This window comes from Binatus sp. (SeqCode), assembly GCF_049584895.1.
Lineage (GTDB): Bacteria > Desulfobacterota > Binatia > Binatales > Binataceae > Binatus.
On record NZ_JBAUYR010000057.1, the window covers coordinates 1 to 56,504 of the forward strand.

Sequence of the window (56,504 nt, forward strand, 5' to 3'; positions counted from 1 at the left end):
GCGTTACCCATCTGCACGATCACTTCCACGCGCTCTTCGACCATCACGATCGGTCTCTCGTTTTCGCTGCCACTCGATCCCATCAGGGAGGCCTCCCGCCAAACGGTTCGCGTCGGCTGAGGAATGATACAAGAATCGGGAGTGGCGATGCGACGGCGCGCGCAGCTGCTCAATTGATGCACTTTCCCGCGCGTGATAATTCAATGGGTCCGGTCGCGACTGTGACGCGGATTGGGGCGGCGTACCGAAGTGGTTAAGGGAGAGGTCTGCAAAACCTCCATGCATCGGTTCGAATCCGATCGCCGCCTCCAATAAATCTTCAATCGAATTCGTGTTTTCAAGAGTCTGCGCGGCCGAACGCTCCAAAGTCGTTCGTTTGACGCAAGCCTGGCAACGGATTAGCTGATCATCATCTCGGGCAGCTCTTCCTGATTATCTCGGAACCAGCGATTCGCCGAACAGGGGTGGACGCGGTTGCGAGAGGCTTTCTCTCGCGACAACTCCATCGCGATTGTCAACAGTTACTTAACGGCAGGAGGCTCATATGGCAGCGGTATCAAGTGTGTTGTTTCTCAAACCTCTACCCGGTCGTCTCGAAGCGCTGATGCGCGACGTCGCGAAGGCCGAGAAAATCATCAAGCGCAATGGCGGAAGTCTCCGTGCGTATAACGAGGTGTCGGGCCCGAATGCGGGAACGATCGCCGTGGTGGTCGAGCACAGCGACTGGAAGGAATACGGCAACTACATGACAAAGATTGAGACGGACAAGGACTGGCAGTCCTTCGTCGCCGAGATCAATTCGGCCAAGTCGCCGAACGCCGAAAGAGTCGCGAGCGGACTCAACGTGGAAGTGCCGAGCTGACGCGGAATCGTAACGCAAGAAAACCTTCATCAGGAATTGGGGAGATAATTATGGCTATTGTCCAAGTCTTTACCTACAACCCGCGCCCGGGCGCTACTGAGCAATTCTTGGCTATCGCCAAGCGGGCGGACAAGATTCTCAGAGGATTGGGCGCCACCACGCGAACGCTCAGCAGCGTCGCGGGTCCAACTCCAACTGCCCTCCTGTACGTAGTCGAGACGCCAAACTGGAAGGCGCATGGCGAGCTCAGCACCAGGCTCGAGACCGACGCGGACTGGCGCAAGTTCGTAGCGGAGGTGACCTCCACTGACAAGCCCACTGTGGATCTGGTTTCTTCGGCGGTCTACGCGGAAATCCCGCTCGGCTGATCAAATATCGCGGGAGGGGAAACGATTCCCCTCCCGTCCTCGTCCAAGCTCTCACTTCAGAGTCTCGGATTGTTGCGCGAGTATTGCCGGAATTTCGCGACCAGGGGAAAACCGGCGGGCGTGTCGATGATTTGTTCGAGCTTCAAGTCGACCACGCGCTCGCCGCCGGGGAAGGTGCGCACGCGCTCGGGATTCCAGTCGATCGATGCGCGACCGGTTAGCTGCAGGGTGCGGCCGGAATCGAAATCGATGAACAGCAGTCCGGCGTGAGGATTCACGGTCACGTTGCCGAGCGTGTTGAACACGCTGTTGCCGTTGTAGTCGGGGAATGCGATGCGGCGCGCGTCGAGTATCCGCACGAAGCCGGGATTGCCGCCCTTGTGCGAGACGTCGGCGCCGCGCTCGGGATTGTCGGTCGCGATGAAGAAAGTGTCGGCGCGAATAATCTGCTCCTGCTGCGACGTTGACAGCTCGGTGCTGACCTTCGGCTTCTGATCCTTCACCGAAGTTGGCCGGCTGCCGGCAAATATTCGCTCCTGCAAGTAGCGCCGGCAGTTGGCGTAAACCTCGTCGGTAGTGATGATGATTGCGCCATTCTTGAAAACGCCGCGGCCGTTGACGCGCACGCGGCGGGAGGAGACGAAATCCGGCGCGAATAGTGCGACGTGGCTTTCGGTTTCCAAATTGCGGCTCAGCGGATCGCTCGACGATATTAGCGCCGCGATTTTGAGTGTGCGATCGTCAACCGTCTCGATGAATCCGGAATCGCCGGTGACGACAGACGCCCAGACGTTGCCGCGACTGTCGACGGTGCCGAGCACCGCCATTTGCCGGCGCTCGAGAAACTCACTCGCACCCGGAGGAAGATGATCTGCTATGCCTTCGCCGACGTCCTCGGCGATGTCGCGGACGCCGGCCCGTTCCTGAACCGCAATTTCTCCGCTGTGAAATTTCATCGAGTGATTAGGGCGCGGGCGGTGACGGGGTATGCTCCCCAGTGACTCTCAGCTTGACCAGGCAGGGCGGGCCGTCTTCGCCGTAGCAGAGGTTGCTCACCTCACCGAGCTTCGGATCGCGGTCGTCATGGGTGTAGTCGGGACAGATCCAATGGCCACCCTGACGGTAGAGGGCAACCGCGAAATATCTGCCGGCCGTCAGATTGCCGGACACCGGATCGCCGTGCGACGAGATTTCGCGCGAGTTGACGATGTCGAATCCGTCGTGCGCGGCGTCGGGCGAGTACTGCATAAAGAAAATTCGCCATTGCCGTCCGGGGCTCGCAGTCGCCTGGTATTCCATCGAGCGGTCGTACGAGAAGACCGGCTTGTCGCGGCACAGCCACGGCCGCGCCTCTTGCGCTAGCGCCGAGCTTGCGACCAGCGCAGCTATCGACGCCACAATCGAAAAACATGCAGCAGTTTTCAAAATCTTCATGAGCGCTCCCGATCTGCAATCGCGATAATACGGCCGACGATCTCGCCGAGGTTCGCATCCTTCGGTGTGAAGACCGCTTTGACGCCGATCTCTATCAGGGCTGTGCGATCGGCCTCGGGAATGATTCCGCCCATCACGAGCGCTACGTCGGCGGCGCCGCGACTTTTCAGCAGATCGATCGTCTCGCGAGCGATCGACATGTGCGCGCCGGCGAGGCTCGAGATCGCGAGCACGTCGACGTCTTCCTCGAGCGCAGTCGCGACCATCTGCTCCGGCGTTTGCTTGAATCCCGCCAGCACTACTTCCATCCCGGCTTGCATGCATGCGTGCGCGAGCAGCTTGATCGCGTTGATGTGACCGTCGAGACCCGCTTTGCCGAGCGCGATGCGAATCTTGCGCTTCGCGACCGGCACCTTGAGCGCACCGACGCTGACGCTGGTTTCGAGAATCGGCGGCGTGTAGCGGCCACGTCCGACGCGCACGAGCGAATCGGTCCATTCGCCGACAGTGCCGCCCGCGCGCGCGAGATCGATAGTTGCCTCGATGAGTCCGCGATCGGCGTTATTTGCGGCAGCCCGCTCGAGCGCCTCGCGCGCGTTCGACACGGCAGCCTGGTCGCGCGCGGCGCGCCATTTGTTGATCGACTCGATTCGTTCTTTTTCCTTGAGCGCTTGCCCGGCGTGATCAGATTTCTGTTTGGGCGGAGGCGTGAGGCCGACTTCGCCGGTGAAAGCGTTCACGCCTATTTGCACGATTTCGCCGGACTCGACTTTCCGGTGACGCTCGGCGAGTTGACGCGTGAGCTCGCCGCTGACAATTGAAATGGCGCGCGAGTAGCCGGCCTCGCGCAACCTGATCGCGATTTCGCGCGCGCGCGTCGCGGTTTCATCGGTGAGCTTCTCGATAACCTTGCTGCCCTCGAAAATATCGCCATAACCCGCGAGTCCGGTTTCGTGCATGAGGACTTGCTGCGTGCGCAGGCTCAGCGTTTGCTCCGACTGGTCGGGCAGGGCGAGCGCCTCGCGAAAGCCGGGCAACTGCAAAGCGTTGACGCGCGCGTCGGCCGAGATGACCACCGGGAGCGCCTCATACGCGATGCGAATGATATTCACTTCGGGCTGCGGCTCGGTGAGCGTGAGCGAGCGCACCTGGCATCCGGCGCGGAAGGCGACGTCGTCAACGCCGTATTCGGTCGCACAAAGATCGCGCCAGAGTATGAAGTACGCGCGAATCTTGCAAATCTCCGGGACCAGCTCGATACCGCTGTTGATGAAAAATGAAATGCGGCGAACGGTCTGCGCGAAGGCCGCCGAGTCGAGCTTGGGACGAATCGCGTCGAGAATCAGCAGCGCGTTCCCGAAGGCGTAACCGATTTCCTCGGCCGGACCCGCGCCGCTTTCCATGTAGTGGTAGCCGCAGCAGTTGATCGGATTCCAGTTCGGCACGCGCTCGACCGCAAATCGAATCAGCTCGGTCGATAGGCGAAACGAAAGATCGGGATGAAAAATCGAAGTGCCGCGCGCGACGAATTCTTTCAGCAGATCGTTTTGCGTAGTACCGCGCAACTCGGTCCACGGCACGCCGTGCTTTTCCGCGACGACGAGATACAGCGCCAGGATGAACGGCGCGGTCGCGTTGATCGTCATCGAGGTGTTGATCGACTGGAGCGGGATACCCTCGAACAGCCGCTCCATATCATCCCAGTGACAAATCGAGACGCCCGCCTCGCCGACCTCGCCGCGCGCAACAGGAGCGTCAGGGTCGTAGCCGTTTTGCGTGGGCAAATCGAACGCGATCGACAACCCGCGCTGGCCCTGTTTCAAGTTCGCGAGGAAGCGCTCATTGGCCTGGCGCGCGTCGCCGAAGCCGGCGTAGGTGCGGATGATCCACGGCTCGCGTGGTGCGCGAGATTTTTTCTCGGGTTCAGGCATCGCCACAAGGTTAATTGTCGAGGCGTCGGGATTCCACCTCAGCCGCGTTTCTCGACCGGTTCGAATGCGCTGCCCGTTTTCCGCTTACAGGCCAGGCAATGGCACACCGCGATACGGTAAGGTTCTCCGGAGCAGGTGGCTGAGAGCTGGCCGCAGGAACATTCTGCTCGACGGGTGATCATGGTTGACTCCTATACGTCAGCGGCGGTGCGCGGCGCGACGTGCGGGTTCATCTTCGCGATAGCGAGCAAGTTCAGTCGCGATAGAATCGATCAGCGCGATTCCCGAAAGGCCGTTGTGCTCCGGAATCTCGAGGACCGGGCCGCCGGTCTCGGTGCGGATTTTCGCGATCGCCTTGCGCGCTTGGGCGACGCGAGTCAGCTCCGATTTCGCCAGCTCTGCGAGATGCTCGAGGTCTTTTTTGCGGATGTGAGGTCCGCGGCGATTTGTCAGCGCCGAAATGTCGACGGCGTTGAATTCTGATGGCGGCGTGCGGTTGAAAATCACTGCGGCCGGCGCGAGATGGATACTGCTCAGCTGTGCGTGAGTCTCGATAGTTTCGGAAATCGAAAGACTGTCGGCGGTGGTGACCTGGATGATCGCGCAATTGCGCCGGTCGCGCAGCATCTTCGAAATGTTGCTCGCCTCTTTGCCGACTATGCTGTCGCCGAAGGTCGAGCGCGCCGCGGTCGGCATTTTGAGCAGGCTCATCGCCTGTCCGCTCGCGGGCGCATCGACGATTATCAGATTGCGCGCCGGCGCCTTGGCATCAGGTCGCCCTGCGTCATAGAAAACTTTCCCCAGCATCATCAGTTCGCGCAGACCGGGCGCGGCTTGAACGAAAAACTGGTAGATGCGGCTGGCGAAGACCGCCTTCAACAGCATCCGGCCCGGCACCACGAGGCGAAGATATTCTTCGAGTGCTGCGCGACCGTCGAGCGTCATCAGATCGAGATTGTGCGCAACTTGTATCGGGACGAACGACAGCGCGACGCCGAAAGTCGCCGCCAGCGGTGCGCGCGCGTCGCATTCCATGATCAGCGCGCGATCGCCGGTGATAGCTGCGACTTTCGCGATCGCGGCGCTGAGGGTAGATTTGCCGACCCCGCCCTTGCCGAGCACGATCAGCACGCGTCGGGCGAGGATTTCGTTCAGCATCTGTGTGAATGGGAGGAGGGGAGATTGAGAATTCTACGGGTGATTGGCGACCTAAGCCCTAACCCCTCCCATGGTGGGAAGGGGAAGCGGACTTGAAAAGATAAATTACCAGCGGACCAGGTTGGCGCCCCAGGTTAGGCCGCCGCCGCATGCGTTGAGCATCACGATGCTGTTGTCGTGGATGCGGCCCTGCTCGAGCGCCTCGTCGAGCGCGATTGGCACCGACGCGGCCGAAGTGTTGCCGTAGCGATCGATATTGGTGTAGACTTTTTCCGGCGGCATCCCGAGCCGCTCGGCGACGGCGGAAATAATCCGCATGTTCGCCTGATGCGGCACGAACAGATCGATGTCCTCGAGCTTGACGCCAGCGCGCTCTGCGACCAGCCGGCTGACTTCCTCCATACTCTTGACGGCGATTTTGAAAAGCTCCGGACCCTTCATCTGAATCGAGTCGTCCGGGGAGCGTCGAACTTCCGAATCGATCGTGCTGCGCGTTCCGGTGGCGCGAACTGAGAGCAAGGTCCAATGTTCGCCCGAGGAGCGCAGCAGGCTCGACAACACTCCGCGATTTCCAGGCTCGGTAACCATCACGCACGCGCCCGCGCCGTCGCCAAACAGTACGGCGGTGCGGCGATCGTTCCAATCGACCATCGTTGAGAGCGCGTCCGCTCCGACTACAAGTACGCGTTTGAAATCGCCGGCGCGCATCTGTGCGTCCGCGACTTGAACCGCATACACGAAACCGGAGCACGCTGCGGCGACGTCGAAGGCGGGAATCGACGAGATGCCGAGACCCTGCTGAATCTGGCACGCGAAAGATGGGAAGCCATACTCGGAGGAAACAGTGCCGACGATGATCGCGTCGAGATCGGCGGGCTTGACGCCGGCGCGCTCGAGCGCGGTGCGGCTGGCGTCGGTCGCGATTTCCGCGAGCGACTCACCCTGGCGCATCAGGTAGCGCTGGCCGATTCCGGTGCGCGACCGGATCCATTCGTCGGACGTGTCCATGTACCGTTCGAGATCGCTGTTGGTCAGAGCGGTGCGCGGGACGGCCCGTCCGGTGGCGACAATTCTTGAGCCCATGATGAACCAGTAAAGCAGTCAGCTCGGTTAGGCGGGCCTGAAGGCCAGCGTCGTGTTGGTGCCACCGAACCCGAATGAATTATTGAGTGCGATGCGGATTTTTGCGGGGCGCGGTTTGTTGGGAACGTAATCGAGGTCGCATTCGGGATCTGGAACTTCCTGGTTGATGGTCGGCGGCATCATGCCGCGTTCGATCGCGAGCACCGTGTACACCGACTCGATCGCACCGGCCGCGCCGAGCGTATGCCCGGTCATCGACTTGGTCGAGCTGATTGCGAGTTTCGCGGCGCGCTCGCCGAAGACGTGCTTGACTGCCTGAGTCTCGGCGAGATCGCCTTGCTCGGTCGAAGTGCCGTGAGCGTTGATGTAATCGACTTCGTTGGGATCGAGGTCGCTGTCTTCGAGGCACATGCGCATGCACTTGGCAGCGCCGCGTCCGTTGGGGGCAGGGGAGGTGATGTGGTAGGCGTCGCTGTTGGCAGCATAGCCGCAGATCTCGGCAAGGATCTTGGCCCCGCGCTTGATTGCGGCGTCGCGCTCCTCGAGGATCAGCGCCGCCGATCCTTCCGACATCACGAATCCGTCGCGTTCCTTGTCAAACGGACGGCTGGCCTTCGCGGGCTCCTCGTTGCGAGTGGAGAGCGCGCGCATCGCGACGAATCCGCCGACGCCGAGTGACGTGATCGCAGCCTCCGAGCCGCCGGTGATCGCGGCGTCAAGGTAGCCGAGGCGAATCATCCGGTACGCCTCGCCTATCGCATGGCTTCCCGACGCACACGCGCTCGTCGTCGCGAGATTTGCTCCACGCGCTCCGTAACGAATCGAGATCTGGCCGGGCGCCAGGTTGCTTATCAGCTTGGGAATAAAAAATGGCGTGACGTGCCGCAGGCCCGTGTCCATGAAGACCTTGTGGTACTCCTCGATAGTGCACAGGCCGCCGATACCGACGCCGACCAGCACTCCGACGTTATCAGCGTTCTCTTCGGTGACCTTGAACCCCGACTGGCGCATCGCCTGCTCGGCGGACGCGACCGCGTACTGGATGAAGGGGTCCATCTTCTTGATGTCGCGCTTCTCGATCCAGTCCTCGGGATTAAAATCCCGCACCTCGCCTGCGATGCGGGCAGGGAACTCCGAGGCGTCGAAGCGGGTAATCAGCCCGATACCGGAGCGCCCCTCCATCAGGGCGTCCCAGTTTTTTTCCACTCCAACTCCGAGGGGTGTCACCAGACCGACTCCGGTGACCACCACGCGGCGCTCAAGCATTCGTCTCATCAGGCCCCTCATCCTCCATCGAGTTCAAACTTAATCATCTAACAAAAAGGGTCCGTGGTCGAGAATGCGGGAGAGATACGAATGCACAGCGGGTTTCGCTATTTGTAGACCTCGCGCCGGTGTGCGATTCGAGTCACATCGACAGTCTTGGCCGTGTCGTCGATGACGTAAACTATCCGGTAGTCTCTAACACGAATCCGCCATTCGTTATCGCCGCCCTTGAGCTTTTTGCAGCCTGAAGGTCGGGGGGCCGCCGACAGATGTTCGAGACGGGGAAAAATGCGGGCAACCACCTTCTTTGGCAGCGCGAGCAGTTCTTTTTCCGCGCTTGCAGCCAGCGCTACGCGATACCTACTCAACGTGTGAGCTTGCCGCTCTTGATGAGTCCCGCTTTTACCTTATCGAGCGGAATCCGCTTTTCATGCCGCCGCGATCGAGAGACAAGCACATCCTGGATGTCTTCCCACAGTCCGCGATGCTTCGTCAGATCGATTTGAACGGCCACCTTGCGGCCTTTCTCGTCGGTCACGTATTGGATTCCAGTCATGGCCTAGTTTCCTTCACACGACAATCAGGCGAATCAGAAATTTCGTCATAGCACCACTGAATCTTATATTTGTCGAACCATTTTGTCATCGCGCATTGTCGGCATCCGATGGCCTTGCATCTAAACTTGGACCGATGAAACAATTCAGATGTGCCTCTCAGTAATCCAGCTGACGATGCGTTCACGAAACTCGCGCAGAATCTTGGCGAACTCGAGATTGTGATCGGCGAGCGCGCGCGGCCTGCGATTGCCGGCGTGCGCGAGCGCTTGCGCGACGCGCTGGCATGCCGCGAGCGGGGCGATATGGCCGGATCGATCGCCGCGATTCGGCTCGCGATGTCGCAACTGGCGGCGCTCGGCAGCACGCTCGACCCGGAAGAGGGCGCCGTTATGCGGACGATCGCGGAACGATTCGCGAACGCGCTCGGTGCCGGCCAAAAGGGCGATGCAAAATCCAGCGTGGACGTGATGCGTCGAAAGGCCGGCGATACCAAGGACGACGACGACAAGGACTGGTAATCGGACTTCTTAGCTGACCGGACCGTTTCCCAGCAGGGTCGGACGGTAATCCATTCACTGAAAACAAACTGGCGGATTCGATGCCGCCCTCAACCAATCGTGGTGAAATCTTGGCGACTGCAGCACAAATCAAAGTGAACCGATCCGACCTGGACCAAACCTGTATCAACGCGATTCGCGTGCTGACCATCGACGCGGTCCAGAAGGCCAACTCCGGCCACTGCGGATTGCCGATGGGGATGGCGCCTGCCGCCTACCTGCTCTACACGCGGTTCATGCGCCATAACCCGAAAAATCCAAAATGGTTCGGGCGCGATCGCTTCGTGCTCTCGGCCGGCCACGGCTCGATGCTGCTGTACAGCCTGCTCTATCTCACCGGCTACGACATCACGCTCGACGACATCAAACAGTTTCGGCAACTCGGCAGCAGAACTCCGGGGCATCCCGAGTATTGGTGCGTTCCCGGCGTCGAGACCACCACCGGCCCGCTCGGTCAGGGTTTCGGCAACGGCGTAGGCATGGCGATCGCAGCGAAGCATCTCGAGGCGCACTTTGATCGCGACAAGTCAGGCCTGTTCGATCACCGTATCTTCGCCATCTGCAGCGATGGTGACCTGATGGAAGGTGTGGCGAGTGAGGCGGCGTCGATCGCCGGGCATCTCGGGCTCGGCAACATCGTCTATCTCTACGACGACAACCACGTGACTATCGACGGGCACACCGAGCTCAGCTTCGACGAGGACGTGGTTGGACGATTCGACGCTTACAACTGGCATACGCAGGACGTCGCAGACGCGAACGATCTCGATGCGCTGTCGAAGGCGATCGAAAATGGAATCGCGGAGACCGACCGGCCGTCATTGATTCGCGTGCATTCGATCATCGGCTACGGCAGTCCGCACAAGCAGGGCACCTCGGCCGCGCACAGCAATCCGCTCGGCGTCGAAGAGGTCAAGCTGACCAAGGAATTCTACAAGTATCCAACCGAGCCGCCATTTTTCGTTCCTGACGACGCGCTCGCGCATTTCCGCGAATGCGTAGAGCGTGGCGAGGAGCAGGAGAAAGATTGGAGCGCGAAGTTCGAGACTTACGTCAAAAAAAATGCCGCGCTGGCCGGCGAGTTTCAGTCGATGCTCGCGAAGGAGCTGCCAAAGGGATGGGATGCGGAGCTGCCGGTGTTCACGCCCAAGGACAGCCTTGCGACGCGAGTGTCAGCATCGCAGGCCGAAGCCGCGATCACGAAAAAAGTCTGGAACCTGTTTGGCGGATCGGCCGATTTGAACGAGTCGACCTTCACCGACGTCAAAGATGGCGGCGATTTCGAGCGCGGGCAGTACGACGCCCGCAATCTGCATTTCGGAATCCGCGAGCACGGCATGTGCTCGATTCTCAACGGCATCGCGCTGCACGGCGGTTTCATCCCGTACGGCTCGAGCTTCCTATGCTTCACCGACTACGCGCGCCCGTCGATTCGGCTCGCGGCGCTGATGGAAATCCAGGTGGTGTTTGTCTTCACCCACGATTCGATCGGCGTCGGCGAGGACGGCCCGACCCACGAGCCAATCGAACATCTCGCCTCGCTGCGCGCGATTCCGCATCTCACGGTGATTCGCCCCGGCGACGCGAACGAGGCGGTCGAGGCATGGCGTACCACCATGATCCATACGCACGGCCCGGTTCTGCTCGCGCTGTCGCGCCAGAAAGTGCCGACTCTTGATCGCACCAAGCTGGCGTCCGCCAGCGGCGCGCGTCGCGGCGGATACGTGATTGCCGAGACGGCGGGCCGTCCCGCGGACATCATTCTGCTAGGTTCGGGATCCGAGCTGCAGCTCGTCGTAGAAGCTAAAGCAAAGCTTGAAGAAAAGGGAAAGGCTGTTCGCGTCGTGAGCATGCCCAGTGAAAATATTTTTGAGCAGCAAGATCAAGCGTATCGCGACTCGGTCCTGCCGCCGAGCATTCGCCGCCGGCTGGCGGTCGAAGCGGGCGCGACGATGTCGTGGTACCGATGGGTCGGGCTCGACGGCGACATTGTCGGGATGACGACTTACGGCGCGTCGGGCAAGTCCGAAGACGTGATGAAGCATTTCGGCTTCACCGTCGAGAACGTCGTCGAGCACGCGATGAAATTGCTCGCACGTTAGCGCGCTCGACCGAATTTTCGACCGGGAGCGAGCGAACAATGTCCAGCGCCGAGAATCTGCTGAAGCAGTACGATTCGCAGGTAAACGCGGCGTACCGGGAACTCGACGAGAACGATTTTCCAGCGCGGCTGTGGAAGAAAGACGCGTCGCTGTGGTCGAAGGATTCGGCGCAGCAAGCGGCAATCAGGAACGAGCTCGGATGGCTGACAGTTCCCGAGACGATGTCCGCGCGGGTGAAGGATCTCGCATCGTTTGCCGACGAGATTCGAGATGCCGGCTTCCGCGACATCGTGCTGCTCGGGATGGGCGGATCGTCGCAGAGCGCTGAGCTGTTCGCCACGACGTTTCCGAGCGCGCCCCGTTATCCGAAGCTTCACGTGCTTGATACGACGGTTCCCGAGGCGATTAGATCGCTCGATCGCAACATCGACATCAGCAAGACGCTGTTCGTCGTCGCGAGCAAAACCGGCGAGACGATAGAAACCCTGTCTCATTTCAAATCATTCTTCGAGCGCGTGAAGGTGAAGTCGTCGAATCCCGCGGGATCGCATTTCATTGCGATCACCGATCCGGGCACGCGGCTTGCGGCGATTGCCAAGGAAAATCGATTTCGGCGCGTCTTCCTGAATCCTCCTGATATCGTCGGCTGCTTCGCCGTTATCTCTTATTTCGGGCTGGTGCCTGCGGCGCTTATCGGAATGGACGTGGCGACGCTCATGGATCGCGCGATTCGGATGTGTCAGAGCTCAGGAGGACGCGTTCGCGTCGAGGAAAATCCTGGCGTGAGCATTGGAGCGGCTCTGGGAGCACTCATGAACGCCGGTCGCGACAAGCTGACATTTATTATCTCGCCGCCGATCAGCTCGTTCGGTCTTTGGGTCGAGCAGTTGATAGCAGAGAGCACCGCAAAGGACGGCATCGGTATCGTACCGGTTTGCGACGAGCCTCTGGTCGACGCGAAGTCCTACGGCAATGACCGGGTTTTCGTTTATCTCAAGCTCAACAATGGCGCCGATGCCGCCCAGGACGCGGCGTTCGAGGCGCTGAAGAAGGATGGCATGCCGACTGTTCAAATCACGCTGGCGGACAAACTCGATCTCGGCGAGGAGTTCATGCGATGGGAAATTGCAGCGGCGACCGCTGGCGCGGTGATAGGCGTCGATCCGTTCGTGCAGCCTGCGGTTCAGGAGAGCAAAGACAACACCGGCCGGATTCTCGCCGAGTTCGCGCGCAGCAAGAAGCTTCCCGCGCAGACGCCGATTGCAGAGGAGGGCAAGCTAGCGCTCTTTTCAGATGCTGCGACAGCAGACGCGTTAAGGGGCAAAGGCGACTTTCGCGCGATGCTCGGCGCGTTCATGAATCTCACGAAGACCGGCGATTACTTCGCAACCATGGCGTACGTGTCGCCAAACCCGACGGTCGACAAGGAGATCGCGGCGATTCGCAAAGCGGTGGTCGAACGCTATGGCGTCGCAACGACCTTCGGCTACGGTCCGCGATGCCTGCATTCCACGGGACAGTTACATAAGGGCGGTCCGAACACGGGCGTGTTCATTCAAATCACACAAGACCATCGCGAGTCGATTCCGATTCCTGGCGCGCCGTACGATTTTGCGCGGTTCAACCAGGCGCAGTATCTCGGCGATTTCCAGTCGCTCGAAGCCCATGGCCGGCGCGTGATTCGCGTACATCTGGCAGGACACGATACAATCGTAGCCCTCGGGGCACTTCGCCGCGAAATCGTCGACGCGATCGCAAGGTAGTCGCTATGTCTGAACCTAAATTGATCATCCTGAACGACAAGCAGGACCTTTACGTCCGCGCTGCCGAAGAAACTGCGCATATCGCAGGCGAGGCAATCTGCACTCACGGCGAGTTCACGTTCTGTCTGTCGGGCGGTTCGACGCCAGCCGGCACTTATGACCTGCTTGCGACACGATTTCACCTGAGCGTCGACTGGAAGGAAGTCCAATTTTTCTGGGGCGACGAGCGATGCGTCCCGCCCGATCATCCCGAGAGCAACTACGGGATGGCGAATCGCACGATGCTCAGCAAGCTCGGCCTGCGGCCCGACCAGGTGCATCGGATGCGCGGGGAAGAACCGCCAGACAAGGCGGCCATCGCGTACGAGGATGAACTGCGCAAACAGTTCGGCCTCGGCGCCGGCGAATTTCCGCGCTTCGACCTGTTGATGCTCGGGCTTGGCGACAATCGCCATACGGCGTCGCTGTTTCCCGGCGATCCTGCGATTCATGAAACGCAGCGGATGGTGGTTGCCGTGGAGGTCGACGCCGAGCCGCGCAAGCGCCTGACTATCACGCCGCCCGTGATCAACAACGCGCAGATCGTGATGTTCCTGGTGTCCGGGCAGGGCAAAGCCGCCGCGGTGAAAGACGTGCTCGAGGGTCCGCGCGACCCAGACAAATTCCCCGCGCAGATTGTCGCGCCTCACAACGGCGAGGTCATCTGGATTCTCGACAAGGCGGCAGCCAGTCTGCTTTCGCCGCGCTGATCAGACAGAATAGTCGGGATGCGATTCCTACTGCGCCACTTCACCGCGATACTCATCCTCGCCGCCGTGGCAGGATGGGCGTTCTTCTACCTGCCCAACACTCCGACCTGGGCCGTGCTCCGGCTCAAGCAGAATATCGACGCGCGCGACGGCGACGAAGCCGCGAAGTACGTCGATTTCGAGAGCGTGGTGAAGAAGGCTGGCCAGGAGATGGTGCAGAAGCAGGGCGGTAACGATCCGTTGAGTACGATGATCGGCAACGCGGCGATCGAGATGCTCAGCAAACCGATGGCGCAGGTCGCAAGATCGTGGGCGATCCAGAAAGTCGATAACGGCGCGAAGGAGGTGCAGATGCCCGGCGCTGCGGTGGCGGCCTCGCTCGTCCTGCTGCATCGAAATGGCGACACCGCGGCGACAGACTTCACCGACAACAAGGGTCGGCGGTGGAGAATACACCTGGCGCGCGACCCCGACGGCTATTGGCGCGTCACCGAAGTCGAAGACGTCGCGGACCTGCTGCAGAAGCTGCAGCACAACCAGCCGATGGGCTCGCCGTCGCCGTAGCCGCGATCATTTAATATTTCTCCGGCACGAATTTCCTTCCCTTCAGCGAGGACTTATCGTCGTAAGCGCCTTTGGTCGCACGCTTCGGCACTTTCACCGTTTCGCGTGGAACATCCTCGTAAGGAACTAGACTAAGGACGTGGCGGATGCAGTTCAGTCGTGCGCGCCTCTTGTCGTCGGAGTTCAGGATGTACCAAGGAGCGTATTTCGTATCCGTAGCCGCAAGCATCAAGTCACGCGCGCGCGAATACTCGAACCACTTGCTGCGCGAAGGCAGATCCACAGGACTCAGTTTCCATTGACGTAGCGGATCGTGAAGGCGTGCCTCGAAGCGACGTTTTTGCTCCTCGTCACTTACCTCGAGCCAGATCTTAACGATCTTAATGCCAGCTTCCACGACATATCTTTCGACCGTCGGGCACAGTTTCAGAAACTGCTGATGCTGCTCCTTGGTGCAAAAGCCCATCACATATTCCACCCCCATTCGGTTGTACCAACTCCGATCGAATATCACGACTTCGCCTGCGCTCGGGAAATGCTGCAGGTAACGCTGCATGTACATCTGCGATTTCTCCCGGTCGGATGGCGCAGGCAGCGCGACGGTACGAAATACGCGCGGACTGACGCGGTCGGTAATGGCCTTAATGGTTCCGCCCTTGCCGGCGGCATCGCGGCCCTCGAACACGATTATTACGCGCAAGCCCTTGTACTTCACCCATTCCTGGAGTTTACAAAGCTCAGCCTGGAGCCTACGTAGTTCCTTGTCATATTGTTTGCGCTTAATCTTTCGTTTAGCCGAACTATCATTCATAAACCACGAACTCCTTGGCGGTTGAGCGAGCGGTCGCGCGTGCGATAGGCGAGAAGAACTCAAAGGCTTAGGCCAAAACCTTCGGGCTCGCAATCTTGTCTCCAGCACAGTCCAAAGAACCGAACGTGGAAAATTCCTACTCGGTTGACTAGACTCGACCCTGAAATTTTGGACGACGGTTCCGAACGACCACCGTCGCAAAGATCAGGGCAAATTATAGGCCCGTATCGCTTGGGTTGTTCAGGAGCTGTACACATGGCCACAGAAATGGAAAACGAGAGCTATCTTGAGCTATACGATATTGGCAAAAAGGAGACCGTAGCAAAGACCTCTCTCGCGAAAGTTAGATTCCTTCCACGCACAGGAGAGCGCATTTTCTTCGCGCGCCAGGGATCCGGAGATTGGATCTCGTATACTGTGCTGGACGGACACTACTTCCTTGGGTTTGATTCGTTCACGGGCAAACCTGCCCGGTCTTCTTCGGAAGGTCTCACTCGGATTACGCTCTATGTCGAAGCATCGAAATAGGAATTTCATTTCTTAGCGCGGAACAGCCAACATGATGATCTGGTCTCACAGAGTCCAATCAGCGAGGTTCATCGTCTCGGCTTGTAGTCGCTCGAGTTGCTAGAACGAAGACGTCTGGCAGCTTCCAGGAACTCCAGCGCAATCAGCCGATGGCGACGCCCTAGCGCGCATTACGGGAATGTTTCGCCGGGCGTTCGCGCCAGCACGTTTACTCTGATCCAATCGACGGGTAGAATAGTCGTACGCGCGGGCGAACCTTAGGAGGCTCGGCCGCGTTTTAGTATTCAGCACAAAATGAGACGTTCAGACATAAGAAATTTAGCGATCGTCGCGCACGTCGATCACGGCAAAACCACTTTGGTCGACGCGATGCTGCGGCAATCGGGCGTGTTCCGCGCCAACGAGCAGGTTATCGATCGCGTGATGGATTCCAATGCGCTCGAGCGCGAGCGCGGCATCACGATCATGGCCAAGAACACCTCGATCCTGTGGGGCGACACCCGCATCAATATCGTTGATACTCCCGGCCATTCGGATTTTGGCGGCGAAGTCGAGCGCACGCTCTCGATGGTCGACGGAGTCCTGCTGCTGGTCGACGCATGCGAGGGTCCGCTGCCGCAGACGCGCTTCGTGCTCAAAAAGGCGCTCGAGTCGAACCTGCCAGCGATTCTTTGCATCAACAAGATCGATCGCGCCGACGCGCGTGCGCCCGAGGTCCTTGACGAGGTCTACGATCTGTTCATCGACCTCGGCGCGAACGAGAGCCAGCTCGATTTCCCTGTGCTCTACACGCAGGCGCGCGCGGGCACCGCGTCGCTCAAGCTCGACGTCCCCAGCGAAAACCTGGTGCCGCTGTTCGACGCGATCGTCGCGCACCTGCCGGGTCCGGAAGTCGATCCCGACGCGACCCTGCAATTCCAGGTCAATAATATCGACTACGATGACTACGTCGGCCGCCTCGCAGTCGGCAGAATTATCGCCGGCTCGATGACGGTGTCGCAGAACTATTCGCTATGCCGGCGCGACGGAAAGACCGTCGTCTGCAAGGTCGCCCATATCTACGGATGGCAGGGGCTGACGCGGGTCGAGCGCAATACCGCCAGCGCGGGCGAGATAGTGATTGTCGCGGGCGTCGAGGACATCGCGATCGGCGAGACGATCGCCGACCTCGAAAATCCGCGCGCGCTGCCGCCGATTCGCATCGACGAGCCGACCGTCGCGATGACGTTCTCGGTGAACAACGCGCCGTGGGCGGGACGCGAAGGCGAATTCGTCACGTCGCGAAAGCTCGGCGAGCGTATCGAATTCGAAGCGCGCCGAAACGTCAGCACTCGCGTCGAGCAGTTGTCGCCGGAATCATGGCGCGTTATGGGCCGCGGCGAATTGCAGCTCGCGGTGATTATCGAAACCATGCGCCGCGAGGGCTACGAGATGCAGGTCTCGAAGCCTACCGTCATCACCAAGCAGGCCGACGGCCAGGTACTTGAGCCGATGGAGATGCTCGTCATCGACATCCCTTCGGAGTATATCGGCACGGTCACGCAGATGCTGTCGACGCGCAAGGCCAAGATGCGCACGATGGTCACGCATGCGAGCAACCGGGTGCGCCTGGAGTACGACATTCCCGCGCGCGGCCTGATTGGATTTCGCGGCCGTTTTCTCGAGAGCACCCGCGGCAACGGCCTGATGAATACGCTGTTCAACGGCTACGCGCCGTGGTCGGGAACGATTCGCTCGCGCGCCAACGGTGCGATGATTTCCGACCGCGAGGGCGTGAGCACACCGTACGCGATCTTCCATTTGCAGGAACGCGGTATATTCTTCGTCGGACCCGGCGAGCCGGTGTACGAAGGAATGATCGTCGGCGAGTATGCTCGTGAGATAAACCTGCCGGTCAACGTGTGCCGTGAAAAGAAGCTCAGCAATATGCGCGCGTCAGGCCACGACGAAGCGATTAGACTCTCACCCGCGCGCATTCCGACCCTCGACGCGGCGCTGGAATGGATCGACGAGGAAGAGCTGGTCGAGGTCACTCCCAAGTCGGTGCGGCTGCGCAACCGCGTGCTCAAGACGGGGCTTAGGAACAAGCATCGTGCGGGATACCTCGACGCGCCTCCGTCGGAGATGGCCGAAGGCAACTGATCGCTTCGTGAGCCGGGCGGACTGTGAAACGCCGGACGCACCGATGGCGTCACGGCAACCATGAGACTGCTCCGAATCGCCGCGCTCTCCGCGTTCATCCTGGCGGTCCTCATCGGCGGTACGGCGGCATTAATCGCAGTCAACCAGGAGCGCATCGTTGCCTACGTCCTGGCCTCGGTCCGCAACCGCACTGGCGTCGATATCATCCCGCGCTCAAGCTCGGTCCATCTCAGCACGCATCTGGTCGTCGTCCTTGACCAGCCGCAGGTCATCGACAACGGGCATGAAATCGTCAAGCTGAAATCGCTGAGCGCGATCGTCTCGTACCACTCGATTTTCGTCAGCACCGGACTGCCTCTTTACCGGCTGATCGCGGCGCAGCCCGATATCACCCTGCCGATAACGCAAACGAATACGGCCGCGATCTCAGTTCCGCGTCCTGGGACCCCAATGATCGACGCGATGCAGGACTCGCTGCATGCGTTATCGCGAATCTGCTGGCGGGTCGAGGCTGTAGACGCGACCGTGCGCTACGCTGACGGCACGGAGGTCGCGAATCACGTCGGAATCGTCGCCTACCACACCCGCAGCGATCCTTACCGATGGCTGCTCGGATTCAGCGGCGCCCTGGTTGGAACGCCCGTTTCAGGAGCGCGAGTGAGCGGGAAATTCAGCCTCGGCATCGGCAAGAATCAACCGCCCGGCGAATTTGCACATGGGGCGGTGTGGACCTGGGACGTGCCGCTCGAGGGAATCGAAGTCGAAGGATTCTCGCTGGTCGGGACGGTCCAGAACACCGTTAAGTTTTTGCTCCATGACGATGGCACCGTAACTGGCGATACCGACGCCGAGGCGCCGAAGCTCACTCTCGTCAGCAAGCGGCTGGTCGCGCCGGAGAATCTGGGCGCCTACTCTTTGCACGCTGCCTTCGAAATCACCGACGGCAAATATGCTTTCAGGAACATCGTCCTGCGCCATGTCGATACTCCGATTCTGGTCGGCGAAACCGAGTTGGTCGCTCCGGAGAGCAACAATCCCAAGATCGGAATACATCTCGGCGGATTTCGCCTCGAAGCAAGCGTCGTCAAGCAGCTACTGGCGGTTCGCCGTCTGCCCGCTGATCTGGTCGATGCGCTCAAGCGGCTAGGACCTGGCAAGGTAACCGTCGGCGACGCGACGCTCAGCGCAGCCCTCAACGAGATCAAGACGGCGCCGCTCGACACCATTCGCAAGAACCTGGTGGTGAGCGGCACCGTCCAGGATCTCGGCTTCGTGATTCCGGCGGAAACGAAGCTGCCGCCGGTCTCGAATCTCAGTGCTCAGATCAGCTACTCGAAGGGGCTGCTCACGATTTCACAGGGCACCGCAAAATTCGGCAACTCTGTCGTCCACGACCTTGTCGCGAGCGCCAACCTGGTCAAGGGGATCGAAGGCGCGGACTACAAGACCAGCGTGAGCCTCAATGCGGACCTCGACGAGCTCTATCCCGCGATTGCCAGGTTCCTCGAGATCTATCAATTGCGCGAACGCGATCGTCTCGAACATTTGAGTGGCCGCGTCGAGATGGTCACCACCGCATCGGGAAAGTTGAGCGTGAAGACGCTATCTCCGCCCACGGACTACCAGGTGCGTGCCGACGTCATCGGCACCGTGCTGGCCATCAAGGGGTCGCCCGGCCCGCTCAAGGTTTCACGCGGCACCGTCGCCATCGATCCGACCTCGATCAAATTTGAGAACGTGATGCTGGCCGCGACTGGCGGCAACGCTACCCTCGACGGGACCGTGAATTTCGCGAAGCAAGGCGTGACCGTGCGCGACCTGACTCTGGGACTTCACGACTTCCCGTCGGCGTTGTGGTTGACGCTGTTGGTCGATCCATCTGACTTCAGTGTGACTGGGCCGATTGGCGGCAAGCTCGTCGTCAACGGCAATCCCAGCACGCCGGGGGGCTTGACGCCCGAGGGCAAGCTGACGCTGGCCAAGGGCGACGTGAAATTCAACTTCCTGCGCGCACCGATAATCACCCAAGGTGCGACACTCACGATGCATCGCAAGCAGGTCGTCCTCGCGATGCCGGGTTCGAGGCTCGAGGACTCGCCGATTAATTTTCGCGTCACCGTCGCCGACTATACTCATCCCTCGATTCGTATCGACGCTACCGTGCAGAAACTCGATCTCGAGGTGCTGACTTTTGTGCGGATGCCCTGGTCGCCGGCCACGCCTCCGCTCCATTTTCCGGTTCCATGCCTCGGGCACATCGAAGCGCGAGCCGCAAACCTTGCCGCCTTTCAGATGACCGACACCAAAACCGATTTCACCCGCGACGCCGTCGGCAATTGGCGCGTTTATAACCTGACCGCCACTGCCTATCGCGGGAAAATGAGGCTCGAACTCGACGGCCGCGCTCCGGACAACTGGATCCGGATCGTGGGCAGCGCCACTGACATGGACCCCGCGCCGCTCTTTATGTTGGGCGGCAAGAACAAGCAGTCGCCATTGCTGGGTCATCTTTTTCTCGCCACCGATTTGTGGGCCAACACCGACACCAACTTCTTCGAGACCCTCGCCGGCGACATGACAATCACGGTCCGCGACGGAACTCTCAACAAGTTTACGCTGCTCTCGCGCCTGCTCAGTTTTATCGACATCAAGAATTGGCTGAGCGCGCAGATTCCCGACCCGCGCATCGCCGGCGTCCCGTTCAAAACAATTTTCACCGATTTCAAAGGCAACGGTGGGCTCTTCTACACCGACAATTTCGCGCTCAAGGGTCCCGTGATGGATATCACCGCGAGCGGCAGCGTCCAGTTCGGCGCCGGCACTCTCGATATGGACGTCGGCGTGTTCCCGTTCGACACCGTCGATTGGGTGTTGAACCACATCCCCGTTATCGGCGATCGCCTCGGCGCAGGCACCGGCAAACTGGTCGCTGCATACTTCCATGTCAAAGGCCCGGTGAGCGACCCGTCGATCGTGCCGAAGCCGATTACCTCGGTGGCGAACTTCGTCAAGAAGACGCTCGGGATGCCGATAAACATCATTCGTCCGAACACGATTAAGTGAGCTGATGAGAGGTGAAGAGGCCGCGGCCAGCGCTGATCGTATTTTGCCGCGAGCCTATCGAGCACCAGGTCAAGACCCGGCTGATCGGCTCGATGACTCCCTCGGCCGCTGCCGCACTGGCCGACGCGTTCATTCGCGACGCGCTCGCAAAGGCAGACTCCGTCCACCCCGCGCGCATCGTCATCGCCGCCAGTGCCCCGGACGGCGCCGATCGCAGCAAATATTTCCGGCGGCTGGCACGACGCTTTGGCGCCGAATTGATCGATCAGAGAGACGGGTCGCTGGGCCAGCGGATGGCGCGCTCGCTCGATCCGTTTTCCTCCAACGGCGCGCTGCTAATCGGTACCGACACACCTTCGCTTCCGAGTGAGATGCTCGCGACCAGCCTCGACGCACTTCGCCGCACCGGCGTCGTGATCGCGCCGAGTCTCGACGGCGGCTACTACGCAGTCGGCGTGCGCGGCGCGATGCCTCCGATTTTCACTGGAATCCGATGGGGCACCCGCCGCGTTTTCGACTCGACGATCGCGCGTCTCGACCGTGCCGATATTCCGTACACGATGGGTCCGGCGTGGTACGACGTCGATCGATGGGCGGACGTGATGCTGCTGGCCTCTCACTTGCGAATGCTGGCGCGATCGCGGCCGCGCGCGGGCTTATCGCCATGCCCCGCGACCGAATCTGTCCTCGTGCGGCTTGGAGTCCTTCGCCACGATCGCTAAAGTACCTCGGTGATCGCGCTGACTCTCTATACCAGGAACGACTGCCCGCTCTGCCACGAAATGGAAGAGGTGATCGCGGCCGAGATGCCGAAATTCAACGCGCGCATGCAGCGCATCGAGATCGACGGCAACCCCGACCTCGAGGCGCGTTTCGGAATCGAGGTGCCGGTTTTGTTCGTGAATGATCGCAAGGCTTTCAAGTATCGATGCACTCCCGCGGAGTTACGAAAACGCCTCGCGCGCGAGACGCAAAGCTGAGATGCCGGCGCGAACCCGTCATAAAATGCGGGTGATTTTCGTGACCGCCGGCAGCGAGGAGCAGGCCGTCAAAATCGCGCACACTCTGGTCGACGAACGCCTGGCGGCATGCGTCAACATCGTCGGACCCATTCGATCGATCTACCGATGGCGAGACGAGGTAAAGGACGATCCCGAATACCTGCTGATCATCAAAACCCGCGCGCTGCTTTATATGAAAGTTGAGACGCGCGTTCGCGAGATGCATACCTACGAGGTGCCGGAAATCCTCGCGCTCAACGCGGATCGCGGCTCGCCTCCGTACATCCAATGGATGCTCGACACGACCGGCGGGCATCATTCATTCGCGGCCAAACCTGCGAAGCGCGCACCCGGACGCTCGCGATGATCAGGATCGCGATTGCAGGCGCTGGTGCGATTGCCGAGCGCGCACACATTCCCGCGCTTGCGAGCGTCGCGGACACGCAAATCGTCGCGATACAAAGCCGCACTGTTGAAAAAGCCGAGCGTGTTGCGCGCGCAGTTTCACAGGATGACGCGCACCGGCCGAAGGTCTATTCGAATTTCGATGAAATGCTGGCGCGCGAGCGTCCGGATGCGGTCGGAATCTTCACGCCGAATAATTTGCACTGCGAATTTACGGTGAAGGCGCTCAACGCGGGCGCGCACGTGCTCGTGGAAAAGCCGATGGCCCCTATAGCCGCAGAGGCGCGCAAAATGGTTGACGCGGCCACGAAAGCCAATCGCGTGCTGATGGTCGCGATGCAGCTGCGCTTCGGCGCAATCGAGCGCGCTATTAAGGACGCGCTGACTACTGGCGCAATCGGCACGCCGAACTTTATTCGCGCACGGCTTTCACACGGCGGACCTCAATTATGGGCGCCGCGACAGAAATGGTTCACGACGGCTTCAGAAGCCGGCGGTGGCGCGATGCTTGATCTCGGCGTCCACGTCGCCGATCTCGCCATCTGGTTCATGGGCGAAATCGATTCCGTATCGGGACAAGTCGGAACCCTCGCCAAGCAGATCGAAGTCGATGACACCGGCGCGATGGTCATGCACTTCAAATCAGGAGCAATTGGCGTCGTCGAGGCGAGTTGGAGCAGCATGCCCCCGCTGTCCGCGATCGAGATTTACGGCAGCGAGGGCAGGGTGATGGCGGGATATCCGCGCAACGATATCTCGATTCTAACAGCCGATGGCAGTCCTGCCCCCGGGTTCGCGCGCGAGGACGTGATGAGCCGCTTCGATCCGCGCGACATGCTCGCTCCGTCGCGCGCACTCGCTGAAAATTTCGTTGGCGCAATTCAGGGCCGCATGAAACCCTCGCCTGACGGTATCGATGGACTGCGCGCCGTCGAAGCGATCGAGGCGTGCTATCGTTCGTCGTGGACGGGCAGTCGAATCAAGCTGCCGCTCGATTCATAATTCACACATGTTTCGTGATTCGATCAAAAACATGGCGCCGTATCGGCCCGGCGAGCAGCCGCGTCCCGGCCAGCGCCTGATCAAGCTCAACACCAACGAGAATCCTTACCCGCCGTCACCGCGAGTGCGACGCGCGGTCGCGAAAGTGCTGGCAGGGTCTGCGCTGCGTTTGTATCCTGCGCCGCGTGCCGATGAATTCGTCGCGAGCGCCGCGAAGATCTATTCGGTTCCGCAGAGCATGATCCTCGCGGGCAACGGCTCGGACGAACTGCTGGCGATGGTCTTTCGCGCCACGCTGGGAGCGGGCGACACCGTTGCCTATCCCGTCCCGACCTATTCGCTCTACGACACTCTGGCGCTGGTGCAGGAGGCCCGAATCCTTCACATCCCGCTCGGCGCCGACTTTGCGATCCCGCTCGACGCTCTCGCCGACGCGCGTGCCAATCTCACTATCGTATGCAGTCCAAATTCGCCGTCGGGCACCATCACTCCGGCGCGCAGCCTAAGCGCGCTTGCCAAACGCCTCGACGGTCGCCTGCTCGTGATCGACGAAGCCTATGTGGATTTCGCGGGCGAGAACGCGCTCGGCCTGGTCCGTCGCCATCGCAACATTGTCGTGCTGCGAACGCTGTCGAAATCCTACTCGCTGGCCGGAATGCGGCTCGGTCTCTGTTTTGCGCATCCGTCGGTGATCGACGCGCTGATGAAGGTCAAGGATTCGTACAACCTGAACCAGGTTGCGTTGGCTGTGGGAGCCGAAGCGCTGCGCGACGCCGCCTGGATGCGCCGCAATGTCGCCAAGGTGATTCGCACGCGCGCCCTCACCGAGGCGCGTCTGCGCAAGCTCGGCTTCGAGGTCCCGGCGTCGCAGGCGAATTTCGTGCTGGCGCGAATGCCTGGGCGCGACATGGCGCCTGTCACCCGCGGGCTACGCCGCGCTGGAATTCTGGTCCGGCATTTCGCGACGTCGCTGCTTCAGGATGCGCTCCGAATCTCGATTGGAACTCCGGCCGAGATGGACGCGCTGTTCAAGGCGCTCGCTCCGTTGGTCGCCGCGACTCCAACGAAATCGAAACGGCGCGGCCGCGCCTGAGCGCTTGAACTCGATGGCGGCGATAAAACGTCTGTTCGGAAATTTTCGCTCATCGCGCGCGAAGAAATCCGATTCCAATTCGCATCCATCGATTCAATGGATGGTCGCCGGGCTCGGAAATCCCGGCGAGGAATATTCGCGTTCGCGCCACAACGCCGGCTTCATGACAATCGATCGAATCGCGAAAGCGAAAAACGTCGAGCTGAACCGGCGCAGGTTCAAAGGCGTAACCGCTGAAATCACGCTGGCTGAAAAAACCGCATTGCTGGTCAAGCCGCAGACTTTTTACAATCTGAGCGGCGAGTGCATTTCGGATCTGATCGGATATTTCAAAATTCCACCGCAGAATCTGATCGTGCTGCATGACGAGCTGGATCTCGAAGCGGGGCGCCTCAGAATCAAGCAGGGCGGCGGCGACGCCGGCAACCGCGGCGTTCGCTCAATCGCGGAGTCGCTTGGAACCACCGATTTCATTCGGGTCAGAATGGGAATTGGCCGGCCGCGTGGGTTCAGCAACGAGGTCGAAATGGAGCCTGGCCGTCAGCCGAAGACCGAAGAGAACAAGGACTACCTGCTGCGGCCGATGACCGCGGCCGAACGACAGGCGATTGCGGCTCTTCTGGAACGGGCCGCGCTTGCGGTAGAGGCAATCGCGCAGGACGGACTCGAAGCCGCGATGAATCGCTACAATCAGCGCAGTTAAACTACAATCAGCAGCTGCTTTCTAGTAACAAATTGTCTTGGCGAGTAATCATTCTGTTGACTTCCCGACGAACCCCGCGCTAAGCATCAAGACATTGGAACCCTCGTAGCGTTGGTGCGGTGAATTATCGCGCTTCGCTCGAACGGCAATCTGGTTCGTGCAGAGGCGCAAGGGGCTCGGGTCGGGTCCATCGGCACACGCTTCGTGCGGTCTCATAATTTTTACCCAGCAGAAGAGGCTGCGATGTTGGATCAACACAAAACCCGCTTCCGGAGAGTAGAGGATGCCCTGCGTTTCTATTTCCGGCTGCGCGAAGTGCTTCACAGCGGACGGGCGAGACGCCTGGTGGCGGACGAACTGCCTGCGCATGCGTGCGTGGTGGCTACCAACGCGATCGACGACTACCAGTGCATCGGATGGTGCATGCGCGGGCTCGATGAGGTCGCACTATGGCTTCTGAGCGAGCTCTACGGACCGACCGGTTTCGGCGTGCATCGGCGAACATTCTCGCATGCGCGAAAAGCCGGCAAGCTCGAGTTTCCGCATCGCGATTTTCGCCTGCGCGAGGTCGGCATGATTCACGAGCATGCACTCGGCGTCGTGAAGCGAGGTCTGCGCGAACTAGGCATGATCCCCAAGCGCCCGATGAAGACCGCGCGCGAGTGCGGCGGGATGATGGCAGTGAGCAAGCGGGCGCATTTTCACGGCGACCGCGCAGCTGAACGCGGATAGGTCAACGAGCGAGTCGGGACCGCGCCTGGCGGGCTATTCCGCCCCGTCAAAATTCCTGTACGCTTGGAAGCCACTGCCACTGGAACTCGAGCGAACGGAATTGGCAAAGCGGAACGTGAAGGAAAATCAGGCGGATGAACAGGCGGCCGCGCTCGCTCGCGGCGTCGTCGAGATCATTTCTCCGTCGGAGCTCGCGGCCAAGATTGCGATCGGCCGGCCACTAAGAATCAAGCTCGGGGCAGATCCGACTGCGCCCGACCTCCATCTCGGCCACAGCGTGGTGCTCAAAAAACTGCGCGATTTTCAGGACGCCGGACACACCGTAATTTTCCTGGTCGGCGATTTCACCGCGATGATCGGCGATCCCACCGGACGCTCCGAGACGCGAAAACCGCTGTCGCGCGATGAGATCGAGCGCAACGCGAATACCTATCGCGACCAGGTCTTCAAGATTCTGGATCGCGAGGTCACCGAAGTCCGTTTCAACAGTGAATGGATGAAAGATCTCGACATCGCGGAGCTGATCAAAATCGCGGCGACCGTGAGCGTCTCCCGCCTGCTCGAGCGCGACGATTTCGAAAAGCGCCTCGCGGCCGAAGAGCCGCTGTTCCTGCACGAGCTGCTCTATCCCGTCATCCAGGGTTACGATTCGGTTGCGTTGAAAGCAGATCTCGAGATTGGTGGCACCGATCAGAAGTTCAACATGCTGGTCGGCCGCGATCTGCAACGGCATTTCGGACAGGCCCCGCAAGTCGTGATCACGATGCCGGTGCTGGAAGGCCTCGACGGCGTTAAAAAGATGTCCAAGTCGCTCGGCAACTACGTCGGCCTCACCGATAAGCCCGAGGACATGTACGGCAAACTGATGTCGGTGCCCGACAAACTGATGGTTCGATACTACGAACTGCTGACGAACGCGCCCCCCGACGAAATTGCAGCGGTGAAGTCGGGCGGGATGCATCCGATGGAGGCGAAGAAGCGCCTCGCTCGCACGATCGTCACCGAATATCAGGGCGCGGCCGCAGCAACTCGCGCCGAGGAGTACTTCGAGAGCAAGCATCAGCGCCGTGAGATTCCCGCCAACGCGCAGGTGTACCGAATCGCCGAGGATCTCTGGATATGCGAGCTGATGAAGCAGCTACAGTTCACGCCCTCGACCAGCGAGGCGCGCCGCCTGGTGAGCCAGGGCGCGGTGCGGGTCGACGGACACACTGTAACCGACGTGAATTTTCGCTTCGTACCGGGCGAGCACAAGGTGCTCGAAGTGGGCAAGCGCCGCGTAGCGCGAATCGAGCCCTGACGGATCGCGGACTCAGCCGTCTTTGTTCTTCTCAGCCGCGGCGACTGCTTCGCGCAGCTTTTCCATCGTGCGGCCGAGCGCCTTGGTGTAGCGCTGCTTGGTCCAGGTTTCCTTGGTCCGCATCTTCAGCCATCCGAGCTTTACTGCGTCGGGCTTATTGCCCATCTCGCCGGTCGAGACCTCGATGATCGCACGCTCTTCGGTGTTGAGCGAGTCCAGCACTTCGCGCTTGAGATTCTGCAGAAATCCGGACTTGAGGTCGATATCGATTTTCATCGAAACTGCACTTCCATCACCTGAGCCTAGTCCTTAGCATGCGCACCCTCAACGGGTGGTTGACATCGGCAACCGCCGGCGTTAGTCGCGGACCAGGGAGAAAAAATCATGAAACATTTTACCGTCGAGCAACGCGAGCAGGTTCAGGTCTGGACTATCAGCAATCCGCCGATGAACTACATGACCGCGCCGATGTCGCAGGAGCTGCTCGAGCTGGTCGGCCGCGCCGAGAACGATGCCAACACTCGCGCGATCATTCTTACCGGCGGTGTCGACGGCAAATTCATCACGCACTACAGCGTCGACGAGCTGGCAGCGATGGCCGCCGATCCCGCCGCCTGCGCGCAACTCTTTCCCGTCGCGTCGGCCGGGTTCCATCGGATGCTCGACCGGATCATGTTGATGCCGAAAGCTGTGATCGCTGCGATCAATGGCGACTGCATGGGCGGCGGCTACGAGCTCGCGCTCGCATGCGATTTTCGCCTGGCGGCAGACGGTCCTTATCAGATCGGATTACCCGAGGCGGTGCTCGGGATATTGCCCGGCGGCGGTGGAACGCAGCGCCTACCGCGGCTGATAGGGCGGGGCAGGGCGCTCGAAGTGCTGCTGTTCGGCAACGTCTACAATCCGCGCGACGCCGAGAAAATGGGAATGGTCAACCGCGTGCTTGCGCCCGACGACCTGATGCCGTTTGCGATGGATTGGGCGCGAACGCTGGCGAGCCGCCCGCCGCGCGCGATCGCGGCAATCAAGCGCGCCATATACGTCGGCGCCGATCGCGACCTCGAATCCGGACTCTACGTCGAGCGGATGGAGATGACGCAGCTGATGTGCTCGCAGGACGCGCGGACGCTCATGACCGATTACAACAAGGCGGTCGCGCGTGATCCCATGACCGCGCGCACCGAATTCCTCAAGGGAATCGGCGTGCCGCCAGCCAAGGGAGCTTGAACAGTTGAGACTCGCGATCGGCTAGTCTTCGTCGACCGCCTGGCGAATCGCGTTCAGGATGAACAAGTATTGATTCGGTCCGGTCACGCGGCCGAGCATGTTCACGTTCTTCAGGACTTTGAGTTCCCGCTCCGTGACCTTGTGACGCGCCAGCGTCCCGCGATCTCCCGAAAACCTACGCCACGAATCTTCACGCTGCTTCGACGGCGAGGGCTCGCGCTTCTCACCGATGATCCACTGCGCTTCCGGATGCGCCAGCAGGAAAAGCTGCCTTTTGTCGAGCTCGAGCGTCTCTGCGATCCGCGACAGCAGCGAAAGCGAAGGGCGGCGCCGTCCGTTTTCGAGGTAGGCGACGTGGCTGGCCTTGACTCCGAGTTTGCGCGCGAGCTCACGCTGAGTGTAGTTGTACGCGCCGCGCCGCTGTTTGAGAACCTGACCGAGAGTCTCTTTTTTCATAGTGTATGTTCCGCCCGTAGTTTCCGTAAGAAGTTTGCGTGGTGGTGATTGTTACCGGACAGATTGTGAAGATTCTGTTCGATCGATTGTGATTACTAAAATCAACGTGATACTCGTAGCCATTGCCGCTTATCTTATACGTCTTTGGTCGCAGCCAGTTTCCACATCCGCGCAGCTGTGAACCATTGTGCTGAGCGCTCGTTCAGTTTCTACAGACCAACAGTCTCACACTTCTGAACAGTTAGTCCACTCCAGCGGACCTCGATATTGCAAAAGCCAAAAAAACTATAGCGAACTTGGTCTGGCAGTGACAACTAGACTCCGCCAAAGAGACCCGCGGTTAGCACCGATTCGGTAAATATTACCTATCAAATTGTACTTTAAGCTATCGAAGATGAGCCCGGATCGGAAGACTCCGCCTTCGGTAGTCCCACGCCAGCGATGCTATCCAATCACTTGCAGTTTTTGACTAGCCGGACGACGGCGATGGAAGATGCGGTTTCTGGCATACAGCACTGGCGGCACAATTAAGACCGGCGCCGAAATAAATTGTCGCAGCCTTCACCGGATAGAAAAAATAGTCGAGCGGCGTCTGGATCGGATCGAATTGCTGCGGTGGTCCCGACGCTACCGCCTCGGCATGAGCCTGCTCCTCGACCCGCTCCTTGGTGTTGATCTCGACATCCTGCACGCTCGCGAGGCGCTCGTCGGATCCGAAGATCGCGGCCTTGCCGGGCTCGAGCCAGACGTATCGCAACACGGTGGCGCCGTTGTGATTGGGATCCGCGATACTGTCCTTCAGGTCGGGCTCGCCCATCGACTGCACGGTTTGAGCCGGGGTCATCCCTGGACTTAGCGTTCCGCTCTTAACCGTCGAGCATCCGACGACGAGCAACGCGATCAGCCCAGCGCCCGCACTTAGGAGCAATGTACGTAGCGTGATCATCGGCAATTCAAGCCTCATAGCGTGCTAACATACCCTAGACGTCTCTAACAATCGACCGCATTCGCCGCCGTTACTCACTTTGTCGAAGAAGAATTTACAATGCTGGAAGGCGGTTCCACAATTGCCGGGATTGCCGCCGAGGCCGTACTCGGCGCCGGTTGCGAACGGCACGACCCCGCCTGCGACGACGTCATCATCACCGGCTGTGCGCCGGCGGCGCTCGCCGACGGACTCGCGAGCGGATGGGTTAGATTGTAAAACCCGTTGATGAACTGAATCCCCCAGCCTCCGCCATTGTCCATGAAACCGGTGAGCTGCTGGTAGAGCTTGGGGTCGTTGACCAGCATGCCCGCGGTGCCTTGCCCTGAATTGATCTTTTGCAGAATTTCCTTCAAGTCGCGCGACGATTGCCGCAAGCTCGGCAGCACGTCGTCGGAGAAATCCTTGTTCTCCATCAGTTGCGGCAAAATCCCGTGAGCATTGTCGAACCGCGCGATCAGCGTGTCCATGCGCGCGCTGGTCTGACGAATCTTCGCCGCCGTATTCGACAGGTTATCGAGGAACTGCTTGCCATCGGTCTGGTCGCTAAGCATCGCGCCTATCAGCCCCTGGCCCTGGTTGACGCGATCCATCGCGTGGTTGAGCGCGACCGACAGCTTGTCCACGTGATCGAGCATCTGCTGAATCGCTTGGAGCGTCAGCCGATGGTTGGGCTCATTGGCGTCCTCGCCGCGCACCAGTTCACTGAGCAACCCATGACCGTTTTCAATCGACGCGAGTATCGCGCGCATAGAGCCGGAAATCGCCATCACGTTCGCGATCAAATCGTCAGTGCCTTCGCGCTGCAGGATTGCCTCGTAATCGATCGGATTTATCGAGGCGAGCACGGTGTCCGGATTCGCGGGCGGCGCGGCCGCCGTGCCCGGCGTCAGCGCGACGAACTTGTCGCCGAGCAGGCCCATCGAATGTATCTGCATGATTGAATCGGTCCGCACCCGCTCGGCCGCGGATTGTTCGACCCAGATTTTCACGATCACGTAGCCGTTCTCGGGCTCGGGCGGAAACATTATCGAATCGACCGCGCCAATCCGCACTCCCGACAGTGTTACCGGCGCTCCTGTTTGCAAACCCTCGATTCGCTCGAAATGCGCTTGCAGGATTTCGGTGCGGGTGAAGAGTTGCGCGCCATGCCCAATCGTCAGGACCGCGAAGCACAGGATTCCGAGAGCGGCCGCAATCAGCGCACCGACTCGCACTCGCGCAAACGCAGAATCAGCCACGCGCGCCTCGCAATCCGAACATATTCGTCACAGCGAGATCTCCACAAACTCTCGCATCAACTCGTCGCTGGTCGCGCGCACTTCATCCGCCGTTCCGCTGAATCGTATCCGCCCCTGGTCCAGCAGCGCGAAACGGTCGCCGACCATGAACGCGCTCTTCAGATCGTGTGTCACTACCACCGACGTAAAACCCAACTGCCGCTGCAATCCACGAATCAGCAAGTTTATCTTGTGCGTCACCAGAGGGTCCAATCCCGTGGTCGGCTCGTCGTAGAGCACCGCCTTCGGCTGCAGCGCGATCGAGCGCGCGAGAGCCACCCGCTTTTTCATCCCGCCGGAGAGCTCTGCCGGATAAAGATGCTCGACGCGCGTCATCCCGACCATATCGAGCAGCTCGGTCACGCGCCGCGCGATCACAGGCTCCTCCATCCCGCCATGCTCGCGCAGCGGGTAGCTGACATTTTCGAACACCGTGAAAGAGTCGAACAGCGCGCCGCCCTGGAAGACCATGGCGACTTCCTTGCGGACGTCGGCCATCGCGTCCTCGCTGAGATCGTTGAGCCGCCGGCCCGCGACGATCACCTCGCCGCGGTCGGGCCGCTCGAGGCCGTTCAGATGCCGCAGCATGACGCTCTTGCCCTCGCCACTGCCGCCGAGCACAACCAGAGTCTCGCCTTCGAACACATCGAGATCGACGCCTTGCAGAACCGGCTTGTCGCCGAAGCTCTTGCAGAGCTGGCGCACCTCGATAAATTTCTTTGGTCCGTCGCTCGGCATCAGATCGATAGAAAAAACTTGGTCAGAAAGAAATCCGAGATCAGCACCGTGATCGAGGCCGCCACCACTGCCGAGGTCGTCGCGCGCCCGACGCCGTCCGCGCCGCCAGTCGCCGACAGGCCCTTCGCGCAGGCGATTATCGCAATCTCGAAGCCGAAAAACACCGACTTCCCGAGCCCGCTGAACAGATCGCCGAGCTGCACGTTCTGGATAAGCGAGCTGTAAAAGTAATCGGCACTGACGCCGAGCTGCGTGACCGCGATAAGCAGCCCGCCGAACAGCCCGACCGCGTCCGCCAGGACGGTCAGCACCGGCATCATGATGGTAGTCGCGAGCACGCGCGGCACCACCAGCTTTTTTACCGGACTGGTCGCCAGCGATCGCATCGCGTCGATCTGTTCGGTCACCTTCATAGTGCCGAGCTCCGCCGTTATTCCCGAGCCCACCCGAGCCGCGACCATCAGCGCGCTCAGCACGGGTCCCATCTCGCGCAGCAGAGACAGTCCCATGATCCGGCTGACATAAATTTTCGCGCCGAACTTGGCCAGGAACTGGCCCATCTGCAGCGCCAGCACCATCCCGGAAAAAATCGCGGTCAGATTGACGACGTTAACCGATTTCACGCCGACCGCTTCGAGCTGATCGAGTAACAACCGCCCCTCGAACGGCCGCCTCACCAGGTACCGAAAAAAATCGCCAGTCAGTGCTCCGACTTCGCCAAGTTCATCGAGGAACCGGTATATTCTTTCGAGCATCGCGCCTTGTTCGTGCGAGCGTAAGCGAACCCGACAGGTGCGGCAATATGAAATGGAAAACGACGACCAACTACTCTTCGTCTACGGCACCCTGATGAACCCGGCCGAGCGCCTGCGCCTGCTAGGCCGCCCCATCGAAGCAAGCCCGGCGCACCTCATCGGCTACACCCGCGGCCGCAAGCGCTACTACTTCGTCGCAAAACAAGCAGACGCCGTCGCCGACGGCGCGATCCTCGAAGGCCTGAGCGCGCGCGATCTGGAAATCCTCGACGGCTACGAAGAAGTGCCGACGCTCTACACGCGCGAGCGAATCGAAGTCGTCACCGCAGACTCGAGCAAAATAGAATGCTGGATCTATCTGCCGACTAAATGGGCGGAGGACTAGTCTCTAAAACGTTGCGTTGAGTCTGCGAGAGCTTCGCATTCAAATAGGAAGGATCGGATTCTTCGCTTCGCTCTAGAATGACACAGGAAAGGAACCTGAGAGCAAAATGGCGTCCTCGCCATTTTGCGATTTCTTTTCACCGGGTGCAGGGGTCACCCCTGCCGAAGGAAGCGTGAAACCCACCGCGGGTTTCACATTCAATAAGTGAGTTGGTCCTTTCCTAGCCCTTGATGTCCGGCGGGAGCGGCTTTGGCTGCTCGCCGCGCTTCAAGCCGAACTTATCGATCCGGTATTGTAGCGTCCGGTAGCTCATCGCGAGCATCTTCGCCGCCTTCGCGATTACCCAGTCGTTGCGCTCGAGCGCTTGTAGAATCGCGTCGCGCTCGAACGTTTCGAAATTGAAGCCCTCGCTCGGAATTTCGTATCGGTCGCCGCGCTGACGCTCGCCGCTGCGGGTCGGTGTTTTGCGCGACAGGACTTCCTCCGGCAAATCGCGCGGCATCACTTTCTCGCCCTCGCACAGCAGAATCGCGCGCTCGATCGCCGACTCGAGCTGACGGACATTGCCCGGCCACGAGTAATCGAGCACGACTTCCATCGCCTCGCGCCCGATCTCTTTCACGCGTCCTTCCGCCAGATGCCTGAATTTCGCGAGCGCATGATTTGCCAGCAGCGGGATATCGCCGCGCCGCTCGCGTAGCGGCGGCAGCGTCACAGTCACGACGTTGATTCTGTAGTACAGATCTTCGCGGAAGCGCCCCTCGCCGACTTCCTCGGCGATATTGCGATTACTCGCCGCAACCAGCCGCACGTCGATACGAAACGAATCGTTGCCGCCGACGCGTCGCAACTCCTTCTCCTGCAGTACACGCAGGATTTTCGCCTGCATTCCCTGCGGCAGGTCGGCGATCTCGTCGAGAAACAATGTCGATTTGTCGGCGCTCTCGAACAGCCCGATCTTGCGCTCGTTGGCGCCGGTGAAAGCGCCGCGCTCATGCCCAAACAGTTCATTTTCGATCAGGGTTTCAGGAATCGCCGAGCAATTGATCGCGACGAACTGCCGCGCGGCCCGCGGTGATAGGCGATGGATCGCCTTGGCCACTATCTCCTTTCCGGTGCCGCTCTCTCCCTGGATCAGCACGGTAGAATTCGACGGCGCGACGCGACGCACCAGACGGATCACTTCCTGTATTGCGGGATCCTGCCCGATGATTCCTTCGATCTCGAACGTACCCTCGAGCCGCCGTTTGAGCAGCTGATTTTCCTGCTGAAGGTTTGCGAACTCCGCGGCCTTCGCGACGCGTGTCACCAGCTTCTCGCGGTCCGTTGGCTTCTCGAGGTAGTCGAACGCGCCCGCCTTCATCGCCTGCACGACGCTGTCGGTCGATCCATGCGCGGTCAGCACCACCACCTGGCTGCCGGGATAGGTGCCGCGCACTTTCGCGAGCAACTCCTCGCCCGACATGCCCGGCATCATCAGGTCCGTCAGCACGACGTCGAAACGCGACAGCGCCAGCAGCTCGATCGCGCGCTTGCCGACCGCGGCTTCTTCGACCGCGAAGCCTTCTTCGCGCAACGTATCGGCGGTTATCTGTCGTTCGAGGTCGTTATCTTCAACGACCAGTACTGAGGCCTGCGTCATGATGGTGTCCGTTTACTACCGCGCTCGGCGGGAAGGTGAAAGTCAAAGTGGTGCCGGGTCCGTCCGCGTTCGGCCCGATATCGATCTTACCGCCATGGGTCTCGACGATCGCCTTTGACAGAAACAGCCCGAGCCCGATCCCGTCGCGCTTGGTGGTGAAGAACGGCTCGAAGACGTGCCCGGCAACGCCCGCTTCGATTCCGCCGCCGGTGTCGGAAAAACTGATCACCATCGATCCGTCCGCATCGACCCGCCGAAACGCAATCCGCATCTTGCCGCCTTCCGGCATCGCCTGTATCGCGTTGGCGACCACGTTGATAAAGCAGGTGCGCAGCTTCTCCGCGTCCACCTTGAGGATCGGCGTCTCGTCGCATTCTTCGATCAGCTGGATCCCCTGGCTCTTCATTTTCGATTCCGACAGCGCCACCACTTCGTCCACCAGGTGAAGGACGTCGGTCGGCGCCGGGAATATTTCGATCGGCTTCCCGTAATGCAAAAAACTTTGCACCAGGTCAGCCAGCCGCCGCATCTCGTCCTTCATGATCCCGAGCTGATGTAAAAACGCTTCGCGATCGTTCGGCTGCTGCGGCGCGTAGCGCATCCGTAGCTGGTCGAGTGCGAGGCTGATGAAATTCAGCGGATTCTTGATCTCATGCGCGAGGCCGCCCGCCAATTGCCCGAGCGCCGTGAACCGCTCGAGCCGATTCAGTTCCTGCTCGCGCTCGCGCGCGCGGCGCAGTTGCCCGACCATGTCGTTGAAGCTGCGTGTCAGCAGACCGATCTCGTCGCGCCGATGTGCCTCCGGAACCGGCTCCAGGCCGCGCGCCGCGATATTCTGCGCCGCGGCCGCGACCGCATGAATCGGTTTCACGTAACGATCGGCCAGGATGTACGCGAACACCAGCCCGATCGCGAAAATCGCAAATGCGATCAGCAGCTCGCGCGTCCTGCTCTCGGCCAGCGGCTGCGCGAAGTCGCCGAAATTCGCCACCACCTGCACGTAGCCCAGCAGATGGTCTTCGACCTCGACCGGAATCAGGTAGACCGTCGTCTCAGGCGCGAGCCCAAGCTTGCCGGCCGGAACAGTCACCAGTTTTTCGGGATGCCTGAGTTGCTCGGGCGTCAACCATTCCGCCTGCTTCGGCCGCAGCGCCGCCCCAATCAGATTCGGATCCGAGCTGTTCAGGATCAGATTCTCGCTCGATGCGATCGATACCTCGAGCCCCTGGGTGTGCAGGTCGTCCACGTAATGGTGCAATTGTTCGCGATCGATGTTTCCGACCGCGGTCAATTCCTGCACGCCGATCTGAATCACGCGCGCCAGGTCCTTAACCTTCTCCTGCGTGTCCGCGACAATCGCCGCCTGCGTGCCGAGGCTCACCCAAACCTCCGCGCCCAACGTCAGCGCGAGCAGACCGACCATCAGCACGATCAGCTTCGCCTTGAGGTTCAACGCGGGAAAGTATGATTCCATTTTCGACATCGGCGCGTGGGCCTGCGCGCGCAAAATTATTCGGGCAATTCGGTCTTGGCTTCCGGCTCGCTGGTTTTACGCAGTACCATCAACCGGGTTCCGTAGATCGCAACGCTCAGGACCGCGACGATCACGATCAGCCGCTCGAAGCCGCCGATGTACCTGACGATCCATTCGAGCTGCTGGCCAAAAACGTAGCCGAGCGTCACCACAATCGGAACCGAGATCAGCGCGCCCAGCAAATCGTAAAACAAAAATACGCTGGGCTTGACCCCGAAAGATCCCGCGGACAAATAGACCAGCGCGCGCAGCCCGGCGAGGAACCGCGCGTAGAAAATCGCGCGATGCCCATGGCGCTGCATGAAGGCCTCGATCCGCTCGATCTGATGCTTGCGGCCAGGCCGTCCGATCGAGAAGTACCGCACCAGTCCTGATCCAAAGCGCCGTCCCATGAAAAACAGCGAGTTGTCGCCCGCGACCACGCCGAGCAACGACACCGCAAGCGTGATCGGATAGCGGGTGATCCCGCGATGCACCAAATAGCCGCCCGCCAGTAGCGCCACGTCCTCGGGAATCGGCAATCCAAGTCCGCACAGCATCAGAACCACGAACAATCCAATGTAGGTGAAGTGTTCGATGTACGCGGAGATCAGTCCGACCAAGCTCTAGCTCCCGTGCGCGTAGCGCGCGCGAAGTGCGTCCCGGATTTGTTCGATTGGCATCCCCCGGCTCGCCATCGACTCGGCGTCGCGAGCCTCACCGCAGCAGATCGCGCAGGTGCTGCCGTGCGTATCACGGAAGCAATCGAGCAGATTTTTGTGGCCGTCAGTGACGTCGCATCCGCAGTAGCAATGCAGTTGCGCCAGCAGGGCAGGGTCCTTCTCCGCTACTTCGTACGCCTCGCGCACCGTGCCCTGGAAATTCTGCGGGTCGAGCGTAATCCGCAATTTCGCGCCCGGATCGCCCGATGCGGCCAGCTTCACGTCGGACGGCTGCGAACTGCTCGAAATGTAAGCCGCGGATGCGATCGCCACTACCAGAATGGCGGCGACCGTAAGTGCGACAATTCGGTTGATGCCCTTGAACATGATTCTCCCCGCAACCAGAAATTATAGCATCTCGATGAACCTTAGGCTTTGATTCGCGAAACTGTACAGAGCGGCCGGCCGATGTGGTCCGCGGCGCGTATGCGGCAGCCGTTTCAGCATCCCCATCGCCAGAATGCTGCGGCGGAAATTGCGCCGATCCAGCGGACGCCCCAGGACGAGCGAGTACAGCTCTTCGAACTCGGCGAAGGTGAATTCCTTCGGCAGCAACGCATACGCGATATTCGTGTATTCGAGCTTCGACTTCAGCCGCTTCACCGCGTACGCCGCCATCAGCGAATGATCGTACGCAAGCTGCGGCAGCCGCGTGACTTCGTACCACTTCCCGTTCGCATACTTATCGCACGGCGCGCTGACAGCCTTCACATCGGGAATCAGCGCCATGTAGGCGACCGACACCACGTGCGCCCGAGGATCGCGCGACGGATCTCCAAAGGTGAACAGCTGCTCGAGATAAGCGCCGCGCAGTCCCGTCGAATCCTGCAACTCGCGCCGGGCAGCATCGTCGAGCAGCTCGCCCACTCGCACCAGCCCGCCCGGAAATGCCCACCGGCCGCGACCCGGCCCGCGACGCAGCTCGACCAGGTAGGTCTGCAGACGCCCGTCGTTGATCGCGAACAGGACAGTGTCGACCGCGACCATCGGCCGCGCGATCTGCTCGCCGCTCGCGACGACGTTCTGTGCCCCCGCGCTCAGACGCTCAGCTCGAGCATGCGTTCCAGCGCCCGCTTCGCGCCCTCGCGCACGTCCTCGGTCAGCTCGATTTCGTACCGCAGGTGTCGGAGTGAATCGAGGGTTCCCTCGAGCGTGATCATCTTCATGAACCGGCATAGCTTGCACGCCTTGTAAAAATGCTTGTCGGGAATTTCCATCAGCAGCCGATCCGACAGCCCGCACTCCGTCACCACCAAAAATTTATCCGCGTCGCTGGCGCGCGCGTACGACATCATCGCGCTGGTCGAGAGCACGGCGTCCGCGAGCGCGAGGACGTCGCGGCGGCACTCCGGATGCGCAATCACCTTGATTCCGGGAATCGCGCGCTTGACCTTGTTCACCTCGTCGGGGGTTATCTGGTGATGCACGTAGCAGTTGCCGTCCCACGAAATGACGCGCTTCCTGGTCTGCCCCTGCACGTAGTTCGCGAGATTCTGATCCGGCACGAACAGAATATTTTCCGAATCGATCCGCTCGACAATTTTGGTAGCATTCGCCGACGTGCAACATGCATCCGACAGCGCCTTCACGTCCGCCGTGCAATTGACGTACGACACGACCTTCAGATCGGGATAAATCTTGAGCAGCTCCTCTTTCCGATCCGCCAGCGCCTCGGCCGTCACGCTGTCCGCCAGCGAACATCCCGCCTTCAAATCCGGCAGCAGCACTTTACGATCAGGATTGAACACCTTCGCCGTCTCAGCCATGAAATGCACACCGCAAAATACGATCACATCCGCGTCGCGCATATCGCGCGCATTGCGCGCCAACTCCAGCGAGTCGCCGATAAAATCCGCAACCTCGAAAATCTCCGGCCGCTGATAGTTATGCGCAAGGATCACCGCCCGCCGCTCTCTCTTGAGCTGCTTAATCTCCGCAATCATGTCGGCGTAGCGCTCGCACGTCTCAGCGGTGTAACTCTCATTGCCAAGCACCGCGAGTTTCTCGCGCAGCGCACGCGCATCAATCGCCGTCTCTACAGCTTCCATCACGATTCAATCCTCAATTGCTCAACGACTTTGCGTCACTCTGACACTTACTCCATGCTGATCCGCGGCACAAGCCGTTTTCTTATTGGCGAAATGGCGCTGGGCTCTGATAAATCCAGTGCGATGGCAAGAGTGTGGCCCGCTTTTTAGGAGTTAAAGTGATGGATGAAGTACTGGATCGCGAAATCGTCGATGCCGTGCGCCGCTTCGTCGAGCGCGACGTCATCCCCAACGCCTCCGCCCTTGAGCATCGCGACGAGTATCCGCACGCGATGGTCGCGACGATGCGTGAGCTTGGGCTCTTCGGCGCTACCATTCCTGCCGATTTCGGCGGTCTCGGTCTCAGCTTCCTCACCTACGCGCGCGTGATGGAAGAACTGTCGCGCGGATGGATGTCGCTGGCCGGCGTCATCAACAGCCATCTGATCATGGCGTACGTTATCGCGAATCACGGCACCGACGCGCAGAAAAAATATTTCCTGCCCGCGATGGCGCGCGGCGAAAAGCGCGGCGGTCTCGCGCTCACCGAGCCACACGCCGGCAGCGACGTGCAATCAATTCGCACGACAGCAGTCCGCCGCGGCGATGACTACATCCTGAGCGGCTCGAAAATGTTCATCACCAACGCCCGCCATGGCACGATGCTCGCGGTCGCCGCCAAGACCAATCCGCACGCCGATCCCGCTTACGCCGGCATCAGCATGTTCGCCGTCGAGAAGAGCGATCGCGGCCCAACGGTCAGCCGCAATCTCGACAAGCTGGGCTACAAAGGAATCGACACCTGCGAAGTTCTGTTCGAAGACGTGGCCGTCCCCGCCGCAAATTTAATCGGCGGTGCCGAAGGGGCAGGATTCAAACAGGTGATGAGCGCGCTCGAAGTCGGACGCATCAACGTAGCCGCGCGCGCGGTCGGAGTAGGGCAGGCCGCCTTCGAAACCGCGATTCGCTACTCGCAACAACGGACAGCCTTCGGCAAACCAATCTGCCAGCATCAAGCCGTCCAACTGCTACTCGCCGACATGGCGACGCGCGTGGAAGCCGCGCGCCTGCTGGTCGCCAACGCCGCGCGCAAAAAAGACGCGAGCGAACGATGCGACGTCGAAGCCGGGATGGCCAAGCTCTTCGCCTCAGAAGCCTGCGCAAAAATTTCTCTGGATGCGATGCGAGTGCTGGGCGGCTACGGCTTCATGGCCGACTTCCCGGTTGAAAGATTCTACCGCGACGCCCCGCTGATGATGATCGGCGAAGGCACCAACGAGATCCAGGCGCTGGTAATCGCCCGCGGCCTCCTGGCGCGCTATCCAATCTGAGCTCTTATTCCCTCGCCCCACGATCGAGAGCAGGAATCTGAGCGCGAAGCGCGCAACCCCTGACGATGTCAGCCCTTCGGCAGCTTGAGGACGCGCTCGCCGATGATGTTGTGCTGAATCTCGCTCGAGCCCGCCGCGATCGTCAGTCCGCGCGCCGCGAGCGTTCGATGCATCCAGCGGCCGCCTTCGACTGCGCCGACACTGCCGTCTTCGACGTTGGCGAACGCGCCGAGCATCTCGTCGGCGAACATCGCGACGCGCAGGTTCAGTTCGGTCGCGAACAGCTTGCCGAATGAACTCTCCGCGCCCGGCACCTTGCCCTTGAGCTGTGCCGAGAGCGAGCGGTAGCGCGACAACCGCAGGCATCGGGCTTCGACCGCGAACTGCGCCAGCTTCTGCCGGACGTACGGATGCTTCCACGCGGGGCCGCCTTCGAAATCGACTTTCTTCGCGAGCTCGAGCAGCTCGCCGATTGTGCGTTCCACCGGATGCCGCGTGCCGCCGGAGAGGCGCTCGTACATCAGCGTCGCGATCGACACCTGCCATCCCGCGTTCAGATCGCCGACCAGATTTTCTTTCGGCACACGAACGTTGTCGTAAAAGACTTCGTTGAATCCGGCGTCGCCGGTTATCTGAACGAGAGGCCGCACCGTAATCCCGGGGCTGTGCATGTCGACCAGCAGGTACGAGATCCCTTTGTGCTTCGGCGCGGACGGGTCGGTTCGCACCAGCAGCACTTGCCAGTCCGCGCGATGCGCCAGACTGGTCCACACTTTCTGCCCGTTGATTACGAAGGTGTCGCCGTCGAGCACCGCGCGCGTCTGCAGGGCTGCGAGATCGGAGCCCGCGCCGGGTTCGGAGTAGCCTTGGCACCAGATTTCCTCGCCGGTGAGCATCTTGAGCAGGTAGCGCTTTTTCTGCTGCTCGGTGCCGAGATGCATGATGGTCGGACCGATTCGATCGATCGCGAGCTGGTTGGCGCCGTAGAGCGGCAGCCCGAGCCGCAGGACTTCGTCCTGGTAGATTGACTGATCGATCATGCTCGCGCCGCCACCGCCCCATTCCTTGGGCCAGTGCAGCGCGACGTAACCAGCCTTGTAAAGGCGGCGATGGTAGTCGAGGAGCTGCGCCCATCGCCCGTCGTCGCGCACGTCGAGCAGGCTCGCAGTCGAGCCGCCGAGCCCCTCGCCCTTGCTCCCGAAAGCTTCGGCGGAATTCTTCTCGAGCCATCCGGCAATTTCAGCGCGAAATTTTTCCTGTTCCGGCGTGTAAGTAAAATCCATCGGCTGCTCCACTCGATCCTTCGTCAGTAGTCGAACTCTCTTTAAGCTAAATACCAGACGATGCCTAAGCGTGAAACCGCGAAGCTCGTAACGGTCGGTCGTGTGCGTCGGCGCACTTGGAAAGAGTATCTCGCCAACGCGCCGCGGCTTCCCTCCGACTTTCCAAAACGGATCCGCGATCGGCGGCCCGAGAAAGTGGATCCGCTCTCTAAACACCGCCCCGATCTTCGATACTGGCATCGCGAGTCCTTTGCTATATGATAGCCGGATACTTTGAGCGCTGCGGGACGCCGTGAAAAAATTGAGACGCGGGTCTCGGCTGCGCTCTATCATTAAAAGACGAGGCGAATTGCAACTCCGATGGCATACGAGCACATCAAGGTTCCCAGCAACGGCGAAAAGATTACCCTTGGCGCCAATCACACTCTGAAAGTTCCCGACCGCCCGATCATTCCGTTTATCGAAGGCGACGGCACCGGCCCCGACATCTGGAAGGCGTCGCAGTACGTCTTCGACAATGCGGTCAAGAAAATATATGGCGGCAAGCGGCAGATCGCCTGGATGGAAGTGTTCGCGGGCGAGAAGCCGTTCAACCAGTGGAAGAACTGGCTGCCCGACGAAACTGTCGAGGCGTTCCGCGAATTCCTGGTCGGTATCAAGGGTCCGCTGACGACGCCGATTGGCGGCGGCATCCGATCGCTCAACGTCGCGCTGCGCCAGATGCTCGATCTCTACGTATGCCTGCGCCCGGTGCGCTACTTCGCCGGCGTGCCGAGCCCGGTCAAGCATCCGGAGAAACTCGACGTCGTAATCTTCCGCGAGAACACAGAGGACATCTACGCAGGAATCGAATGGCCGGCGGAATCGCCCGAGGCGAAGAAGGTCATCAAGTTCCTGCAGGACGAGATGGGCGTCAAAAAAATCCGCTTCCCCAACACCTCGGGCATCGGCATCAAGCCGGTCTCGCGTGAGGGCAGCGAACGGCTGATTCGCGCGGCGCTCGACTACGCCATTAAACATAAGCGCAAGAGCGTGACCTTCGTGCACAAGGGCAACATTATGAAATTCACGGAGGGCGCGTTCCGCGATTGGGGCTACGAACTCGTCCGCCGCGAATACAAGGGCAAGGCGGTGGGATGGGACGATTGCAACGGCAAGCCGCCCGCCGGTGAGTTGCTGGTCAAGGACGCGATCGCGGATATCACGCTGCAGCAGGTGCTGACGCGCCCCGATGAATTCGACGTCGTCGCCACCATGAATCTGAACGGCGACTACATCTCGGATGCGCTCGCGGCGCAGGTCGGAGGCATCGGAATCGCTCCTGGAGCCAACATCAACTACCTCACGGGCCACGCGATCTTCGAAGCGACGCACGGCACCGCGCCCAAGTACGCCAACCAGGACAAGGTAAATCCTGGCTCGGTGATCCTGTCGGGCGTGCTGATGTTCGAGCACATGGGGTGGCAGGAAGTTGCCGACGGCATCATTCGCGGGCTCGAGAAAACGATCAGCAAGAAAGAAGTGACCTATGACTTCGAGCGCCTGATGACCGGCGCGAAGCTGCTGAAGTGCTCCGAGTTCGGCAAAGCGATCGTCGACAATATGTGATTTTAGTCCGGTTCCCCTTCCCGCTCGGGAAGGGGTTAGGGGTTAGGTTGCCGGATTATCTGATCGGCGCACCATTGCCCCGTCTCAATCGCGGACTCGAAATGCGGGAGGCCCATGTAGTCGCCGGCGAGCAGGACGCGCTTGGCTGATGGCCGCGATTTTCTGTATTCCGCCACGTCGCGGCTCCGTCCGACTGGCGACTTGGGTAGCGCGTTCGGCCATCGCACAATGTGCGCGAAGCGCTTGGTAGCGGTGACACCGGGAAAAAATCGCTCGATGTCGGGCAACACTTTCGCGACGATCTCGTCGTCCGACAGATCCATCATCGCGCCGGCAGCTTCGTTCTTGACGAACACATTCAGCATCTCGCCGTCCGGCACGCGGTTTATATCCTTGGCCGATTCGAGCGTGGCCGACGCGATCAGTTGACGGTCGGGACGCGGGACCAGAAATCCCCATACATCTTTCAGCCCGGGCTCATTGCGCCAATGACGGCTGGTGGCGATACCAATCTTGATCCCGGTTACGTACTCGGTCGCGAGGAGCCGGCGTTCAACCTCATCACCGCCGCGATAGAGACGCGACGCGGCCGGAGCCGTCGCGGCGAGCACGACATGGTCGGCGCGCATCTGTTCGCCCGACAACTGCACGACGGCGCCGTCGTCGCGAACTTCGATCGACTGCACCGGTGACTCCAGCCTTCCGTCGACCTTCGACGCGAGCGCTTCCGGAAACGATCCCAGGCCGCGGCTGAGGCTCATCTCCTTGCCGCGGCCGTTGTCGGTGAGCGCCAGCGTCGCGAGCGTGGCTGCCCGCGAGGTTTCTTCCATCACGCATAGCAGGCCGCCCGCGACGAGAGGCTCGACCAGATAATCGGTCGCGCGGCCAAGCCGAGGTGCGAACCAGCTGGCGGTGTCCATATCGTCGTACTCGGCCCACGCCGCGTAGTTGTCGACCGGCGGCCACTTCAGCTTGGTCGTATGCCAGATGAAGCGCGCGAGATCGGGGATGCTGACCAGTCCGGAGGTGAGTGCGTAAATCGGAAACATCGCGCCCGACGGCATCCGGCGCGGCTTGCCGTCCTTGACGATCGCCATCCACGGGCTGGTCGGCCTCAGTTCCGCTTCGAGGCCCAATTCCTTCACCAGGCCGAGCGCGTTGCGATAGGTGCTGGTGATCAGCTGCGCGGCACGCTCGACCAGGTATCCGTCGCGCGTTTCGGTGCGGACTCTGCCGCCGACGTGATCGCTCGATTCGAGGACAGTCACGTCGACTCCCGCCTTTCGGAGCCGATACGCAGCCGACAACCCGGCCATTCCGGCACCAACCACGACTACCTTCTTGTTAGGCATTAACTCTCACAAAGGCCGCGCGTTTTCTCGATCGCTAGTATGGGGTTGCAGTGTGCAGTTTCCGCGCTGCGTTCATGTTGGTGCCACCTAGTGAAGGATCGGTCGTCAATGTGAACGTGTTGGTCGTGGGGTCGAAGATCTCAGCGGTATTGAGCGTGTTCCCGCTGCCGTCTTCACCCCCTGTAATCAGTATCTTGCCATTCGGTAGCGCCGCCGCCGCATGATTGAACCGCGCCGTATGCATGGAGCCGACCGCCGTGAATGTTTCGGTTGCTGGATTGAAGACCTCCGCTGTCGCAAGTACGTTGCCCGAATCATCCACTCCTCCCGCGATCAGCACCGAAGATTCAAAGTAGTATCGTGTTGCGGTGTGCATCGCGCGTGCAACCGTCATGTTCGTTCCGCCTAGATCGGTGGTAAGGGTAAATTTACTGGTGCTCGGGTCAAAAATCTCTGCCGTGGATTGCGCAACTCCCGCGGCGTTCTCCCCGCCCGTTATCAGGACATCGGTAGGACCGGACCCCAACGGGGTCGCGGTATGAAACATGCGCGGCGCGTGCATCTGGCTGCCGCCCAATGAGGGGTCGTCGGTAAGAGTAAATGTGTTGAGCGTGGTATTGTACACTTCGGCACTTTGCAGAGCGCTGATTCCGTCGAAGCCGCCGGTAATCACCGCGTTGCTGGCAGTGCAGGTGTCTCTCACACCCCCACTATAGGTCTGCAACGTAGATTCGGCTGCGTTTAAGCGCGCCACGTTCATCATCGCCGGAGGCGGGACTTCCGCGGACCTGAGAATGGTTCCGGCCGCATCCTCGCCGCCCGCGATTAAAAACGAATGCGTGTGGTGCACGCCCAACAGTTCAGTCTCGGTGTGACCCTGCCGCGAGACCGACATGTTCCCGGCGGCAAACTGGTTGGTGAGGCTTGAGAACGTCTCGGTAGTGGAGGTCGCACCGACCGCATCGATTCCGCCGCTTAGCAGGATGGTCGCGGGTGGATTTGGATTGTCGCTCGCAACGTCGGCCGCATGCCGGTAGCGGCTGTCGTTCATCGCGCTGCCGCCCAGGGTCGGGTCGGTCGTAAGAGTGAAGGTGTTGGTCTTCGGGTTGAAGACCTCCGCGCTGTTGAGCGGCGTTCCGTCCGATCCTTGACCGCCGGTGATCAAAACCAACCCCGCGATATACGGCGTGGGCTGTTCCTCCGGCGTACAGGTAGCGGTCGCTGTCGCCGTGGGCGTGGTCGACCCGTTTGGCGTCGGCGACGTGGTCGGCGACGGCATTGCGGTGGCGGTCGCGGTCGGCGTCGCACCGACGATACCTTGTCCCGAGAGCTCGACGTGTTGCGGGTTCTTCTTCGCCGAGTCGGTGAACGTCAGGGCCTTCTTGTCCGTCACCTTTCCGGTAGTGGTTGGAGAAAACACGACGGCGAGCTGACACATTGCGCCAGCAGCCAGCGGCGCGCCGGTGCATCCGTCGGTTTGAATCGAGAAAGGGGGCGCGGCAACGATAGTCGTAAAATCAACCGAAGCTGACTTCGAGTTGTTGGTGACAGTTATCGTCGCGGACGCGCTCGTCAGAGGGACGATGACTTTGCCGAAGTCGTGCTTGCCGGGTTTGATTTTGAGCGTCCCGGCCAAACTGGAATTCTTTGCGTCGTGCGCGGTCGCGAGATCTGCGGCAGTTGCGACATCGTATGTCACAAGCCCAGTCGTCACAGAAAGCAGCGCGATCAGTACCCACACCGCGGGGCGCGCTGAACTGAATGTGAACATGAAGATTCCCCCGCGCCCAAACTAGCCGAATACGATGCTCCCGTCGAACGCTGTTGGATCGTACTATTTCTGCTTGACAGATACGTAACCATTCGGTTACATGTTTTCTCATGCCGATAGATGCGACCATCGGGGCGCTGGCCGATCCCACTCGCAGAGAACTGCTGCGGCGCCTCGCTGACCAGCCGTGCCGGGCGGGAGAGTTGGCGCGCGGGTTTGCGATTAGCCGCCCCGCGATCTGCAAGCATACGCGGATGCTCGGGCGGGCCGGTCTGATCAGGGCGAAGAAAGTAGGGCGCGAGCGAATCTACGAGCTCGCCCCGCGCGGCCAACTCGCGGTTCAGGAACTGATCAGGACATTGGAAGAAGTAGGCGCGTTCTGGGACAGCACGCTGAGCGCGTTCAAACGCTACGTGGAGGAAAACCGATGACGATTCGAAAAGCGATTCGAGTGGAGCGTCCGCCGGAAATCGTCTTCCGCGTCTTCACGGAAGAAATCGGTAAATGGTGGCCGTTAAAAGAAGGATTCTCTTTCGGCGGTGAGAAAGCCAAGGACATTTTCATCGAAGGGCGCGTCGGTGGCAGGTTCTTCGAGCGATTTACCGACGGCACCGAATTCGAAGTCGGGCGCATTACCGTGTTTCAACCGCCGCATGTCGTCGTCTTCACCTGGAAGGCGCCCGAGTGGGAGGGGCAGACTGAAGTCGAGGTTAAGTTCACTGCCGACGGCGCGGGCACACGAATCGAGCTCGAGCATCGCGGATGGGAAGCGGGACCGATCATGCAGAAGCAAGGCCAGGGCTATAGCGATGGATGGGGCATCATCCTCGATAAGTTCGGTGCACGAGCCGAAGCTGCGTGAGCGGTGAATCATAGTGCGCAGAAATCAACCGCCTCGATGAGATGAGTCCTATGAAGGAGGTCATGCCATGAAACCTTGGACCTGGTTAAGAGTAGGAGCTGCGCTTCAGGGTCTTGGCGCCGTTCTTCATACGATCGCGTCGATGGACTCTCCTAGCCGTGGCCCGGCAGAACAAGCAGTGTTTGCGGCGATGCAGTCCTTTCACTTTCAGATTGCAGGAGTGACTCGCAGTCACTGGGACTTCTATCGAGGCTATGAGTTATTCATCACAGTGGTGTTCGCAGTGCTGGCTGTACTGATCTGGCAGCTAAGCAACCTGAGTAAGACTGCACCCCGGCAAGCATTGCCTATGATCATAACTATGCTGGCAGCAGAGGTCTTAATGAGCGCAATCGGCTGGGAGTATTTCTTCGCAGGCCCGGGTGGAATGTCGATCCTGATAGGCGCATGCCTCGTCGCCGCGATACTCGGGCTTAGGAGTGGTGAGCAGCCGGCAATTCAAACAAGGAGGGTGGCAAAAGCAGGGTGACGCAGACGAGGCAAACAAGGATCCGGGATTCTTCGCTTCGCTCTAGAATGACACAATGACAAGACCAATAGCCAACCTGGCTAGAAGGGTTTGTCGCCGTTGATTGTTATGCGCTCCATGCGGCGGTTGGCAAGGCGATTGTCCGCGACCACGCGATGCTGCGTGCATCGGTTGTCCCACATCGCGATCGAGTTGGGACGCCATCGGAAGCGGCAACTGAAGTCCGGCGTCTCGATATGCCTGTAAAGGAAGCCGAGAAGCGCCAGACTTTCGCGCGGCTTCATCCCCTTGATCGAGGCGGTGAACGTCGTGTTGACGAACAGCCCTTTGCGGCCGCTCTCCGGATGCGTGCGAACGACAGGATGCTCCGCTGACAAGACTTCGCGCGAAGGTGTACCGCCGAGATGGTCAGTGCGGTAGCCGGTGCGCGAAAAGGTGGTTGCAGTGTTGTGAATCGCCACCAGGTCGGAGAGCATCCGCTGCATCTTGTCCGATAGCGCCTCGTAGGCGGCGTACATGCTCGCCCACATCGTGTCGCCGCCAAACTCCGGCGCCACCGCGCATCGCAGCACGGAGCCTAGCGGCGGCTCGTCCATGAAAGTCACGTCGCTGTGCCATGCCTCCGCGAGGTACGGATGCTGTTCGTCGCTCTGCAGCACCACGAACTCGGGATGACCCTCGTCCTTGAGCGGTTGCAGGAACGGATGAATCTGGAGCGTGCCGAAGCGGCGAGCGAACGCCTTATGCTGATCGCGCGTGATTTCCTGGTCGCGAAAGAACAATACCTGATGCTCAACGAATGCGGTGCGCACTTCGTGGAAAGCGTTCTCGCCGAGATCTCCAAGGTGGACTCCGGAAACTTCTGCGCCCAAAGCCCCGGCGATAGGATTCACCGATATATGCTTCCAACTACTCATCGCAATTTCCCCACCGCCAACATACAAGACTCACTCCAAACGCACCACAGCTAGCGGCACCACCTTGAAAGAAGCTGGGTACTGTGAAAGTCTGCCTCAACTTTTGATCAATCTTGCAGGTTTTTGGGGCTGGTCTAGTTGGGGAGGATCCAATGGTACGTCGAAGTCCCGGAATCTTAGCCATAACCGCGATGCTGGTAATCACCATGTTCATCGCGCCGATGACGCATGCTGGCGACGATGACTCTGCCGTCACATCGTCACCAGACGCGACCATCAGTCTTTCGAACTTTCAAGCGGCCGCCGTCGTTATCGGTCAGGCCGATTTCTCTGGAAGCATGCCGAACCAAGGTACGGGCAATGCGGCTGCTGATACGATCTCGAGTGGATTTGGGCCCGCTGCCGTTGGACCGACGGGCGTGCTCTATCTCAGCGACGAGAGCAATCAGCGCGTGCTCGGCTTCAATGGAATTCCGTCTTCCAGTGACGCCGATGCTGACTTCGTACTGGGTCAGCCCAATCTTACTTCGACGGGCCCAGCCAATGGGGCGAACCAGTTCGGTGGACCTCAATCGCCAGTGATTTCCGGCAAGCAGCTCTTGGTCTCCGACTGGTACAACAGCCGTGTGATGATCTGGAAGAAGGCTCCGACGACGACCCAGGTTCCGGCGAACTTCGTGGTGGGACAGGTCAAATTTGGACCGCGTAATGGCGCATGCACCGCCAAAGGGATGAATGCTCCTGAAACGATCTCGGTCGCCGGCGGAAAACTGGTGGTCGCGGATTCCAGCAATTCCCGGGTGCTTATCTTCAAGAAGATCCCGAAGAAGAATGGGCAGAAGGCAGATATCGTGCTGGGGCAAAACAACTTCAAGACCTGCGTCACGCTGAACAATGGGACCGGTGTTTCTGGCTCTCCCAGCAACGCCAACTTCAGCTATCCGGCGGGAGTGTGGACCGACGGGACGAGGATTGTTGTTACGGACGAAGATGAGAGCCGGGTTCTGATCTGGACCAAATTTCCGACCAAGAATTTCCAGCCGGCCAATATCGTCCTGGGGCAGCCTGACTTTAGCTCCGACGTCGAGAACAACAACGGATCGGGCGGGTCCGGGGTGCCGAGCGCGAAGAACATGAACATGCCGTACGACGGGGTGTTCAGCAATGGCACGCAGCTTTTCGTCGACGATCAGAAGAACCACCGCATCCTGGTGTGGAACACGTTTCCGACCGCGAACTTTGCGCCTGCCGATGTCGTGATTGGGCAGCCGGATTTCAACTGCGGCGTGTCCAACAATGACGGTACCTGCCATGAGGGCACAGCGTCGGCCAGTAATCTGAGCGATCCGACCGGAGTCGTTCAAGTCGGCAACCAGCTGATCGTAACCGACGGCAACGCCCGCTACCTGGTTTACAACGGTATGTAGTTCTACCCTCAGGATTTCGCTTTCTTCGAAGGTTTCGAGTTTTTAGAACTGTTGAGGGCGATTGCCTGGCGGATGAGTGCCTTGAAGGCGGACTCGTCGACGGTTTCTCCTTCGTGGATGTCGATCGCGCGGCGTACGTTTCCGTCGAGACTCGAGTTGAAGAGACGCGCCGGATCCTTCAGCGACGCGCCCTTGGCGAAGGTAAGCTTCACGACCTTCTTATAGGACTCGCCAGTGCAGATGATGCCGTCGTGCGAGAAGGTCGGAGTGCCCATCCACTTCCACTCCTCGACGACGTCCGGGTCCGCTTGCTTGATGAGCTTGCGCATTCTGGCGAGGGTTTCCCCGCGCCAGTCCCCGAGTTCGACGATTCTTTTCGAGATGAGCTCCGATGCCGGCAGACCTTCGATCGCGCCCGACTTTGCTTTCATCCTGGAAGTTCCATCTACTGAACTGAGTTGACGTTGTTCGGACCCAACCACTCGATTGTTGGCTGCGATTCATACAGAGCATACACTTTTTCGCGGGGAAATCGGGTGATGCCGTTTCGAATTTCGGCTGTAAAAATTGCCGCCGCGCTCTCGGTAACGCTCGCGCTTGCTGCTACCGCGCTCGCGCAGGACATGAAGGGCATGGACATGGGTGGCGGTGACATGTCGGAGATGTCGGACGGCGCTGAAATGGATCACGACATGCACATGGGCAACGGCAACATGAAAAACATGGCGCTGCACATGGCGTACACCGACCTGCGTCCCGCCAACGACGCTGACACGGCGCGCGCTGCTGTGCTGGTGACCGACCTGCAGCATGCGCTCGCCAAGTACAAGGACTATCAAGTCGCGGAAGCCGACGGCTTCAGGCCGTTTCATCCTGAGTTCAAGCAGCAGAAGGTCGTGCATTTCACCAGGAACTGGTACGGGCTCAAAGCCGCGTTCACGTTCAATCCGACCGAGCCGACCTCGCTGCTCTACGAGCGCACGCCGGATGGAGGCTACAAGCTGATCGGCGCGATGTACACCGATCGTAAAGGCGCAACTCTCGACGAACTCAACGAGCGCGTACCATTGAGCGTCGCGCGATGGCATCGGCACGTTAATTTTTGCATCCCGGCGCGCGGCACCGACATGAAGACTGCCGATTGGACCAAGTTCGGTCCTAATGGATCGATCGCAACCAAGGACGCCTGCGACGCCGCGGGCGGCCGCTTCTTCCCACAAGTGTTCGGCTGGATGGTTCACGTCTATCCCTGGGAGACCAACCCGCAACTCGTGTGGGCGCACTAGCAGGGTGTTGAAGGACTCGGTGCAATTCGCTGGTTTGATTGCGAGCGCTTCAACACTCTGCGTAAAAGCTGTCCTCTTACCTACAACATCTCCCCCTTTGAGGGAGACAAGAGAGAGGGGCAGGGGTTGAAAATTACTTTTTCAACACCTGCTGACGGGCAGTGACGCCGGCTGTAGAACTGCTCGAAGTCCGAAAATCTTACGGCGGCTTTGCGGCCGTTGACGGGCTTTCGTTCTCGATTCCGCTTGCACACATCTTCGGCTTGCTTGGACCCAACGGGGCAGGCAAGACCAGCACCATCCGAATGATGATCGGGATTACTTCGCCCGATTCGGGCGTCGTGCGGCTGTTCGGCGAGCCGCTGCGTCGTCGCGCGTTGCGCCAGGTCGGCTATCTGCCAGAGGAGCGCGGCTTGTATCGTCGGATGACGGTTGGCGCGAACCTGATGTTCCTCGGACAGCTCGCGGGGCTGTCGATCGCGACGTCGAAGGAGCGCGTCGATGCGTGGACGAAGCGGCTCGGGATTGCAGACTGGGTCGATCGCCGGGTCGAGGAGTTGTCGAAGGGGATGCAGCAGAAGATTCAGTTCATCGCGGCGCTGCTGCACGATCCCGATTTGATCGTGATGGACGAGCCGTTCGCCGGGCTCGATCCAGTCAACACGATGCAGCTCAAAGACGTGCTGGTCGGCCTTCGCGCGGCGGGAAAGTCGATCCTGTTCTCGACCCATCGGATGGACCAGGTCGAGAAACTTTGCGATTCGATCTGCCTGGTCAATCGCGGCAAGTCGGTGCTGCAAGGGAGCCTCAGCCAGGTGAAGAACGGCAACGGCCGGCGCTTTGTGCAAATCGATTATGAAGGCGATGGAGCGTGCCTGGCCGGCAATCCGCTGGTCGATTCGTTGAATGACTACGGCAATCATGCCGAGCTGCGCTTGAAGCCCGGGGCGGACTCGCAGGAACTGCTGCAGACCGCGATGCGACAGTTGCGCGTGATCCGATTCCAGGTGATGGACCCGTCGCTCGAACAAATCTTCATCGAACGAATCTCGGGCAAGCATGACTGAGTTCTCTCTTAAGAAAGTCTGGATCATCGCGAAGCGGGAATACCTCGAGCGCGTGCGGACGCGCTCATTCCTGCTCTCGACCTTCGTGACTCCGGTGCTGATGGCGGCGTTCCTGGTCCTGCCCACGTTGATCAGTACGTCGACGGCCCGCGGCATCATGCGCGACTCCGAGCGCCCCGCGCGCGTCGTGATCGCGTCGGACAATCGCGCGCTGGCGGAGTTGGCGAGCGGAGAATTGATGCGCCAGCACGGCACGCGGTACGAACCTTCGGTCGTCTCGCCGACGTCGCCGGCCGAACATGCGCGACTCGAGAAGATGCTCGATGACGGCAACCTCGAAGGTTACGTCTGGCTCGACGCGGCTGCGATTGCTTCGCGCCAGGTGGTATTCACAACGCGCCGCATGGGCGATTTTATCCTGCGCGGCCGCCTTGGGGACGCTCTGTCGTACGCGCTCGCCGCGCAGCGGATGGTGAAGCAGGGCAGCAACGCCGCCGACGTGGCCGCGATACTCCAGCCGGTCGATCTCACTGCGGTGCGCGCGGGCAATACGTCGGTGGTGTACAACGAGGTTCGCGGCGCGGTGGTCGTGTTCATTCTCATGTTCGTGATGCTGTTCTCGCTGCTGTCGTACGGCGTGATGGTGATGCGATCGGTCATGGAAGAAAAAAGCTCGCGCATTACTGAGGTACTGATGTGCGCAGCGAGTGCGCAGGAGCTGATGGCCGGGAAAATTCTCGGCACCGGCAGCGTCGGCCTGACGCAAATCGGACTGTGGCTTGCGATCGCGGGGTTCGGCGCGTCGCGCAGTCTGTACTTGCGCACGGCGATGACGGTGCTCGACGTGGGTCCGTCGCTGATCATTTATTTCGTGGTGTTCTATTCACTCGGGTACCTGCTTTACAGCGCGGTTTTCGCGGGCGTCGGCGCGATCTTCAATTCGATCGACGAAGCTCAGCAGTGGAACTTCGTGGTCATCCTGCCGCTGATCGCCGCGTCAGCGATGATTCTGCCGGTCGCGACCTCGTCGGATTCTTTGACCTCGGTGGCGGCGTCGCTGTTTCCGTTCTGCTCACCAATCCTGATGTTCGAACGGCTCGCGGTTCACAATCCGCCGCTGTGGCAAGTCGCGCTGTCACTGATTCTGCTGATCGCAACGATCGGCGGTGCGATGATCGTGAGCGCGCGAATCTACCGGACCGGAATTTTGATGTATGGCAAGCGTCCGACGTTTCGCGAGCTGTCGCGATGGCTGCGCGATGCGTGATTAGAGTGGCTGGCGAACGTCATTCGGCGGTAGTCGGCGGTATCAAGCGGGATATTCACCGACGCGATCGCACTGTTTCTTCTGAAGCGCGCCAATCGTCCCACGACACGCATTTCATCAGGCGAGCAGCTTCGAACGTGGTGGCAGCTTGATAGCTTGGATTTGCATCGATTTCGGCTGCGCCCTCAAGGGTTCGCTCTTCTTCATCGCGCCACTTTGTCTGCAAATTTTGCTTTGCCTTTTCACAATCAGTGATTGAATTGAATCGGGATCCGATTCCCTCCCACTCCAATAGCGCGGCATTTGTATCGACGAACGCTTTACCGTCGCGGTATGTCGGTGCAGGCGGCGCCACCAGGAACCAGCCCACGACCGCGAGTGCGGCAGCGTGGCGCAGACCAAGGATTTTTCTGTCAGTCATTGCGCCCATATGTTTTGGTTTTAGTGAGACTTCAGGTACCAATGGTAGCTTCGTTCCGTCAGAAAATCACGCGGAATCCGAGTGCTCAGCCTCGAAGAGTTCATCTGCACAACCAAGCGGTAACGAAAAGTCGGCGGGCAATCTGCTGATCACTGGGAGGACGGTTCAAGCGAACCTCCGCAATGGTTCCTCTCGGCACGCGCAGCGGATAGCGCAAACTGCGGAGAGGTACTAAATGAAACTTATCGGAAGTTCTCCCCCAACAACCGATGGGCGCGCTTGGTGACACTCCCCCAACCAGGCGTGCCTCTCTTTTTTTGGCGCAAGTGCGACAGCGTGGCCGCGGAGACTCATTTCGGAATTCAAACTGCGACACGACCGGACCGAAGCGGATTGCTTCACAACTTGCGCGAACGTTGCTATCTATCGCACGTTTGGTGCATGCCGATGCGACAAGTGGCCGGGCGTTGGGCGTTCGACACGCTTAAGTATTGCTCATTAACAGAAACGCGAATATAAGATAATCTTCAGATCGAAAGTGGAGCAAAAGGCGTGGCTCGGAAGAAAATTGCGTTCATCGGGGCAGGTAATGTCGGCGCGACGTGCGCCCATCTGTGCTTTCTGCGCGAACTCGGCGACATCGTGCTGTACGACATTATCGAGGGGCTGCCGCAGGGGAAGGCGCTCGACATGCTCGAGTCGGCGCCCGTACTCGGCATCGACGTCAACGTCGTCGGCACTACCGACATCAAGCAGATCGAAGGTGCCGATTGCTGCGTGGTGACGTCGGGGTCGCCGCGCAAACCCGGGATGAGCCGCGACGATCTTTTCAAGATAAACGCCAAGGTGATGACCGACGTTGGCAGTGCGATCAAGAAGCATGCACCCGGCGCGTTCGTGATCGCGGTCACCAATCCACTTGACGCGATGGTTACCCAGCTCAAGCGCGTGACGGGTTTCGCGAAAGGCCGAATTGTTGGACAGGCGGGCGTCCTCGACTCGGCGCGCTACCGGACGTTTCTTGCATCGGAACTTGGTGTCTCGACTGAGAGCGTTTCCGCGATGGTGCTCGGCGGGCACGGCGACGACATGGTGCCGATTCGGAGCTACACGACTGTCGGCGGACAGCCGATCGAGCGGCTGATCTCGGCCAAGCGGCTCGAGGAAATTGAGAAGCGCACGCGCGGCGGCGGCGGCGAGATTGTCGAGCTGATGAAGACCTCGTCGTACTACGCGGCGGGCACCGCGGTTTACAAAATGGTCGAAGCGTACATGCTCGATCGCAAACAGATTCTACCGTGCGCCGCGTATCTCGACGGCGAGTACGGCGTGAAAGGATTGTTCGCGGGAGTGCCGGTGGTGATTGGCGCGGGCGGCGTCGAACGGGTCGTCGAGATCCAGCTTACCGAGGCCGAGAAAAAGGCTTTCGACAGTTCGGTCGGTCACGTGCGCGAGCTGGTCGAAGCGATGGACAAAGTAATCGCGGCCGGAAACTAGTCGCGACCCAGGGAAACCTTATGGCTGAAGCAGAAGCAGTTGCGGCGCCTGCGATTGCAGCCGGCATGACGGCGGACCAGCGGCACTGGCTGCTGCGCCGATTGCATTCGCTGTCGGGGATCATTCCGATCGGCGGATTTTTGTTTTTCCATCTGTTCGAAAACGCGTTCGTGCTGAGAGGCGGCGACACGTGGTGGAAGGAGACCGAGTTCACCCGCACGCTTCCGTTTCAGATCGCGGTCGAAGCATTGGTGCTGTGGATTCCGATTCTCTATCACGCGATTTACGGGCTGGTCATCACGGCCACCGCGCAGCCGAACGACTATCCATTCGAGCGCAACTACCAGTACACCTTGCAGCGCATCACGGGAATCCTCGCGTTCCTGTTTATCGGCTTTCACGTCTTCAGCACGCGCGCCTATTTCTACGCAACCGGAGTCGAGACCAATTACCTGCGGATGCATAACTTCATGATGAATCCGCTCATTCTGACCGTCTACATCGTCGGGACGCTGGCGTGCGTTTATCACCTGACCAACGGCATTTTCACATTCACAATCACGTGGGGAATTGCGGCCGGCGCGAAAGCACAGACCCTCATCAACCGAGCGTGCGTTTTGCTATTCGTCGTGCTGGCGATCGTCAGCGTCTCGATTCTGATCGCATTCCGCGCACCTGCCTGAGGAGAAAAACCAATGCCGGGGCATCACATAATAGTAGGCGGCGGGCTGGCTGGTTTGACCGCGGCGATGAAGCTTGCGGAGCAGGGCGAGCAGGTCGATCTTTTTTCCATCGTGCCGGTCAAGCGATCGCATTCGGTGTGCGCGCAAGGCGGAATCAACGGCGCGGTCAATACGAAAGGCGAGGGCGACTCGCCGATGATTCATTTTGACGACACAATTTACGGCGGCGACTTTCTCGCGCATCAGCCGCCGGTCAAGGCGATGTGCGAGGCGGCGCCGGCGATCATCTACCTGTTCGA

At 60.2% G+C, this 56,504-nt stretch carries 58 protein-coding genes and 1 tRNA gene (1 of these 59 running past the window's edge); 32 read left to right on the forward strand and 27 right to left on the reverse strand.

Features of this window, described 5'->3' with window-relative positions; all coding sequences use genetic code 11:
* Positions 1-235 precede the first annotated feature (235 nt).
* The 3 genes from WB650_RS10615 (at position 236) to WB650_RS10625 (ending at position 1,230) form a co-directional block, all read left to right on the forward strand.
* Positions 236-311: transfer RNA gene (locus WB650_RS10615), tRNA-Cys, on the forward strand.
* 233 nt (positions 312-544) lie between these two features.
* On the forward strand, positions 545-862 hold the full coding sequence (locus WB650_RS10620; protein ID WP_422304132.1) for a hypothetical protein: 318 nt from the start codon (positions 545-547) through the stop codon (positions 860-862).
* Positions 863-912: 50 nt separating this feature from the next.
* Positions 913-1,230, forward strand: a complete 318-nt coding sequence (locus WB650_RS10625) for a hypothetical protein (protein WP_423960387.1) — start codon at positions 913-915, stop codon at positions 1,228-1,230.
* 56 nt (positions 1,231-1,286) lie between these two features.
* Here WB650_RS10625 and WB650_RS10630 read toward each other — a convergent pair whose 3' ends face one another.
* From WB650_RS10630 to WB650_RS10665, 8 genes are all read right to left on the reverse strand, one after another.
* A complete protein-coding gene (locus WB650_RS10630; RefSeq protein WP_423960389.1) occupies positions 1,287-2,186 on the reverse strand; it encodes a pyridoxamine 5'-phosphate oxidase family protein in 900 nt (299 codons plus the stop codon).
* Between the two features lie 7 nt (positions 2,187-2,193).
* The gene (locus WB650_RS10635) at positions 2,194-2,664 is read right to left on the reverse strand and encodes a hypothetical protein (RefSeq protein WP_423960390.1); all 471 of its coding nucleotides are present in this window, start codon (positions 2,662-2,664) and stop codon (positions 2,194-2,196) included.
* A complete protein-coding gene (locus WB650_RS10640) occupies positions 2,661-4,595 on the reverse strand; it encodes a methylmalonyl-CoA mutase family protein (RefSeq protein ID WP_423960449.1) in 1,935 nt (644 codons plus the stop codon). The genes WB650_RS10635 and WB650_RS10640 overlap by 4 nt, the downstream gene beginning before the upstream one ends.
* Before the next feature lie 198 nt (positions 4,596-4,793).
* A complete protein-coding gene (locus WB650_RS10645; RefSeq protein WP_422304128.1) occupies positions 4,794-5,753 on the reverse strand; it encodes an ArsA family ATPase in 960 nt (319 codons plus the stop codon).
* Between the two features lie 105 nt (positions 5,754-5,858).
* A complete protein-coding gene (locus WB650_RS10650; RefSeq protein ID WP_423960392.1) occupies positions 5,859-6,836 on the reverse strand; it encodes a beta-ketoacyl-ACP synthase III in 978 nt (325 codons plus the stop codon).
* A gap of 27 nt (positions 6,837-6,863) precedes the next feature.
* Entirely contained in the window at positions 6,864-8,111 is a 1,248-nt protein-coding gene (gene fabF, locus WB650_RS10655) for a beta-ketoacyl-ACP synthase II (protein ID WP_422304126.1), read from the reverse strand.
* A 98-nt stretch (positions 8,112-8,209) separates the two neighbouring features.
* Positions 8,210-8,470 (reverse strand): type II toxin-antitoxin system RelE family toxin, encoded by a 261-nt coding sequence (locus tag WB650_RS10660; RefSeq protein ID WP_422304125.1) that lies wholly within the window; start codon positions 8,468-8,470, stop codon positions 8,210-8,212.
* Complete coding sequence (locus WB650_RS10665; RefSeq protein WP_422304124.1) at positions 8,467-8,658, reverse strand: hypothetical protein; 192 nt, start codon at positions 8,656-8,658, stop codon at positions 8,467-8,469. Before WB650_RS10665 ends, WB650_RS10660 begins: the two co-directional genes overlap by 4 nt.
* Positions 8,659-8,808: 150 nt before the next feature.
* Here WB650_RS10665 and WB650_RS10670 point away from each other — a divergent pair, with 150 nt between their 5' ends.
* The 5 genes from WB650_RS10670 to WB650_RS10690 all read left to right on the forward strand — a co-directional run bounded on the left by WB650_RS10670 (position 8,809) and on the right by WB650_RS10690 (position 14,394).
* Positions 8,809-9,177: a hypothetical protein gene (locus WB650_RS10670; RefSeq protein ID WP_422304123.1), complete on the forward strand. Its 369-nt coding sequence runs from the start codon at positions 8,809-8,811 to the stop codon at positions 9,175-9,177.
* A gap of 110 nt (positions 9,178-9,287) precedes the next feature.
* Complete coding sequence (gene tkt, locus WB650_RS10675) at positions 9,288-11,318, forward strand: transketolase (protein ID WP_422304122.1); 2,031 nt, start codon at positions 9,288-9,290, stop codon at positions 11,316-11,318.
* A gap of 38 nt (positions 11,319-11,356) precedes the next feature.
* Positions 11,357-13,081: a glucose-6-phosphate isomerase gene (locus WB650_RS10680; RefSeq protein WP_422304121.1), complete on the forward strand. Its 1,725-nt coding sequence runs from the start codon at positions 11,357-11,359 to the stop codon at positions 13,079-13,081.
* A gap of 5 nt (positions 13,082-13,086) precedes the next feature.
* Complete coding sequence (pgl, locus tag WB650_RS10685) at positions 13,087-13,830, forward strand: 6-phosphogluconolactonase (RefSeq protein WP_422304120.1); 744 nt, start codon at positions 13,087-13,089, stop codon at positions 13,828-13,830.
* A gap of 18 nt (positions 13,831-13,848) precedes the next feature.
* Positions 13,849-14,394, forward strand: a complete 546-nt coding sequence (locus WB650_RS10690; RefSeq protein WP_422304119.1) for a hypothetical protein — start codon at positions 13,849-13,851, stop codon at positions 14,392-14,394.
* A 10-nt stretch (positions 14,395-14,404) separates the two neighbouring features.
* Here the strand turns inward: WB650_RS10690 and ppk2 are convergent, their stop codons facing one another.
* Complete coding sequence (gene ppk2 / locus WB650_RS10695) at positions 14,405-15,205, reverse strand: polyphosphate kinase 2 (RefSeq protein ID WP_422304118.1); 801 nt, start codon at positions 15,203-15,205, stop codon at positions 14,405-14,407.
* An 822-nt stretch (positions 15,206-16,027) separates the two neighbouring features.
* Here ppk2 and typA point away from each other — a divergent pair.
* The 10 genes from typA to tyrS all read left to right on the forward strand — a co-directional run bounded on the left by typA (position 16,028) and on the right by tyrS (position 27,174).
* Positions 16,028-17,875, forward strand: coding sequence for a translational GTPase TypA (gene typA / locus WB650_RS10700; protein WP_423960396.1), 1,848 nt, complete (start codon positions 16,028-16,030; stop codon positions 17,873-17,875).
* Between the two features lie 60 nt (positions 17,876-17,935).
* The gene (locus tag WB650_RS10705; protein WP_422304115.1) at positions 17,936-20,938 is read left to right on the forward strand and encodes an AsmA-like C-terminal domain-containing protein; all 3,003 of its coding nucleotides are present in this window, start codon (positions 17,936-17,938) and stop codon (positions 20,936-20,938) included.
* An 11-nt stretch (positions 20,939-20,949) separates the two neighbouring features.
* Positions 20,950-21,660: a TIGR04282 family arsenosugar biosynthesis glycosyltransferase gene (locus WB650_RS10710; protein WP_422304114.1), complete on the forward strand. Its 711-nt coding sequence runs from the start codon at positions 20,950-20,952 to the stop codon at positions 21,658-21,660.
* A 9-nt stretch (positions 21,661-21,669) separates the two neighbouring features.
* Positions 21,670-21,918 (forward strand): glutaredoxin family protein, encoded by a 249-nt coding sequence (locus WB650_RS10715; RefSeq protein WP_423960398.1) that lies wholly within the window; start codon positions 21,670-21,672, stop codon positions 21,916-21,918.
* Position 21,919: 1 nt separating this feature from the next.
* A complete protein-coding gene (gene cutA / locus WB650_RS10720) occupies positions 21,920-22,306 on the forward strand; it encodes a divalent-cation tolerance protein CutA (protein ID WP_422304112.1) in 387 nt (128 codons plus the stop codon).
* Positions 22,303-23,346 (forward strand): Gfo/Idh/MocA family protein, encoded by a 1,044-nt coding sequence (locus WB650_RS10725; protein ID WP_423960400.1) that lies wholly within the window; start codon positions 22,303-22,305, stop codon positions 23,344-23,346. The genes cutA and WB650_RS10725 overlap by 4 nt, the downstream gene beginning before the upstream one ends.
* A 7-nt stretch (positions 23,347-23,353) precedes the next feature.
* The gene (gene hisC, locus WB650_RS10730) at positions 23,354-24,439 is read left to right on the forward strand and encodes a histidinol-phosphate transaminase (RefSeq protein ID WP_422304110.1); all 1,086 of its coding nucleotides are present in this window, start codon (positions 23,354-23,356) and stop codon (positions 24,437-24,439) included.
* 13 nt (positions 24,440-24,452) lie between these two features.
* Positions 24,453-25,142 carry an aminoacyl-tRNA hydrolase gene (pth, locus tag WB650_RS10735; RefSeq protein WP_423960402.1) on the forward strand — a complete coding sequence of 230 codons (690 nt, stop codon included), beginning with the start codon at positions 24,453-24,455 and terminating at the stop codon, positions 25,140-25,142.
* A gap of 243 nt (positions 25,143-25,385) precedes the next feature.
* Positions 25,386-25,874: a hypothetical protein gene (locus tag WB650_RS10740; RefSeq protein WP_423960404.1), complete on the forward strand. Its 489-nt coding sequence runs from the start codon at positions 25,386-25,388 to the stop codon at positions 25,872-25,874.
* A gap of 100 nt (positions 25,875-25,974) precedes the next feature.
* Positions 25,975-27,174, forward strand: a complete 1,200-nt coding sequence (gene tyrS, locus WB650_RS10745) for a tyrosine--tRNA ligase (protein ID WP_422306687.1) — start codon at positions 25,975-25,977, stop codon at positions 27,172-27,174.
* A gap of 12 nt (positions 27,175-27,186) precedes the next feature.
* Here tyrS and WB650_RS10750 read toward each other — a convergent pair whose 3' ends face one another.
* Positions 27,187-27,450, reverse strand: coding sequence for a hypothetical protein (locus tag WB650_RS10750; RefSeq protein ID WP_422306689.1), 264 nt, complete (start codon positions 27,448-27,450; stop codon positions 27,187-27,189).
* A 108-nt stretch (positions 27,451-27,558) separates the two neighbouring features.
* On the opposite strand from WB650_RS10750, the gene WB650_RS10755 reads away from it, so the two are divergent.
* On the forward strand, positions 27,559-28,401 hold the full coding sequence (locus WB650_RS10755) for an enoyl-CoA hydratase/isomerase family protein (protein ID WP_422306691.1): 843 nt from the start codon (positions 27,559-27,561) through the stop codon (positions 28,399-28,401).
* A 21-nt stretch (positions 28,402-28,422) separates the two neighbouring features.
* Here WB650_RS10755 and WB650_RS10760 read toward each other — a convergent pair whose 3' ends face one another.
* From WB650_RS10760 to WB650_RS10780, 5 genes are all read right to left on the reverse strand, one after another.
* Positions 28,423-28,857: a helix-turn-helix domain-containing protein gene (locus tag WB650_RS10760; protein ID WP_422306693.1), complete on the reverse strand. Its 435-nt coding sequence runs from the start codon at positions 28,855-28,857 to the stop codon at positions 28,423-28,425.
* A 469-nt stretch (positions 28,858-29,326) separates the two neighbouring features.
* Positions 29,327-29,821 carry a hypothetical protein gene (locus WB650_RS10765; protein ID WP_423960407.1) on the reverse strand — a complete coding sequence of 165 codons (495 nt, stop codon included), beginning with the start codon at positions 29,819-29,821 and terminating at the stop codon, positions 29,327-29,329.
* Between the two features lie 56 nt (positions 29,822-29,877).
* On the reverse strand, positions 29,878-31,083 hold the full coding sequence (locus WB650_RS10770) for an MlaD family protein (RefSeq protein ID WP_422306697.1): 1,206 nt from the start codon (positions 31,081-31,083) through the stop codon (positions 29,878-29,880).
* A gap of 27 nt (positions 31,084-31,110) precedes the next feature.
* Entirely contained in the window at positions 31,111-31,860 is a 750-nt protein-coding gene (locus WB650_RS10775; RefSeq protein ID WP_422306699.1) for an ABC transporter ATP-binding protein, read from the reverse strand.
* Positions 31,860-32,615, reverse strand: coding sequence for an MlaE family ABC transporter permease (locus WB650_RS10780; protein ID WP_423960409.1), 756 nt, complete (start codon positions 32,613-32,615; stop codon positions 31,860-31,862). The genes WB650_RS10775 and WB650_RS10780 overlap by 1 nt, the downstream gene beginning before the upstream one ends.
* A gap of 52 nt (positions 32,616-32,667) precedes the next feature.
* On the opposite strand from WB650_RS10780, the gene WB650_RS10785 reads away from it, so the two are divergent.
* A complete protein-coding gene (locus tag WB650_RS10785) occupies positions 32,668-33,000 on the forward strand; it encodes a gamma-glutamylcyclotransferase family protein (RefSeq protein ID WP_422306703.1) in 333 nt (110 codons plus the stop codon).
* A gap of 220 nt (positions 33,001-33,220) precedes the next feature.
* Here the strand turns inward: WB650_RS10785 and WB650_RS10790 are convergent, their stop codons facing one another.
* Genes WB650_RS10790 through nadA form a run of 6 tightly spaced genes read right to left on the reverse strand, consistent with a single transcriptional unit; the run spans position 33,221 to position 38,925 of the window.
* Positions 33,221-34,642: a sigma-54-dependent transcriptional regulator gene (locus WB650_RS10790; RefSeq protein ID WP_422306705.1), complete on the reverse strand. Its 1,422-nt coding sequence runs from the start codon at positions 34,640-34,642 to the stop codon at positions 33,221-33,223.
* Positions 34,614-36,116 (reverse strand): ATP-binding protein, encoded by a 1,503-nt coding sequence (locus WB650_RS10795; RefSeq protein ID WP_422306707.1) that lies wholly within the window; start codon positions 36,114-36,116, stop codon positions 34,614-34,616. Before WB650_RS10795 ends, WB650_RS10790 begins: the two co-directional genes overlap by 29 nt.
* A 35-nt stretch (positions 36,117-36,151) precedes the next feature.
* Positions 36,152-36,778 carry a DedA family protein gene (locus WB650_RS10800; RefSeq protein ID WP_422306709.1) on the reverse strand — a complete coding sequence of 209 codons (627 nt, stop codon included), beginning with the start codon at positions 36,776-36,778 and terminating at the stop codon, positions 36,152-36,154.
* A gap of 3 nt (positions 36,779-36,781) precedes the next feature.
* The gene (locus WB650_RS10805) at positions 36,782-37,204 is read right to left on the reverse strand and encodes a CYCXC family (seleno)protein (protein WP_422306711.1); all 423 of its coding nucleotides are present in this window, start codon (positions 37,202-37,204) and stop codon (positions 36,782-36,784) included.
* Between the two features lie 21 nt (positions 37,205-37,225).
* Positions 37,226-37,864 (reverse strand): NUDIX hydrolase, encoded by a 639-nt coding sequence (locus WB650_RS10810; protein ID WP_422306713.1) that lies wholly within the window; start codon positions 37,862-37,864, stop codon positions 37,226-37,228.
* Between the two features lie 50 nt (positions 37,865-37,914).
* A complete protein-coding gene (gene nadA / locus WB650_RS10815; protein ID WP_422306715.1) occupies positions 37,915-38,925 on the reverse strand; it encodes a quinolinate synthase NadA in 1,011 nt (336 codons plus the stop codon).
* 161 nt (positions 38,926-39,086) lie between these two features.
* Between nadA and WB650_RS10820 the strand changes: the two genes are divergently transcribed.
* Positions 39,087-40,235 (forward strand): acyl-CoA dehydrogenase family protein, encoded by a 1,149-nt coding sequence (locus tag WB650_RS10820; RefSeq protein ID WP_422306717.1) that lies wholly within the window; start codon positions 39,087-39,089, stop codon positions 40,233-40,235.
* Between the two features lie 68 nt (positions 40,236-40,303).
* On the opposite strand, the gene WB650_RS10825 is transcribed toward WB650_RS10820, so the two are convergent.
* Positions 40,304-41,518 carry an acyl-CoA dehydrogenase family protein gene (locus WB650_RS10825; RefSeq protein WP_422306719.1) on the reverse strand — a complete coding sequence of 405 codons (1,215 nt, stop codon included), beginning with the start codon at positions 41,516-41,518 and terminating at the stop codon, positions 40,304-40,306.
* Between the two features lie 360 nt (positions 41,519-41,878).
* Between WB650_RS10825 and icd the strand changes: the two genes are divergently transcribed.
* Positions 41,879-43,126: an NADP-dependent isocitrate dehydrogenase gene (icd, locus tag WB650_RS10830; RefSeq protein ID WP_422306721.1), complete on the forward strand. Its 1,248-nt coding sequence runs from the start codon at positions 41,879-41,881 to the stop codon at positions 43,124-43,126.
* Between the two features lie 35 nt (positions 43,127-43,161).
* Here icd and WB650_RS10835 read toward each other — a convergent pair whose 3' ends face one another.
* Positions 43,162-44,478, reverse strand: coding sequence for a protoporphyrinogen/coproporphyrinogen oxidase (locus tag WB650_RS10835; RefSeq protein WP_423960414.1), 1,317 nt, complete (start codon positions 44,476-44,478; stop codon positions 43,162-43,164).
* 34 nt (positions 44,479-44,512) lie between these two features.
* Entirely contained in the window at positions 44,513-46,249 is a 1,737-nt protein-coding gene (locus tag WB650_RS10840) for a kelch repeat-containing protein (RefSeq protein ID WP_422306725.1), read from the reverse strand.
* Positions 46,250-46,359: 110 nt separating this feature from the next.
* Between WB650_RS10840 and WB650_RS10845 the strand changes: the two genes are divergently transcribed.
* The 3 genes from WB650_RS10845 to WB650_RS10855 all read left to right on the forward strand — a co-directional run bounded on the left by WB650_RS10845 (position 46,360) and on the right by WB650_RS10855 (position 47,640).
* On the forward strand, positions 46,360-46,680 hold the full coding sequence (locus tag WB650_RS10845) for an ArsR/SmtB family transcription factor (protein WP_422306726.1): 321 nt from the start codon (positions 46,360-46,362) through the stop codon (positions 46,678-46,680).
* Entirely contained in the window at positions 46,677-47,111 is a 435-nt protein-coding gene (locus tag WB650_RS10850; protein WP_422306727.1) for an SRPBCC domain-containing protein, read from the forward strand. Before WB650_RS10845 ends, WB650_RS10850 begins: the two co-directional genes overlap by 4 nt.
* 67 nt (positions 47,112-47,178) lie before the next feature.
* A complete protein-coding gene (locus WB650_RS10855; protein ID WP_422306729.1) occupies positions 47,179-47,640 on the forward strand; it encodes an LIC_13387 family protein in 462 nt (153 codons plus the stop codon).
* An 80-nt stretch (positions 47,641-47,720) separates the two neighbouring features.
* Here WB650_RS10855 and WB650_RS10860 read toward each other — a convergent pair whose 3' ends face one another.
* A complete protein-coding gene (locus WB650_RS10860; RefSeq protein WP_422306731.1) occupies positions 47,721-48,557 on the reverse strand; it encodes a TauD/TfdA dioxygenase family protein in 837 nt (278 codons plus the stop codon).
* Between the two features lie 191 nt (positions 48,558-48,748).
* Between WB650_RS10860 and WB650_RS10865 the strand changes: the two genes are divergently transcribed.
* Positions 48,749-49,984, forward strand: a complete 1,236-nt coding sequence (locus WB650_RS10865; RefSeq protein WP_423960417.1) for a hypothetical protein — start codon at positions 48,749-48,751, stop codon at positions 49,982-49,984.
* Positions 49,985-49,992: 8 nt separating this feature from the next.
* Here WB650_RS10865 and WB650_RS10870 read toward each other — a convergent pair whose 3' ends face one another.
* Positions 49,993-50,415: a DUF1801 domain-containing protein gene (locus WB650_RS10870; protein WP_422306735.1), complete on the reverse strand. Its 423-nt coding sequence runs from the start codon at positions 50,413-50,415 to the stop codon at positions 49,993-49,995.
* A 108-nt stretch (positions 50,416-50,523) separates the two neighbouring features.
* Here WB650_RS10870 and WB650_RS10875 point away from each other — a divergent pair, with 108 nt between their 5' ends.
* From WB650_RS10875 to WB650_RS10885, 3 genes are all read left to right on the forward strand, one after another.
* Positions 50,524-51,270, forward strand: a complete 747-nt coding sequence (locus WB650_RS10875; RefSeq protein WP_422306737.1) for a hypothetical protein — start codon at positions 50,524-50,526, stop codon at positions 51,268-51,270.
* 161 nt (positions 51,271-51,431) lie between these two features.
* Entirely contained in the window at positions 51,432-52,337 is a 906-nt protein-coding gene (locus WB650_RS10880; RefSeq protein WP_422306739.1) for an ABC transporter ATP-binding protein, read from the forward strand.
* Entirely contained in the window at positions 52,330-53,604 is a 1,275-nt protein-coding gene (locus WB650_RS10885) for an ABC transporter permease (protein ID WP_422306741.1), read from the forward strand. The genes WB650_RS10880 and WB650_RS10885 overlap by 8 nt, the downstream gene beginning before the upstream one ends.
* A gap of 55 nt (positions 53,605-53,659) precedes the next feature.
* On the opposite strand, the gene WB650_RS10890 is transcribed toward WB650_RS10885, so the two are convergent.
* Positions 53,660-54,025, reverse strand: coding sequence for a hypothetical protein (locus WB650_RS10890; RefSeq protein WP_423960420.1), 366 nt, complete (start codon positions 54,023-54,025; stop codon positions 53,660-53,662).
* A gap of 552 nt (positions 54,026-54,577) precedes the next feature.
* On the opposite strand from WB650_RS10890, the gene mdh reads away from it, so the two are divergent.
* The 3 genes in view from mdh to sdhA are tightly spaced (at most 20 nt apart) and all read left to right on the forward strand, a layout consistent with a single transcriptional unit that may run on beyond the window.
* On the forward strand, positions 54,578-55,522 hold the full coding sequence (gene mdh, locus WB650_RS10895; protein WP_423960421.1) for a malate dehydrogenase: 945 nt from the start codon (positions 54,578-54,580) through the stop codon (positions 55,520-55,522).
* A gap of 20 nt (positions 55,523-55,542) precedes the next feature.
* Positions 55,543-56,205 carry a succinate dehydrogenase gene (locus tag WB650_RS10900; RefSeq protein ID WP_422306747.1) on the forward strand — a complete coding sequence of 221 codons (663 nt, stop codon included), beginning with the start codon at positions 55,543-55,545 and terminating at the stop codon, positions 56,203-56,205.
* 12 nt (positions 56,206-56,217) lie between these two features.
* Positions 56,218-56,504: the 5' end (the start) of a succinate dehydrogenase flavoprotein subunit gene (gene sdhA / locus WB650_RS10905; RefSeq protein ID WP_422306749.1), read on the forward strand. 1,471 nt of this gene lie beyond the right edge of the window; the window shows 287 of its 1,758 coding nt (coding positions 1-287); the start codon lies at positions 56,218-56,220; its stop codon lies off the right edge, out of view.

Bases quoted from the DNA above. Each gene is read 5' to 3' on its own strand.
- WB650_RS10620 (WP_422304132.1), top strand. From the start codon at position 545: ATGGCAGCGGTATCAAGTGTGTTGTTTCTCAAACCTCTACCCGGTCGT.
- WB650_RS10625 (WP_423960387.1), top strand. From the start codon at position 913: ATGGCTATTGTCCAAGTCTTTACCTACAACCCGCGCCCGGGCGCTACT.
- WB650_RS10630 (WP_423960389.1), bottom strand. From the start codon at position 2,186: ATGAAATTTCACAGCGGAGAAATTGCGGTTCAGGAACGGGCCGGCGTC.
- WB650_RS10635 (WP_423960390.1), bottom strand. From the start codon at position 2,664: ATGAAGATTTTGAAAACTGCTGCATGTTTTTCGATTGTGGCGTCGATA.
- WB650_RS10640 (WP_423960449.1), bottom strand. From the start codon at position 4,595: ATGCCTGAACCCGAGAAAAAATCTCGCGCACCACGCGAGCCGTGGATC.
- WB650_RS10645 (WP_422304128.1), bottom strand. From the start codon at position 5,753: ATGCTGAACGAAATCCTCGCCCGACGCGTGCTGATCGTGCTCGGCAAG.
- WB650_RS10650 (WP_423960392.1), bottom strand. From the start codon at position 6,836: ATGGGCTCAAGAATTGTCGCCACCGGACGGGCCGTCCCGCGCACCGCT.
- fabF (WP_422304126.1), bottom strand. From the start codon at position 8,111: ATGAGACGAATGCTTGAGCGCCGCGTGGTGGTCACCGGAGTCGGTCTG.
- WB650_RS10665 (WP_422304124.1), bottom strand. From the start codon at position 8,658: ATGACTGGAATCCAATACGTGACCGACGAGAAAGGCCGCAAGGTGGCC.
- WB650_RS10680 (WP_422304121.1), top strand. From the start codon at position 11,357: ATGTCCAGCGCCGAGAATCTGCTGAAGCAGTACGATTCGCAGGTAAAC.
- pgl (WP_422304120.1), top strand. From the start codon at position 13,087: ATGTCTGAACCTAAATTGATCATCCTGAACGACAAGCAGGACCTTTAC.
- WB650_RS10690 (WP_422304119.1), top strand. From the start codon at position 13,849: ATGCGATTCCTACTGCGCCACTTCACCGCGATACTCATCCTCGCCGCC.
- ppk2 (WP_422304118.1), bottom strand. From the start codon at position 15,205: ATGAATGATAGTTCGGCTAAACGAAAGATTAAGCGCAAACAATATGAC.
- typA (WP_423960396.1), top strand. From the start codon at position 16,028: ATGAGACGTTCAGACATAAGAAATTTAGCGATCGTCGCGCACGTCGAT.
- WB650_RS10705 (WP_422304115.1), top strand. From the start codon at position 17,936: ATGAGACTGCTCCGAATCGCCGCGCTCTCCGCGTTCATCCTGGCGGTC.
- cutA (WP_422304112.1), top strand. From the start codon at position 21,920: ATGCCGGCGCGAACCCGTCATAAAATGCGGGTGATTTTCGTGACCGCC.
- WB650_RS10725 (WP_423960400.1), top strand. From the start codon at position 22,303: ATGATCAGGATCGCGATTGCAGGCGCTGGTGCGATTGCCGAGCGCGCA.
- hisC (WP_422304110.1), top strand. From the start codon at position 23,354: ATGTTTCGTGATTCGATCAAAAACATGGCGCCGTATCGGCCCGGCGAG.
- pth (WP_423960402.1), top strand. From the start codon at position 24,453: ATGGCGGCGATAAAACGTCTGTTCGGAAATTTTCGCTCATCGCGCGCG.
- WB650_RS10740 (WP_423960404.1), top strand. From the start codon at position 25,386: ATGTTGGATCAACACAAAACCCGCTTCCGGAGAGTAGAGGATGCCCTG.
- WB650_RS10750 (WP_422306689.1), bottom strand. From the start codon at position 27,450: ATGAAAATCGATATCGACCTCAAGTCCGGATTTCTGCAGAATCTCAAG.
- WB650_RS10755 (WP_422306691.1), top strand. From the start codon at position 27,559: ATGAAACATTTTACCGTCGAGCAACGCGAGCAGGTTCAGGTCTGGACT.
- WB650_RS10760 (WP_422306693.1), bottom strand. From the start codon at position 28,857: ATGAAAAAAGAGACTCTCGGTCAGGTTCTCAAACAGCGGCGCGGCGCG.
- WB650_RS10765 (WP_423960407.1), bottom strand. From the start codon at position 29,821: ATGAGGCTTGAATTGCCGATGATCACGCTACGTACATTGCTCCTAAGT.
- WB650_RS10775 (WP_422306699.1), bottom strand. From the start codon at position 31,860: ATGCCGAGCGACGGACCAAAGAAATTTATCGAGGTGCGCCAGCTCTGC.
- WB650_RS10780 (WP_423960409.1), bottom strand. From the start codon at position 32,615: ATGCTCGAAAGAATATACCGGTTCCTCGATGAACTTGGCGAAGTCGGA.
- WB650_RS10785 (WP_422306703.1), top strand. From the start codon at position 32,668: ATGGAAAACGACGACCAACTACTCTTCGTCTACGGCACCCTGATGAAC.
- WB650_RS10790 (WP_422306705.1), bottom strand. From the start codon at position 34,642: ATGACGCAGGCCTCAGTACTGGTCGTTGAAGATAACGACCTCGAACGA.
- WB650_RS10795 (WP_422306707.1), bottom strand. From the start codon at position 36,116: ATGGAATCATACTTTCCCGCGTTGAACCTCAAGGCGAAGCTGATCGTG.
- WB650_RS10805 (WP_422306711.1), bottom strand. From the start codon at position 37,204: ATGTTCAAGGGCATCAACCGAATTGTCGCACTTACGGTCGCCGCCATT.
- WB650_RS10810 (WP_422306713.1), bottom strand. From the start codon at position 37,864: ATGGTCGCGGTCGACACTGTCCTGTTCGCGATCAACGACGGGCGTCTG.
- nadA (WP_422306715.1), bottom strand. From the start codon at position 38,925: ATGGAAGCTGTAGAGACGGCGATTGATGCGCGTGCGCTGCGCGAGAAA.
- WB650_RS10820 (WP_422306717.1), top strand. From the start codon at position 39,087: ATGGATGAAGTACTGGATCGCGAAATCGTCGATGCCGTGCGCCGCTTC.
- WB650_RS10825 (WP_422306719.1), bottom strand. From the start codon at position 41,518: ATGGATTTTACTTACACGCCGGAACAGGAAAAATTTCGCGCTGAAATT.
- icd (WP_422306721.1), top strand. From the start codon at position 41,879: ATGGCATACGAGCACATCAAGGTTCCCAGCAACGGCGAAAAGATTACC.
- WB650_RS10835 (WP_423960414.1), bottom strand. From the start codon at position 44,478: ATGCCTAACAAGAAGGTAGTCGTGGTTGGTGCCGGAATGGCCGGGTTG.
- WB650_RS10840 (WP_422306725.1), bottom strand. From the start codon at position 46,249: ATGTTCACATTCAGTTCAGCGCGCCCCGCGGTGTGGGTACTGATCGCG.
- WB650_RS10845 (WP_422306726.1), top strand. From the start codon at position 46,360: ATGCCGATAGATGCGACCATCGGGGCGCTGGCCGATCCCACTCGCAGA.
- WB650_RS10850 (WP_422306727.1), top strand. From the start codon at position 46,677: ATGACGATTCGAAAAGCGATTCGAGTGGAGCGTCCGCCGGAAATCGTC.
- WB650_RS10855 (WP_422306729.1), top strand. From the start codon at position 47,179: ATGAAACCTTGGACCTGGTTAAGAGTAGGAGCTGCGCTTCAGGGTCTT.
- WB650_RS10860 (WP_422306731.1), bottom strand. From the start codon at position 48,557: ATGAGTAGTTGGAAGCATATATCGGTGAATCCTATCGCCGGGGCTTTG.
- WB650_RS10865 (WP_423960417.1), top strand. From the start codon at position 48,749: ATGCTGGTAATCACCATGTTCATCGCGCCGATGACGCATGCTGGCGAC.
- WB650_RS10870 (WP_422306735.1), bottom strand. From the start codon at position 50,415: ATGAAAGCAAAGTCGGGCGCGATCGAAGGTCTGCCGGCATCGGAGCTC.
- WB650_RS10875 (WP_422306737.1), top strand. From the start codon at position 50,524: ATGCCGTTTCGAATTTCGGCTGTAAAAATTGCCGCCGCGCTCTCGGTA.
- WB650_RS10885 (WP_422306741.1), top strand. From the start codon at position 52,330: ATGACTGAGTTCTCTCTTAAGAAAGTCTGGATCATCGCGAAGCGGGAA.
- WB650_RS10890 (WP_423960420.1), bottom strand. From the start codon at position 54,025: ATGACTGACAGAAAAATCCTTGGTCTGCGCCACGCTGCCGCACTCGCG.
- WB650_RS10900 (WP_422306747.1), top strand. From the start codon at position 55,543: ATGGCTGAAGCAGAAGCAGTTGCGGCGCCTGCGATTGCAGCCGGCATG.